At 62.5% G+C, this 56,662-nt stretch carries 55 protein-coding genes (1 of these 55 cut by a window edge); 25 read left to right on the forward strand and 30 right to left on the reverse strand.

Going from position 1 to position 56,662, the window contains the following annotated elements; genetic code table 11:
* The first annotated feature begins 39 nt into the window (after positions 1-39).
* A complete protein-coding gene (locus tag MN188_RS05645; RefSeq protein WP_242106609.1) occupies positions 40-936 on the forward strand; it encodes a lysophospholipid acyltransferase family protein in 897 nt (298 codons plus the stop codon).
* On the opposite strand, the gene MN188_RS05650 is transcribed toward MN188_RS05645, so the two are convergent.
* Positions 924-1,625 (reverse strand): DUF1223 domain-containing protein, encoded by a 702-nt coding sequence (locus tag MN188_RS05650; protein ID WP_242106610.1) that lies wholly within the window; start codon positions 1,623-1,625, stop codon positions 924-926. The two genes, MN188_RS05645 and MN188_RS05650, sit on opposite strands and share 13 nt — an antisense overlap.
* Before the next feature lie 224 nt (positions 1,626-1,849).
* On the opposite strand from MN188_RS05650, the gene acnA reads away from it, so the two are divergent.
* Positions 1,850-4,540: an aconitate hydratase AcnA gene (acnA, locus tag MN188_RS05655; protein WP_242106611.1), complete on the forward strand. Its 2,691-nt coding sequence runs from the start codon at positions 1,850-1,852 to the stop codon at positions 4,538-4,540.
* 139 nt (positions 4,541-4,679) lie between these two features.
* Here the strand turns inward: acnA and MN188_RS05660 are convergent, their stop codons facing one another.
* The 10 genes from MN188_RS05660 to yajC form a co-directional block, all read right to left on the reverse strand.
* Positions 4,680-5,231 (reverse strand): DsbE family thiol:disulfide interchange protein, encoded by a 552-nt coding sequence (locus tag MN188_RS05660; protein WP_242106612.1) that lies wholly within the window; start codon positions 5,229-5,231, stop codon positions 4,680-4,682.
* Complete coding sequence (gene ccmD, locus MN188_RS05665) at positions 5,224-5,382, reverse strand: heme exporter protein CcmD (RefSeq protein ID WP_242106613.1); 159 nt, start codon at positions 5,380-5,382, stop codon at positions 5,224-5,226. Before ccmD ends, MN188_RS05660 begins: the two co-directional genes overlap by 8 nt.
* Positions 5,375-6,151: a heme ABC transporter permease CcmC gene (gene ccmC / locus MN188_RS05670; protein WP_242106614.1), complete on the reverse strand. Its 777-nt coding sequence runs from the start codon at positions 6,149-6,151 to the stop codon at positions 5,375-5,377. Before ccmC ends, ccmD begins: the two co-directional genes overlap by 8 nt.
* A 51-nt stretch (positions 6,152-6,202) precedes the next feature.
* On the reverse strand, positions 6,203-6,859 hold the full coding sequence (gene ccmB, locus MN188_RS05675; RefSeq protein ID WP_242106615.1) for a heme exporter protein CcmB: 657 nt from the start codon (positions 6,857-6,859) through the stop codon (positions 6,203-6,205).
* On the reverse strand, positions 6,856-7,479 hold the full coding sequence (ccmA, locus tag MN188_RS05680) for a heme ABC exporter ATP-binding protein CcmA (RefSeq protein WP_242106616.1): 624 nt from the start codon (positions 7,477-7,479) through the stop codon (positions 6,856-6,858). The genes ccmB and ccmA overlap by 4 nt, the downstream gene beginning before the upstream one ends.
* A gap of 86 nt (positions 7,480-7,565) precedes the next feature.
* Positions 7,566-7,919 carry an Mth938-like domain-containing protein gene (locus MN188_RS05685; protein WP_242106617.1) on the reverse strand — a complete coding sequence of 118 codons (354 nt, stop codon included), beginning with the start codon at positions 7,917-7,919 and terminating at the stop codon, positions 7,566-7,568.
* Between the two features lie 7 nt (positions 7,920-7,926).
* The gene (locus tag MN188_RS05690) at positions 7,927-8,679 is read right to left on the reverse strand and encodes a sulfite exporter TauE/SafE family protein (protein WP_242106618.1); all 753 of its coding nucleotides are present in this window, start codon (positions 8,677-8,679) and stop codon (positions 7,927-7,929) included.
* Entirely contained in the window at positions 8,672-9,640 is a 969-nt protein-coding gene (gene secF / locus MN188_RS05695; RefSeq protein WP_242106619.1) for a protein translocase subunit SecF, read from the reverse strand. Before secF ends, MN188_RS05690 begins: the two co-directional genes overlap by 8 nt.
* 1 nt (position 9,641) lies before the next feature.
* Positions 9,642-11,303, reverse strand: coding sequence for a protein translocase subunit SecD (secD, locus tag MN188_RS05700; RefSeq protein ID WP_242106620.1), 1,662 nt, complete (start codon positions 11,301-11,303; stop codon positions 9,642-9,644).
* A gap of 44 nt (positions 11,304-11,347) precedes the next feature.
* Positions 11,348-11,677, reverse strand: coding sequence for a preprotein translocase subunit YajC (gene yajC, locus MN188_RS05705; RefSeq protein ID WP_242106621.1), 330 nt, complete (start codon positions 11,675-11,677; stop codon positions 11,348-11,350).
* A 171-nt stretch (positions 11,678-11,848) separates the two neighbouring features.
* On the opposite strand from yajC, the gene MN188_RS05710 reads away from it, so the two are divergent.
* A complete protein-coding gene (locus MN188_RS05710; protein WP_242106622.1) occupies positions 11,849-12,190 on the forward strand; it encodes a cupin domain-containing protein in 342 nt (113 codons plus the stop codon).
* 93 nt (positions 12,191-12,283) lie between these two features.
* A complete protein-coding gene (gene serS, locus MN188_RS05715) occupies positions 12,284-13,576 on the forward strand; it encodes a serine--tRNA ligase (protein WP_242106623.1) in 1,293 nt (430 codons plus the stop codon).
* 115 nt (positions 13,577-13,691) lie between these two features.
* Here serS and MN188_RS05720 read toward each other — a convergent pair whose 3' ends face one another.
* The 7 genes from MN188_RS05720 to MN188_RS05750 form a co-directional block, all read right to left on the reverse strand.
* On the reverse strand, positions 13,692-15,341 hold the full coding sequence (locus MN188_RS05720; protein ID WP_242106624.1) for an amidohydrolase: 1,650 nt from the start codon (positions 15,339-15,341) through the stop codon (positions 13,692-13,694).
* Between the two features lie 226 nt (positions 15,342-15,567).
* The gene (locus tag MN188_RS05725) at positions 15,568-16,563 is read right to left on the reverse strand and encodes a fatty acid desaturase (RefSeq protein WP_242106625.1); all 996 of its coding nucleotides are present in this window, start codon (positions 16,561-16,563) and stop codon (positions 15,568-15,570) included.
* Between the two features lie 88 nt (positions 16,564-16,651).
* Positions 16,652-17,497, reverse strand: a complete 846-nt coding sequence (locus MN188_RS05730) for an ATP-binding protein (protein WP_242106626.1) — start codon at positions 17,495-17,497, stop codon at positions 16,652-16,654.
* The gene (tatC, locus tag MN188_RS05735; protein ID WP_242106627.1) at positions 17,494-18,462 is read right to left on the reverse strand and encodes a twin-arginine translocase subunit TatC; all 969 of its coding nucleotides are present in this window, start codon (positions 18,460-18,462) and stop codon (positions 17,494-17,496) included. Before tatC ends, MN188_RS05730 begins: the two co-directional genes overlap by 4 nt.
* Complete coding sequence (gene tatB / locus MN188_RS05740) at positions 18,459-19,100, reverse strand: Sec-independent protein translocase protein TatB (RefSeq protein ID WP_242106628.1); 642 nt, start codon at positions 19,098-19,100, stop codon at positions 18,459-18,461. The genes tatC and tatB overlap by 4 nt, the downstream gene beginning before the upstream one ends.
* Positions 19,101-19,127: 27 nt before the next feature.
* The gene (locus MN188_RS05745; RefSeq protein WP_242106629.1) at positions 19,128-19,352 is read right to left on the reverse strand and encodes a twin-arginine translocase TatA/TatE family subunit; all 225 of its coding nucleotides are present in this window, start codon (positions 19,350-19,352) and stop codon (positions 19,128-19,130) included.
* Positions 19,353-19,492: 140 nt separating this feature from the next.
* Positions 19,493-20,587, reverse strand: coding sequence for an ABC transporter ATP-binding protein (locus tag MN188_RS05750; RefSeq protein WP_242106630.1), 1,095 nt, complete (start codon positions 20,585-20,587; stop codon positions 19,493-19,495).
* Positions 20,588-20,765: 178 nt separating this feature from the next.
* On the opposite strand from MN188_RS05750, the gene MN188_RS05755 reads away from it, so the two are divergent.
* From MN188_RS05755 to MN188_RS05805, 11 genes are all read left to right on the forward strand, one after another.
* A complete protein-coding gene (locus tag MN188_RS05755) occupies positions 20,766-21,992 on the forward strand; it encodes an MFS transporter (RefSeq protein ID WP_242106631.1) in 1,227 nt (408 codons plus the stop codon).
* A gap of 58 nt (positions 21,993-22,050) precedes the next feature.
* Entirely contained in the window at positions 22,051-23,763 is a 1,713-nt protein-coding gene (metG, locus tag MN188_RS05760) for a methionine--tRNA ligase (RefSeq protein WP_242106632.1), read from the forward strand.
* Positions 23,764-23,997: 234 nt separating this feature from the next.
* Complete coding sequence (locus MN188_RS05765) at positions 23,998-24,750, forward strand: PAN domain-containing protein (RefSeq protein WP_242106633.1); 753 nt, start codon at positions 23,998-24,000, stop codon at positions 24,748-24,750.
* Between the two features lie 93 nt (positions 24,751-24,843).
* Positions 24,844-25,728, forward strand: a complete 885-nt coding sequence (locus MN188_RS05770) for a PAN domain-containing protein (protein ID WP_242106634.1) — start codon at positions 24,844-24,846, stop codon at positions 25,726-25,728.
* Between the two features lie 64 nt (positions 25,729-25,792).
* Positions 25,793-26,767, forward strand: coding sequence for a threonine dehydratase (locus tag MN188_RS05775; RefSeq protein WP_242106635.1), 975 nt, complete (start codon positions 25,793-25,795; stop codon positions 26,765-26,767).
* Between the two features lie 211 nt (positions 26,768-26,978).
* On the forward strand, positions 26,979-27,389 hold the full coding sequence (locus tag MN188_RS05780) for an NUDIX hydrolase (protein WP_242106636.1): 411 nt from the start codon (positions 26,979-26,981) through the stop codon (positions 27,387-27,389).
* A gap of 63 nt (positions 27,390-27,452) precedes the next feature.
* Positions 27,453-27,899 (forward strand): DUF1178 family protein, encoded by a 447-nt coding sequence (locus MN188_RS05785; protein WP_242106637.1) that lies wholly within the window; start codon positions 27,453-27,455, stop codon positions 27,897-27,899.
* A gap of 16 nt (positions 27,900-27,915) precedes the next feature.
* The gene (locus tag MN188_RS05790; RefSeq protein ID WP_242106638.1) at positions 27,916-28,569 is read left to right on the forward strand and encodes an SDR family NAD(P)-dependent oxidoreductase; all 654 of its coding nucleotides are present in this window, start codon (positions 27,916-27,918) and stop codon (positions 28,567-28,569) included.
* A gap of 103 nt (positions 28,570-28,672) precedes the next feature.
* Positions 28,673-29,911 (forward strand): aspartate kinase, encoded by a 1,239-nt coding sequence (locus MN188_RS05795; protein ID WP_242106639.1) that lies wholly within the window; start codon positions 28,673-28,675, stop codon positions 29,909-29,911.
* A 680-nt stretch (positions 29,912-30,591) separates the two neighbouring features.
* Positions 30,592-32,847, forward strand: coding sequence for a phosphoenolpyruvate--protein phosphotransferase (gene ptsP, locus MN188_RS05800; protein WP_242106640.1), 2,256 nt, complete (start codon positions 30,592-30,594; stop codon positions 32,845-32,847).
* A 68-nt stretch (positions 32,848-32,915) separates the two neighbouring features.
* A complete protein-coding gene (locus MN188_RS05805) occupies positions 32,916-33,143 on the forward strand; it encodes a hypothetical protein (RefSeq protein ID WP_242106641.1) in 228 nt (75 codons plus the stop codon).
* Here MN188_RS05805 and MN188_RS05810 read toward each other — a convergent pair.
* A complete protein-coding gene (locus tag MN188_RS05810; RefSeq protein WP_242106642.1) occupies positions 33,111-33,602 on the reverse strand; it encodes a GNAT family N-acetyltransferase in 492 nt (163 codons plus the stop codon). The genes MN188_RS05805 and MN188_RS05810 overlap by 33 nt on opposite strands.
* A 71-nt stretch (positions 33,603-33,673) precedes the next feature.
* On the opposite strand from MN188_RS05810, the gene MN188_RS05815 reads away from it, so the two are divergent.
* Positions 33,674-34,279, forward strand: coding sequence for a flavin reductase family protein (locus MN188_RS05815; RefSeq protein ID WP_242106643.1), 606 nt, complete (start codon positions 33,674-33,676; stop codon positions 34,277-34,279).
* 86 nt (positions 34,280-34,365) lie between these two features.
* On the forward strand, positions 34,366-35,016 hold the full coding sequence (locus tag MN188_RS05820) for a CatB-related O-acetyltransferase (RefSeq protein WP_242106644.1): 651 nt from the start codon (positions 34,366-34,368) through the stop codon (positions 35,014-35,016).
* A gap of 7 nt (positions 35,017-35,023) precedes the next feature.
* Here the strand turns inward: MN188_RS05820 and MN188_RS05825 are convergent, their stop codons facing one another.
* A complete protein-coding gene (locus MN188_RS05825) occupies positions 35,024-36,688 on the reverse strand; it encodes a SulP family inorganic anion transporter (RefSeq protein ID WP_242106645.1) in 1,665 nt (554 codons plus the stop codon).
* A 164-nt stretch (positions 36,689-36,852) separates the two neighbouring features.
* On the opposite strand from MN188_RS05825, the gene MN188_RS05830 reads away from it, so the two are divergent.
* The 4 genes from MN188_RS05830 (at position 36,853) to MN188_RS05845 (ending at position 40,778) form a co-directional block, all read left to right on the forward strand.
* Entirely contained in the window at positions 36,853-37,725 is an 873-nt protein-coding gene (locus tag MN188_RS05830; protein ID WP_242106646.1) for an S-methyl-5'-thioadenosine phosphorylase, read from the forward strand.
* Positions 37,726-37,800: 75 nt separating this feature from the next.
* Positions 37,801-39,336 (forward strand): YjjI family glycine radical enzyme, encoded by a 1,536-nt coding sequence (locus MN188_RS05835; RefSeq protein WP_242106647.1) that lies wholly within the window; start codon positions 37,801-37,803, stop codon positions 39,334-39,336.
* Entirely contained in the window at positions 39,308-40,174 is an 867-nt protein-coding gene (locus tag MN188_RS05840; protein ID WP_242106648.1) for a YjjW family glycine radical enzyme activase, read from the forward strand. The genes MN188_RS05835 and MN188_RS05840 overlap by 29 nt, the downstream gene beginning before the upstream one ends.
* Before the next feature lie 64 nt (positions 40,175-40,238).
* On the forward strand, positions 40,239-40,778 hold the full coding sequence (locus MN188_RS05845; RefSeq protein ID WP_242106649.1) for an adenine phosphoribosyltransferase: 540 nt from the start codon (positions 40,239-40,241) through the stop codon (positions 40,776-40,778).
* A 221-nt stretch (positions 40,779-40,999) separates the two neighbouring features.
* On the opposite strand, the gene MN188_RS05850 is transcribed toward MN188_RS05845, so the two are convergent.
* The 10 genes from MN188_RS05850 to coxB all read right to left on the reverse strand — a co-directional run bounded on the left by MN188_RS05850 (position 41,000) and on the right by coxB (position 49,853).
* Positions 41,000-42,418, reverse strand: a complete 1,419-nt coding sequence (locus tag MN188_RS05850) for an FAD-binding oxidoreductase (protein WP_242106650.1) — start codon at positions 42,416-42,418, stop codon at positions 41,000-41,002.
* A gap of 43 nt (positions 42,419-42,461) precedes the next feature.
* Complete coding sequence (locus tag MN188_RS05855; protein ID WP_242106651.1) at positions 42,462-43,046, reverse strand: GNAT family N-acetyltransferase; 585 nt, start codon at positions 43,044-43,046, stop codon at positions 42,462-42,464.
* The gene (locus MN188_RS05860; protein WP_242106652.1) at positions 43,046-44,311 is read right to left on the reverse strand and encodes a M16 family metallopeptidase; all 1,266 of its coding nucleotides are present in this window, start codon (positions 44,309-44,311) and stop codon (positions 43,046-43,048) included. Before MN188_RS05860 ends, MN188_RS05855 begins: the two co-directional genes overlap by 1 nt.
* The gene (gene thrC / locus MN188_RS05865) at positions 44,308-45,693 is read right to left on the reverse strand and encodes a threonine synthase (protein ID WP_242106653.1); all 1,386 of its coding nucleotides are present in this window, start codon (positions 45,691-45,693) and stop codon (positions 44,308-44,310) included. The genes MN188_RS05860 and thrC overlap by 4 nt, the downstream gene beginning before the upstream one ends.
* 11 nt (positions 45,694-45,704) lie before the next feature.
* Complete coding sequence (locus MN188_RS05870) at positions 45,705-46,367, reverse strand: SURF1 family protein (protein WP_242106654.1); 663 nt, start codon at positions 46,365-46,367, stop codon at positions 45,705-45,707.
* A gap of 69 nt (positions 46,368-46,436) precedes the next feature.
* Entirely contained in the window at positions 46,437-47,237 is an 801-nt protein-coding gene (locus MN188_RS05875; protein ID WP_242106655.1) for a cytochrome c oxidase subunit 3, read from the reverse strand.
* 17 nt (positions 47,238-47,254) lie between these two features.
* Positions 47,255-47,833 (reverse strand): cytochrome c oxidase assembly protein, encoded by a 579-nt coding sequence (locus MN188_RS05880; protein WP_242106656.1) that lies wholly within the window; start codon positions 47,831-47,833, stop codon positions 47,255-47,257.
* On the reverse strand, positions 47,830-47,994 hold the full coding sequence (locus tag MN188_RS05885; RefSeq protein WP_242106657.1) for a hypothetical protein: 165 nt from the start codon (positions 47,992-47,994) through the stop codon (positions 47,830-47,832). The genes MN188_RS05880 and MN188_RS05885 overlap by 4 nt, the downstream gene beginning before the upstream one ends.
* A gap of 1 nt (position 47,995) precedes the next feature.
* Positions 47,996-48,934, reverse strand: a complete 939-nt coding sequence (cyoE, locus tag MN188_RS05890; RefSeq protein ID WP_242106658.1) for a heme o synthase — start codon at positions 48,932-48,934, stop codon at positions 47,996-47,998.
* A 58-nt stretch (positions 48,935-48,992) separates the two neighbouring features.
* Positions 48,993-49,853, reverse strand: a complete 861-nt coding sequence (coxB, locus tag MN188_RS05895; RefSeq protein WP_242106659.1) for a cytochrome c oxidase subunit II — start codon at positions 49,851-49,853, stop codon at positions 48,993-48,995.
* 178 nt (positions 49,854-50,031) lie between these two features.
* Here coxB and tldD point away from each other — a divergent pair, with 178 nt between their 5' ends.
* From tldD to MN188_RS05915, 4 genes are all read left to right on the forward strand, one after another.
* On the forward strand, positions 50,032-51,456 hold the full coding sequence (gene tldD, locus MN188_RS05900) for a metalloprotease TldD (protein WP_242106660.1): 1,425 nt from the start codon (positions 50,032-50,034) through the stop codon (positions 51,454-51,456).
* A 74-nt stretch (positions 51,457-51,530) separates the two neighbouring features.
* Complete coding sequence (dprA, locus tag MN188_RS05905; RefSeq protein ID WP_420838964.1) at positions 51,531-52,700, forward strand: DNA-processing protein DprA; 1,170 nt, start codon at positions 51,531-51,533, stop codon at positions 52,698-52,700.
* A gap of 169 nt (positions 52,701-52,869) precedes the next feature.
* Positions 52,870-56,310: a pyruvate carboxylase gene (locus MN188_RS05910; protein WP_242106662.1), complete on the forward strand. Its 3,441-nt coding sequence runs from the start codon at positions 52,870-52,872 to the stop codon at positions 56,308-56,310.
* A 59-nt stretch (positions 56,311-56,369) separates the two neighbouring features.
* Positions 56,370-56,662 carry the 5' portion of an MAPEG family protein gene (locus tag MN188_RS05915; protein ID WP_242106663.1) on the forward strand. It continues 91 nt past the right edge of the window, so only the first 293 of its 384 coding nucleotides appear in the window; the start codon lies at positions 56,370-56,372; the stop codon falls past the right edge of the window.

Here is a 56,662-nt window from a genome sequence, read left to right on the forward strand (position 1 = left end):
GAGCGTTCTATGTCTCTTCCCGATAACAAGGACGAACTGATGAAAGAGGACGGCAGGACTTTCGGTGCCTTTCTGGGCAACCTTGCGGCGCAAACCCTCCTGCGCTTGCCCCTTGCCCTGCCGTTTGCAAAGCGTATCCCTACGGTTGGCTGGCTGGTGGATCGGCTGGCTGGTCCAATCGCAGGTTGGCACAAACGTGTTCGGGCGAACCTGGCGCTCATCCACCCGGGAATGGATCGCAAAGAAGTATCTCGTCTTGAACACGCGGTCGTCAACAATGCAGGGCGTGTGCTGGCAGAGCTCTGGAGCCAGCAGGAGTTCATAGACCGTGTCGGTGACACACCCCTTGTCGGTCCGGGTCTTGAAGCTTTGAAAGCCGCCCAAAATGCCGGTCGACCGATCGTGGGGGTGACGGGGCATTTTGGCAGCTATGACGCCATGCGTGTGGCGCTTGTGCGGGATGGATTTGACTGTGCGGGTCTCTACAAACCCGCAAAAAACCCCTATTTCAACGACGCATATGCAATGCGAATGGAAGGCCTGGCCGGGCAAGTCTTTCCGACCACGCGACGTGGGTTGGCACAAGTTTCCGCGCACCTGAGAAAAGGGGGGTTCCTGGCAATCCTTGTCGACCAACGCGATAGCGGCGGCGCGTGGCTTGATTTCATGGGGCAACCGGCACTCACCCCCCTGACCGCCGCAAACCTCGCACTTAAGAATGATGCGCTATTCGTGCCCTGTTTTGGCATACGCCAAGCAAACGGTCTTGATTTTGAACTGCGCGTGGAAACGCCGATCGAGCTGACCGACAAAATGAAAATGATGCAGGATTTCAATGACCTGCTGGGCGAAATGGTGCGCAAACACCCAGACCAATGGCTCTGGTCTCACCGCAGATGGGCCAGCGCCGATGCAAGCGAACCTCAGCGCAGTTGAATGGCAGCCAGTATCGGCCCGGCCCCAGACGCCTGTATCAAAATGGCCAATGACCCTTCTTTCGGGACGGGAATGCTGGTCTCGAACGCGTCTATGCCATCCCACTCCCCCACGATATGTAAGTCGGTGACGATGTTCGCATAGGATATTGATTTTCCGGCATTTTCCCCGCGAGAGATATTGACGGTTTCTCGGGCGGTGAACTGGACAAGCTGTGCGACCATCTTCCTGGGTAAGTCCTCCCTCGGCTCAGCGCGCACAAACGCCACCCCGTCCTCTACGCGCCCAGTCAGACCGACACGGCCCATCGCCGCCCGGTGCGCGGCAAGGAAATCTGCCACTTTCATCGGCTTGTGCCCAATCACGTGATCGACGCCGCCCACCACCATCTGCGGCGTATAGATCGACCGCATCCCTGCCGCATGGGCATAGGCTTTCTGCCGCGCGGTATGTTCGGGGCGGGCGAATTTGTCGGCCCAGCCGATGTAATCCCAGTAATCGACATGCAGCGCCAGCGGTAGCACGTCGGCGCGTTCCTCGGCCAACTGGGCCAAAAGCGCGTCCGCCGGTGGGCAGGACGAACAGCCCTGAGAGGTGAACAGTTCCACAACCACAAGCGGTTTCGGTTCGGCCCAAGCCGTACCCAGCGCCGCAAACAGCGCCATCACAATCGCAAAAATGCGTCGCATGAAGGATCCCTTCGTCTCGTGTCCCATCCTCGTTAGACCATCGCCCCCTGCCCCGCCAATCAAGGTTTTGCGAGGTTTGTAACGCGTTGCCTGACGGGCACGTGAGAAAGCGGTGAACCCCGGCGACCCGACCATGGAAAACAGCCCGCCCTTGATTAAGGCCCTGCATTCAAGCAAGCCTATGGGAGATTAAAGCCAGACATGTTCCCAAAGGGAGACCCGAAATGACCATCGTTGTCGGCCAAGACACAGCCAAGACCCGCAGAACCCTCAGCGCCGGTGGCGTTGAGATTGCTTATTACTCGATCCCGGCTGCCGAGGCGGCCGGGCTGGGCGATTTCTCGCGCCTGCCTGCAGCCCTTAAGGTGGTCTTGGAAAACATGCTGCGGTTCGAGGATGGCGGGCGCACCGTCTCCGTGGACGACATCAAGGCCTTCAGCAGCTGGGCCGACAACGGGGGCAAGAACCCGCGTGAGATCGCCTATCGCCCTGCCCGCGTGTTGATGCAGGACTTTACCGGTGTGCCCGCAGTGGTCGATCTGGCCGCAATGCGCGACGGCATAAAGGCGCTTGGGGGCGACGTTCAGAAGATCAACCCGCTGAGCCCGGTGGACCTCGTCATTGACCATTCGGTCATGATCGATGAGTTCGGCAATCCGCGTGCGTTCCAGATGAATGTGGACCGTGAATATGAGCGCAACATGGAACGTTACCAGTTCCTGAAATGGGGTCAGGGCGCGTTTAACAACTTCCGCGTCGTTCCCCCCGGCACCGGTATCTGCCACCAGGTGAACCTGGAATATCTGGCGCAAACCGTCTGGACCGATGAAGACCAGACCGGGGCGCAGGTTGCTTACCCGGATACGCTGGTTGGCACCGACAGCCACACCACGATGGTCAACGGACTGGCCGTACTGGGCTGGGGTGTTGGGGGGATCGAGGCCGAGGCCGCGATGCTGGGGCAACCGATCTCGATGCTGATCCCCGAGGTTGTCGGGTTTGAGCTGACCGGCGCGATGGTCGAAGGCACCACCGGCACCGATCTGGTGCTGAAGGTCGTTGAACTTCTGCGCGCGCACGGCGTGGTGGGCAAGTTTGTCGAGTTCTACGGCGAAGGTCTGGACCGCTTGCCGCTAGCCGATCGGGCTACGATCGCCAACATGGCGCCGGAATACGGCGCGACCTGTGGTTTCTTCCCGGTGGACGGCGAAACCCTGCGCTACCTGCGCATCACGGGTCGGGACGACGCGCGCATCGCGCTGGTCGAAGCCTATGCCAAGGAAAATGGGTTCTGGCGCGGCGCGGATTATGCCCCCGTCTACACCAACACGCTCAGCCTGGACATGGGCACCATTGTGCCAGCCATTTCAGGTCCGAAGCGGCCGCAGGATTTCGTCGCGCTGACCAATGCCAAGGACGCGTTCACGCGTGAGATGGCCGAGACCTTCAAGCGACCGATGGGCAAGGAAATCGCCGTGCAAGGCGAAGACTACACGCTGGAAAGCGGTAAGGTCGTTATCGCCTCGATCACCTCGTGCACCAACACGTCGAACCCTTACGTGATGATCGGTGCGGGCCTTGTCGCGCGCAAGGCCGCGGCCCTTGGCCTGACCCGCAAGCCCTGGGTGAAAACTTCGCTGGCCCCCGGATCGCAGGTCGTGTCCGCCTATCTTGAGGCCGCAGGGCTGCAGGAGGATCTGGACGCCATCGGCTTCAACCTGGTGGGCTATGGCTGCACCACCTGCATCGGCAACTCAGGCCCCATTCAGCCCGAATTGTCCCAGGCGATTGCCGAAGGCGACCTGGTCGCGACTTCGGTCCTGTCAGGCAACCGCAACTTCGAGGGAAGGATCAGCCCCGATGTGCGCGCCAACTACCTGGCTTCTCCGCCGCTTGTGGTCGCCTATGCCCTGGCAGGTACGATGGATATCAACCTGACCAGCGACCCTATCGCGAAAGACAAGGATGGCAATGATGTCTATCTGAAAGACATCTGGCCGACCACACAGGAGATTGCGGATCTGGTGGACCAGACCGTCACCCGCGAGGCGTTTCAGTCGAAATACGCCGACGTCTTCAAAGGCGATGAGAAATGGCGCGCGGTCGAGGTCACCGAAGCCAAGACCTATGACTGGCCAGCGGCGTCGACCTATATCCAGAACCCACCCTATTTTCAGGGCATGTCGCCCGAGGCGGGTATGATCCAGAACATCGAAGGCGCCAAAGTGCTGGCCGTGCTGGGGGACATGATCACCACCGACCACATCTCGCCCGCAGGCAGTTTCCCGGTTCAATCGCCCGCAGGGCAATACCTGAGCGAGCGCCAGGTGCAACCGCGCGAGTTCAACTCCTACGGCTCGCGACGCGGCAACCACGAAGTCATGATGCGTGGCACATTCGCCAACATCCGCATCAAGAACGAGATGCTGCCGGGCGTCGAAGGTGGCTTCACCAAGGGACCAGACGGTCAGCAGACCTCGATCTACGACGCCGCGATGGCTTATCAGGAAGCGGGCATTCCGCTGGTTGTCTTCGGCGGGGAACAATACGGCGCAGGGTCCTCGCGCGACTGGGCCGCGAAGGGCACCAACTTGCTGGGCGTCAAGGCGGTGATCGCGGAAAGTTTCGAGCGCATTCACCGCTCCAACCTGGTTGGCATGGGCGTTGTGCCATTCGAGTTTACCGATGGCGACACGCGTAAAACGCTTGGCCTGACCGGGGACGAAACCGTTTCGATCACGGGGCTGTCGGGCGATCTGAAGCCGCTTTCAACCCTGCCCTGCACCATCACCTTTTCGGACGGGCGTGAGAAAACGATCCAACTGAAATGCCGGATCGATACCGAGGTTGAGATTGAATATGTCGAAAACGGCGGTGTGCTGCACTATGTGTTGCGCAACCTCTCCAGGTCGTGACACCGGCCGCCTGACACAACAAAGCCCAGCCTACACGACCGGGGATTGGGGCTCTGCCAACGTGGCGGCGGACGCCAATCCGAGCAGCCGAAAGGCCGTGAGACATCAAGCGTGCCGAAGGCACTCAATCAGGAACGGTTCACCGCGCGGCAGCTTCGGCCATCGCCGGGCGGATCACGCTCTCCAGGATGCTTTCGGTGACCGGACCGGCAAAACGTTTGACGATCACCCCGTTGCCGTCGATCACATAGGTTTCGGGCACGCCATAAAGACCCCAGTCCAGGGCTGTGCGCCCGTTCGGGTCGGCGGCCAATGCGGTATAGGGATTTCCCAACTCCTCAAGAAACCTCAGCCCTTTGGCCGCGTCGTCCTTGTAGTTGATGCCATAGAGCGTGACACCTTCCTGCGACAAGGTTTTCAGTTGGTCATGCTCGGCCCGGCACGGCGCGCACCAACTGGCCCAGAAGTTTACCAGCTTCACGCCGGGCGCGCGCAATTCGGCCTCGCCAAACGGCGCACCGTTGCCCAGCGTCGTCAGGTAAACCGGGGGCGTCAAACCGCCCTCGCGAGTCGATTCAAGTTCACGCGGGTTGTCGCGCCCCATGCCCCACATGAACAGCACTGCCAGCCCGGCAAACAGCAGGGGCGGTAGCAGCATCAGGAAGGAAACCCTTTTTTTCTTTTCAGCCATGTCGTGCCGCCTTTCGGGCTTCTGCCGCATCCAGATCAAGCTTGGCCTTTGCCGATTGGCGCAAGGTGATCAACACCAGTAACACCACCAACCCCAACGCGATCGCCCAGGACGCGTAAACCGCGACTGCGTACTTTCCAAGATCAAGCATCGGCCATCCTTTCGCGGGTTTCCAGCGCATGGGTCCGGCGGCGGCGCACCTCGGTGCGGGTGCGCAAAAGCAGCAAGGTCACGAACAGAAGGCTGAAGCCGACGATCGCCAGTACCAGCGGCTGCCAATACACGTCCGAAACGTTCTCTTGTTTGTCCAACGACAGTGACGCACCCTGGTGCAGACCCTGGTTCCAGAAGTTCACCGCATAACGGCTGAGCAGCGCGAAGACCGAACCAACCAGGCACAGGACTGAAGTCAGGTCCGCCGCCGTATCCGGATCATCAATCGCTCCCCAAAGCGCCATGTAGCCCAGGTAGAACAAAAACAGGATCAGGAACGAGGTCAGGCGCGGGTCCCAGGCCCAGTAGGTGCCCCACATCGGTTCGCCCCAGATTGCACCGGTAAACAGCGCCGCCACAGTCATTGTCAGCCCGATCAAAGCGGCGGCCTTGGCGGCCAGCGCCGAGACATGGTGGCGCCGCACCAGCCAGATCAGGGAAGCGACCAGCATCATCACCCAGATGTTGATGGCCAGCATCGCGGTTGGCACGTGAACATAGATGATCTTGACGGAGGATCCGAAATTCACAGCTTCAGGGGTGAAGAAGAATCCCCAGATCAGACCCGGCAGCAACGTCAGTGCGCACAAGCCCATGACCCAGGGAAGGATCTTACCGGACAGCGACATGAATTTGACCGGGTTGGCCCATTCCCACAGCCAGTTCCAACGGTCCTCGGCCTGTTTAGTGCGATGTGTTTCAGTCATGCAGATGTCCTAATCGGGGTTCTCGAATTGGGCAAGTGTCCCATGATCACATTATCTCAGATTGACACGAATGGCCGCAGAGGCGGCGAAGGGTAAAAGTGCGATCGCACCGGCCGTGATCCCGGCCATCAGGGCCAAGGGTGTGGCATTTTCCAACCCGGCTGCGCCCCGTGTCGCGGCCTCGGCGCCGAAAATCAGGGTGGGAATATAGAGCGGGAGGACCAGCAGCGACAACAGCAGCCCACCGCGTTTCAGCCCCACAGTAAGCGCAGCCCCGAAAGCGCCGATCATGCTTAACGCCGGGGTGCCAATCAAAAGCGTGACGAATACCCACAGGTGGCCCGGTGATTGCAAGTTCAAAAGTGTGGCAAAGATCGGTGCCGACAGGGTCAGTGGCAAACCTGTAACCAGCCAATGGGCCAGTGCTTTGATTGCCACGGCGCCCTCCATCGGAAGCGGCGCGGTGGCCAGAAGGTCCAGCGTGCCGTCCTCATGGTCCAACTGGAAGACGCGATCAAGCGACAGCAGGCAGGCCAGCAGCGCACCGACCCACAAGATGCCGGGCGCGATCCGCGCCAGGATCTGGCTTTCCGGTCCCACGCCGAACGGCACCAGCACGGTCACGATCAGGAAAAAGGCAAGACCCAGGCCAAAGCCACCACCGGCCCGCATCGCCAGCTTCAGGTCGCGGATCAACAGCGCGATCATACGAAGGCCTCGTCGAACGCGGTCTGGACCCTTGCCGCGCGCGGGTCGGCGCGAAACGGACCGATGTCGACCTCATCCGCATCGATCCCCATGTCGATATGGGTCGCGATCAGGGCCGAGCCGCCATCCGCCACATGAGCACGCACAGCGTCCGCAAACAGTCCCACACTGGCCACGTCCAGCGACACGGTGGGTTCATCCAACAACCAGATCGGGCGCCCGGTGACCAGCAGCCGCGCAAGGCCCAGCCTGCGTTTTTGACCAGCCGACAGATTCTGCGCCGCGCGCTCCAGCAGCCCGTCCAGATTGAACGCCTTTGTCGCCGGGGCGATGTCGTTGGTGCCATAGACGCTGGCCCAGAATTTCAGGTTCTCGGCGACCGAAAGCGTTGCCTTCAGCCCGTCCGCATGGGCGCCATAGGCGATCGCCTCAGGCTCCACACTAACCCGCCCTTCCAGCGCCGGCTGCAGCCCGGCAAGCGTGCGCAGAAGCGTCGTTTTGCCTGAACCGTTTGGTCCACGCAGCATTACAACCTGACCGGGGGTCACGGTGAACCCGACCCCCTCCAACACCGGCACGCCGCCGCGCGTGACCGTCAGGTTTTCAACGACAAGATCCATGAGCGCGCGTTTTCCTGTTTTGCTTCCTGACTACGTGACCGGTATTGTCGGTCGCTTCCTTGATTTCGCTCAAGCCCGCAGGCGTTTCACACCGGCAGGGCGGCCAGGGCGATGCGCCGGCCTTCGCTGACCAGAACGTTGAAGGTACGGCAAGCCGAGGGCGACGCCATTGCCTCGACTCCGATCCCGACCGCCTCCAAAGCCTCGCGCAGTGCGGCGGGCGGGTGCGCGGTGTCAGCGCCGGTGCCCAGAAACAGCACGTCGACCTGGCCCGACAGCGCCACAAGCGGGCCGAGGTCATCAGGGCCGGCCCAGCTGCGGGCGGCCTGATCGGTGATCAGCATCGGCCCCTGGATCACTTCGCCCGCCACGCGGAAAAAGCCGGGGCCATAGCCATCGACCGGCACCGCGCTGTCATAGGTGATTTCCGTCAGTTGCATGTGATCCTCAGTCGAAAAGCGGCAGGCCCGACAAGGCCGACGCCGCGATAAGCAGATAGGCCGCCGCACGGTAGGTTTTTTCAAGCTCTGGTCGGAACAGCCACCCGCCCAGCACGTTTCCGGCAAGATACGGCAGCGCTAGCAGAAAGCCCAGCACAAGCGCAGTGGGCTCCAACCGCCCCATGACCCAGAGCAAAAGCATCATCAGAAGGTCGACGCCCAGCAGGTAAAGTAGCAAGTTCGCGCGGATCACCCGGACCTGGTGACGAGACGCCATGTAGAGCATGATGACCGGCGGGCCCGCCAGGCCGGTGGCCCCGGCAAGAAACCCGCCCAGCATGCCAGTCGCATAAATCATCCAGTGCTTCAGCGTGCCCCGGTAGCGGTAGCCGGTGATCAACAACACCAGCAGCGTCAGGGACAAAAGCGAGACCGAATAGCGAAAGACCTCGGGCGCGATGCTGGCCAGCGTCCAGATGCCGATCGGCATGGCGATGAGAAGCCCGCCGCACAGCCGCAGGATATCCCGCCGGTGCCCGTCGCGCACCGCGCGCGGCACATTGGGCAACGGGCCAATCACGTCCATCGCAGTTAGGGTGACAAGGGCTGCGAACGGGTCCAGGATCTGCCCTGCAACAGGCATATAGATCATCGCGGTTCCGAACCCGGTAAACCCCCGAACAACGCCCGCGACTGTTGTCGCCGCCACCAGCCAAAGCAGATACTCCTGCCCCAGCGCGGCGGCGATCAGATCAGGCATCCACGTTCGCGAACTGGGTGCCGGCATTTGCGTCGGGCTTGGACCAGTCCCGCTTGACGCCAAGGCGCAGCAGGATCGCCGAGGCGACGAAGACCGACGAATAGGTGCCCACGATCACGCCCCAGATCATCGCGAAGACGAAGCCGCGGATCACGTCCCCGCCCAGGATATACAGCGAGATCAGCGCGATCAGCGTGGTGACCGAGGTCATCACCGTGCGCGACAGGGTTTCGTTGATCGACAGGTTCAGCACCTCTTTCAGGTCCATCTTCTTGTAGCGCCGCAGGTTTTCGCGCACCCGGTCGAACACGACCACGGTGTCGTTCAACGAATAGCCGACGATGGTCAGAAGGGCGGCAATGATGGCCAGGTCGAACTTGATCTGCACCACGGCGAACACGCCAATGGTCAGAACCACGTCATGCACCAGCGCCGCAACCGCGCCCAGGCTGAACTGCCATTCGAACCGCAGCCAGATATAGACCAGAACCGCCGCGATGGCGGCCAAAACCGCATAGATCGCGGTCAAGACAAGCTCGCCCGAGACCTTCGGCCCCACGCTTTCCACGCTGGGAAATGTGATCGCCGGATCGGCGCCGCGCAGCGCGTCCTGGATGACCGCCATGGTTTCCGGCGTGATCGCCTCTTCGCCCTCCTGGGCTTCGATACGGATCTGGCTGACATGCTGGTCGTCACGGAAGTTCACGTCGAACACTTCAGTGATCGACACATCGCCCAGGTTCAGCGGCGCCAGAGCGTCGCGATACCCCCCCACGTCCACGGCCTGCGTGCTTTCCGTCCGGATCGTCGTGCCGCCCCGGAAATCGATGCCGAAATTCAGGCCGATGACAAAGAAAGCCACGACCGAGGCCACCATCAAAAGCGCCGAGAACCCGAAGGTGATCGACGTTTTCGAGAAAAAATCCCAGTTCGTTTCAGCAGGAACAAGTCTCAGGCGCATATCAGACCTCCAAAGCTTTGGGGCGGCGGCGTTCGAACCAGATGACAATCATCAGGCGGGTGACGAAGATGGCAGTGAAAACCGAGGTCAGGATGCCCAGCCCCAGCGTCACCGAGAACCCGCGCACCGGGCCCGAGCCCATGATGAACAGGATCAGCGCGGTGATGAAGGTTGTGATGTTCGCGTCCAGAATGGCCGACAGCGCCTTTTCATAGCCCAACTCGATCGCGCGGGCCGGGCCACGACCCGCCTTGATCTCCTCGCGAATGCGTTCGAACACCAGCACGTTGGCGTCCACCGCCATGCCGATGGTCAACACGATACCCGCAATCCCCGGCAGGGTCAGCGTCGCGCCGATCATGCTGAGCAGGCCGAAGATCAGACCCACGTTCAGGATCAGGGCAACGTTTGCGATGATGCCGAACAGGCCATAGCTGAGCGCCATGAAGATCAGCACGCCCGCGAAGGCGATGACCGAGGCGACCTTGCCCGCGTCGATACTGTCCTGCCCCAATTCAGGGCCGATGGTACGTTCTTCGACATACTCCAGCTCGGCCGGCAGGGCGCCGGCGCGCAGAAGCACGGCAAGGTTGGTTGATTCCGTGATGTCGAAATTACCGGTGATGATGCCCGATCCGCCACAGATCGCTTCATTGATGCGCGGGGCCGAGATGACCTCGCTATCCAACACGATGGCGAAGGGCTGGCCGACGTTCTCGCCGGTGTATTCACAGAACTTGCGCGCACCTGAGACGTTGAAGCGGAAAGTCACAGCGGGCTGGCCGTTCTGATCGAAACTGGGCTGCGCGTCGTTCAGCTCCTCGCCGGTGACGGTCGGGGTCTGCTCCAGCACGTAAAACACGCCGTCTTCGTCCAACGATGGATAAATCACATTGCGCGGACCGGGGTCGGTCGCGCCGTCGCCGGTGCGGCTGACCACCGGGTGGAAGGTCAGTTTCGCGGTCTTGCCGATCAGCTCTTTCAACTCGGAGGCCGACCCGATGCCAGGCACCTGGATCAGGATCCTTGTGTCGCCCTGGCGCTGGATCGTGGGTTCGCGGGTGCCAACTTCATCCACGCGGCGGCGAATGATTTCAAGGCTTTGCTGGATCGTGCGATCATCAGTCGCCAGCTTTTCGGCGTCCGACAGCGTAACGATGATGATGTCGTCCTGCCCGGCCACCTCGATGTCGGTCGATCCGACACCGGTCAGGCTGACCACAGGCTGCGCCAGGGCACGGACCAGTTCCAGTGCGCGCGGCATGCCGTCGGCCTCACTGATGCGCACGCGCAGTTCGTCCTCAGGCCCGTCCTGACGGCGGATCGTGCCGATCGTGGCGCGTTCCCCGCGAAGCGCGTTTCGCACCTCGGGCCAAAGCGCATCCATACGGGCCGAATAGACATCCGCCACCTGCACTTCGGCCAGCAGATGCGCACCACCGCGCAGGTCCAGACCCAGGTTCACCAGGTTGGAGGGCGCCCATTCAGGCCAGGCCGAGGCATCTGCCTCGCGCTCGGCGGTTGCGCCGTAAAGCTCGATCTCGGCCACGGCATCATTGTGCTGCTCGACCCGCGAATAGAACGCGTTGGGCACCGCATAGGCCAGACCCAGCGCCACCAGGGCCCAGATCACGACCCGTTTCCAAAGAGAAATCTGAAGCATTCGCCCCGCCTGCCCTGTTGACCGAATTCAAATCGCGCCGGGGATTACCCCTCGGCCGGTTCCGTCTTGCTGACCACACTTGCGATGGTCGAACGCACAACGCGCACCTTCACGCCGCTGGCGACCTCAAGCTCAACCTCGGTGTCGTCCTTGACCTTGGTGACCTTGCCGATCAACCCGCCGGCCGTGATCACCTGGTCGCCACGACGCAGCGCTCCAAGCATGCCCTGGTGCTCTTTCATTTTCTTTTGCTGCGGACGGATCATGAAGAAATACATGATCGCAAAAACTAGCAGCATCGGGACGAGCATGGAGTTCAGAAGACCCCCGGCGGGCGCACCCGCGGCCTGCGCAAAAGCTGGCGTGACAAACATGTGGTTATTCCCCTCATTTCTGGGCCGCATCGGACCCATTCAAACTGGCGGGCACCCTATAGGGGGGCCGGAAGGTTGGCAAGCAAGCGCAGGCGGATTTCATAGCCCCCCTTGCCCGCACTTTGCGCCTTGTCCTAGGCTGCGCCAAACACACCAACGTGATGAGGTTCCATGTCTGATCTTGCCCTTCCCTTTGCCCCCGATGGCCCTGGCGAAGTTGACCGCCCCGCCGCCAACCGCCTGATCGCCGGTGATCCGGTCTTTACCACCTGGGATTTGGAAGAACGCGACGGGTTGTTTGCTGGCATCTGGCAATCCACACCGGGCAAATGGCGTGTCGCGTATGACGAATGGGAGTATTTCAACATCCTGTCAGGACATTCGATCCTGACCGAGGACGACAAACCGCCCGTGCACCTGCGCGCCGGCGACCGCATGATCATCCGCCCCGGTTTCAAGGGCCGTTGGGAGGTCGTGGAAACCACGGTGAAGGATTATGTGATCCGGGTTTGACCGTCGCGGTCGGGCGCCACCGCCTTTCCCCCTTCCCCCCGGCCCCGCTTTGCGGCATATCTGCGCCAGATTTTTCAGCCAAGGACGCCCAAGATGCACGACATCCGCCTGATCCGCGACAATCCCGAAGCCTTCGATGCGGGTATGGCCCGGCGCGGCCTGTCAGGGTTGTCTGGCGACGTCCTGGCGCTGGACGAAGCCCGGCGCGCCGCCATTCTGGCCGCTGAAACCGCCCAGGCCGAGGCCAACAAGGCGGCGAAATCCGTGGGGGCCGCGAAGGCGTCGGGCGATGAGGATGAATTCAACCGCCTGCGCGCGCTGGTGGCTGACAAGAAGGCCGAGATCGCCGCGCTGAACGACGAAGCGAAGGCGAAAGATGCGGCCCTGTCCGAACTTTTGATGGGCCTGCCCAACATTCCCGGCGACGACATCCCCGATGGCGACGACGAAGAAGACAACGTTGAGATTAAGCGTTGGGGCAGCCCGCGCGCCTTCGATTTCAAGCCGGTCGAGCATTACGAACTGCCCGCCGCGCAGGACGGGCTGGACTTTGAGACCGCCGCCAAGCTGTCGGGCAGCCGCTTTGTCGTGCTGAAGGGCGCCATTGCCCGCGTGCACCGCGCGCTGGCCCAGTTCATGCTGGATGTGCACACCGAGGAAAACGGGCTGACCGAGGTCAACGCCCCGGTTCTGGTGCGCGAAGAGATGATGTATGGCACCGGCCAGCTGCCGAAGTTCGGCGAAGACAGCTACCAGACCCGTGAAGGGTGGTGGCTGATCCCGACCTCCGAGGTCACACTGACCAATACCGTCAACGGCGACGTCGTCGACGAGGCGGCCCTGCCGATCCGGATGACGGCGCATTCGCTGTGCTTCCGATCAGAAGCAGGCAGCGCCGGGCGTGACACTGCCGGCATGCTGCGCCAGCACCAGTTCGAAAAGGTCGAAATGGTGTCGGTCACCCGGCCCGAGAACAGCAACGAAGAACACATGCGCATGACCGCTTGCGCCGAGGGTATTCTGGAACGTCTGGGCCTGCCCTATCGCACCGTGGTGCTGTGCACTGGCGACCTGGGATTTGGCATGAAGCGCACCCATGACATCGAGGTCTGGCTGCCCGGTCAGGACACGTATCGCGAGATTTCGTCTGTCTCGGTCGCGGGTGATTTCCAGGCCCGCCGCATGAACGCGCGGTTCAAACCCACGGGTGGCGGAAAACCCGATTTTGTGCACACGTTGAACGGATCTGGCGTCGCCGTTGGGCGCTGCCTGATCGCAGTGTTGGAGAACGGGCAGGAAGCGGACGGTTCGGTCACGCTGCCTGAGGTGCTGCACCCCTATCTGCGTGGCAAGACCCGGATCACGACGGGCGGCCAGATGGCCTGACGCCACAGCCTTTCGGGCACCGCCTGTGTGCGCGGCGCCATCCCCTATTCAACCAGAAGCACCGCGTCCGGGTTTTAAAACCTGGCGTGCAAATGCCCCCTGCCTTCTGGGTCGATCAGGCCTCGAAGGTGATCCGCCCGGCGCAGATCGTGACCGCCGCCTTTGCGGTGCCGAGCTGTTCGGCGGGCAGGCTTTCGATGTCAGCGTCCAAAACCACAACATCGGCCATCATCCCGGCCCGCAACCGCCCCTTGCGGTGTTCGTTGAATTCCACCCAGGCATTGTCGCGGGTGTACGCGGCCAGAGACTCGCGCAATCCTATCCGCTGATCCGGCCATATATCCGGCAAGTCCGCCCCAGCAACGGCCCCCTGGATCGTTGGCATCACATCGACCGGCACCACCGGCCAGTCGGTCGAAAAGATCAACGCGGCACCGGTGTCACGGATTGTTTTCCATGGGAAGGCCGTGGCGATCTGATGCGCGTGCAGGATATCCCCCGGCTCATAGGCCGGCAGGAAAAACCCACCGCGCGGCGCGTGCAAGGGCTGCATTGATGCCACAGCCCCAAGGCCTGCAATCCTGGGAATGTCATCAGGATGGATGGTCTCGATATGTTCGATCCGGTGGCGGCTATCGCGCACGCCATTGGCTTTTTGCGCGGCCTCGTAGCCATCCAAGGTTTGACGCACCGCTGCATCCCCGATCGCATGAACCGCAATTTGCAGCCCCATTGCGTCAGCGCGAATACAGGCTTGTTTGAACTGCGCATCCGAGAACAGAGGGTCACCGCAGCTGTCGGTGCCGGGGTAGGGCTCAAGCATGAAAGCGGTGCGACTGTCGAGCACACCGTCCATGAACATCTTGACCCGGCGCGACCAGACCATGTCGCTGTTGTATCTGGCGCGCATCTCGGCCGCTTCATCGACCCTTTCAACCGGATCCGTGTGCTTGAGATGCATGGGGATTTCAGTTCGGCACAGCAATGTGCCGTCCTGTTCCATCTCGGACAAAAGCTCCAGCTGATAGAAATTGCCATCCATGTTGTGAAGACCCGTGATCCCCTGCGCGGCACAATGCTTATATCCGTTGGCAATGACCGACGTGTCGATGGCGCGGGTTTGGGCGTCAGGGGCGGGCACAGGATCAGCGCCTGTGGTCATGCCCAGCAATTCGCGCCCCCCTAGGGGCGTCAGGGCCAGGACCGGCTCAAACGCGCCCACCTCTAACAGCTCGCCTGTCGCCAGACCATCCTTGCCCATGACAACCTCGGATCCTTCGGCAACCTCTTTGCCGTGAAGCACCCCGGCCAGGTCCAGCGCCTTGGTATTGGCATAGACCGTGTGGTGGTCGGCGGCGATCGCGGCAAAGGGACGATCCGGCATCGCCGCGTCCAGATCGTGCCGCGTGATCGCGCGGTCGCCCATCAGCGCATAGTCAATCGAGCAGGCAAACAACAGCTGATCGTCAGGGCGCGACGCCGCATAGGGCCGCACAGCTGCGGCAAGCTGCTTGACGCCAAATACCTCATGCAGGTTCAGGAAGTCGAGTTCAGCGGCCCCGCCAAACAAATGGACATGGCTGTCGATAAAGCCGGGCAGAACCGTGTTGCCCTGGGCGTCGATAACGCGGGCAGATCCGGCCATGTCGCGGATTTCGGCGGTGGATCCAACGGCGGTGATCGTGCCGCCGGTGATGGCCAATGCTTCGGCGTCCGGGCCATCAAATGTGATGACGCACCCATTGAGGATGACGATATCGGGCATGGATCTCTCCTGAGTTCAGGCGGCCGGTCAAGCACCCCACTTGCCAGTCAGCTGAATGACTGTAGCATGTCGATACAGATCTTGGGTGGCGTTTTTGCAAGTCCGATGGGCAGGTAAGATCCGTCCAAGCAGGCCCTCTGGATGGGGTTCCAGCGTCCACCCTCTACTGCTCACCGTCAAAACCCGTTGAGTCATCCGATCGACCCTGCGCTGTCAAAGCCAGGGTCTACTCAGCCCCGACCTCATGCGCGGTCAACTGGCGGGCCTTCGGGAATGGCACCAGCTGTTCGCTGTCTTCATCCCACAGGCGCAAGGTGAAAGCGTGCAGCGCCTCGCCAAAGGAAATGCGTCGCAATTCGTGCGTCTTTTCCAGCTCCCGGTGGGCGGCGCGCAGGCGATAGCACGGGATCGCGGCGACCAGATGGTGGATGTCATGCTTGGTGATATTCGCAACCATTTCGTCGAACACCCAGCCAAAATCCAGGCAGCTTCCGCCCTGGATCGCGGCACGTTCCATGTCCAGATCGGGGCGCCGGTCCCACCAGGTGCCTTCGAAATTGTGCTGCAGATAAACCAGCGCCACGCCAATGCAGCCCCCCAGCCAGATCGCGAAAGCCACGGTCAGCACGCCGGTCCAGCCAGCCCAGAGATACAGTGACAGGCCAAAGGCGACGATCGCCGCATTGTGGGCCAGGATCGCCTTGGTCCCGACCTTGGCCGCATTCTTGGGCCAGCGGTAGGCAATGAAATAGGTGAAGGCCGAGCCGACCGGGATCAGCACCAGCGGGTGACGATAAAGCCGGTAATACAGCCTTTTCCACACCCCGGCCTGCGCCCATTCGCGGACAGTCATGGTGTAAACTTCGGTTGTTTCACGCGCGTCCAGATCGCCGACATAGGCGTGGTGCAGGTTGTGATTATAAGTCATCTGCGGATAGGCCGCGAAGGTGAACGGCGACACAAGATAGCCCCAGAACTGGTTCTGGGCACGGGTTTCGAACAGCGACAGGTGGCCCAGATCGTGCTGCAACACGTAAAGCCGCACACCGGCGAAAGCCAACACGATGATCGGCAGCGGCGCGATCAGCCAATTGCCCTGCTGAACCGCCAGAACCGACGCCACGACCGCGCCGAAATAGATCACAAGATTGGACAGCAGGCTGAGGTAGGCCAGACGGTTGTCTTTCTTGGTGTAGCTGCGCAAAGCTTGCCGTAGTTCCATGATCCCCTCCTGCACATGCCCCGGTCACCCGGTCAGGTTGTGCGCATTATGAACCGAAAATGGGGACGTGCAAGCCCGACACAGGGTCTCAGCGGCCGATTGCCACGCCCCGACGCCCGGCCAGGTCAGTGAAATACTGCCAGGCCACCCGGCCCGACCGCGCACCACGCGTCGCCTGCCATTCGATCGCCTCGGCCCACAGGGTCTCGTCGTCAATCTCGACACCATAGGCGGCGCAATAGCCGCGGATCATGGTCAGGTATTCGTCCTGGCTACAGGGGTGGAAGCCCAGCCACAGGCCGAACCGGTCCGACAGCGACACCTTTTCCTCGACCGCCTCGGAGGGGTTGATTGCGCTGCCGCGTTCGTTTTCGATCATGTCGCGCGGCATCAGGTGGCGGCGGTTAGACGTGGCATAGAACACCACGTTGTCGGGCCGGCCTTCGATGCCGCCATCCAGCACCGCCTTGAGGCTTTTGTAATGCTGGTCGTCATGGCTGAACGACAGGTCATCGCAGAACAGCAGGAAACGGTCATCACGGTCGCGCAGCAGGTTCAGAAGCCGCCCGACCGAAGGCAGGTCTTCGCGCTGCAGCTCGACGATTTTCAGCGCAGCCCCCCGGGCCAGCGCCTCGGCATGCACCGCCTTCACCAGCGACGATTTTCCCATTCCGCGCGCGCCCCACAACAGGGCGTTGTTCGCGGGCAGGCCACGGGCGAATTGCAGCGTGTTGTCCAGAAGTGTGTCGCGCGAGCGGTCAACGCCGACCAGAAGCTCCAACGCCACCCGGTTCACGTTTGCCACGGGCTCCAGACGGTCCGGGGATGTGTGCCAGACAAAGGCGTCGGCGGTGGTGAAATCGGGTGCCGCCAGCGGGGCGGGCGACATCCGTTCCAGGGCGTCGGCGATCCGGGTCAGCGCGGCGTCACTCATTTTGTATCGTCGACCATGCCCGGATCTTCGTCGTCGTCCTCATCGTCGAACTCGGCCAGAAGCGGGTCGTCTTCAGGGTCCATCTCCTCGGGATGTTGCCCCGTGGTGGCGGCCGCTTCCTCGGCGTCCTCGTCTTCGTCCTCGAACCACAGGCCTTTCGCCTTCAGGTCGGCTTCGCGTTTGCGCTCAACCCGGCCCACCAGGAAGATCGAGATCTCATAGAGGCCATAGACCACGACAAACAGGATCACTTGGGTGATCACGTCGGGCGGGGTCACCAGCGCAGCCAGCACCAGAATGGCAACAACCGCGTATTTGCGCACGGCGCGCAGGCCCTCCTGCCCCACCAGACCGGCCTTGCCCATCAGGGTCAGAAGCACGGGAAGCTGGAAGCACAGGCCGAAGGCCACGATGAACTTGATCGTCAGCGACAGGTATTCCTGTGCCGACCCCTGGAAAGCAATGCCCGCGGTCGCGTTTTCAACCGCATCTTCGCCCAGCACCGAACCGGTCTGTTGGAAGCCCAGGAAGAAATCGAACGCCAGAGGCGTCACGACATAAAAGGCGAAGGACGCGCCCAAAAAGAACATGACCGGCGACGCGAACAGGAACGGCAGGAACGCGTTCTTTTCGGTCTTATAAAGCCCCGGCGCAACGAAGCGCCACAATTGATAGCTGATGAACGGGAAGGACAGAATCAGCCCGCCCAGCAGAGAGATCGAGATTGCGACGAAGAAACCTTCCTGCAGCTTGATCAGAATCAACCCGCAATCCTCATGCCCGCGCAGGGCCATCGCATCGCACAGCGGATGGGTCAGGAAGTTGAAGATCGGGTTCCAGACGGTGAAGCAGATCACCATGCCGACGATAAACGCCAGCACCGCCCGGATCAGGCGCGTGCGCAGCTCGGTCAGGTGTTCGATCAGCGGGGCGGAGCTGTCTTCGATCTCGTCAGTCTGGCTCATGCGTCAGGCGTGTCCGTTGATGTCGCGGGCGTTTTTTTCGCCGCGGGCTTCTTCTTTGCCGCAGGCTTCTTCGCAGGCGCGGTTTTTGCGGCCGGTTTCTTGGCGGGCGCTTTTTGGGCAGGGGCCTTCTTTGCAGCAGCCTTCTTGGTGGCTGGCTTCTTTGCCGGTGCTTTCTTGCCCGGTGCCTTTGGCGCCTCTCCCGGCGTGGCCTCGGCAGCCGCTTCGGCTGCTTCGCGCTCTTTGCGTTCGGTGGCCTTCTTCGCGGTCGCTTCGCGGATCTTGCGGGCGGCCTCAGCGCGGTCTTCCGACAGCTTCTTGGTCTCGGGGCCCATGTCAGCCTTGTCGGCGCCGTCGGTCTTGGTGGGGTCCCACTTTTCGAACGAATCTGCCGCCTTGTTCAGCGCGTCCAGCCCCATCGCCTTTGGGTTGGTGGCCTTTTTCAGGTCCGCAGCCACGTCCTTCACGCCCGCTTCATCCGCAGCGTCGTTCATCGCGCGGCTGAATTCGCGGCCCATCGCGCGGGCCTTGGCGGTGAAACGGCCAAGTGTGCGGAACATGCCGGGCAGGTCCTTTGGACCCACCACGATCAGCGCCACGATGCCGATGACCAGCAGTTCGGTCATTCCGATGTCGAACATGGGCCGGGCCCTTTCCTGAGGTCCGGCTTACGCCTTGTCTTTTTCGCTTTCCGGCGTCACGTCCTTGGCGGCGTCCGCAACATCATCAGCCTGTTCTTCGATCTCGGCGGTGCCTTCGGCCACGCCTTTCTTGAACGAGGTGATGCCTTTGCCGACTTCGCCCATCAGCGACGAGATTTTGCCGCGGCCGAACAGGACCAGCACGACGACAGCGATCAGAAGAAGGCCGGGAAGGCCAATATTGTTGAGCATGTGATGTCTCCCTTGTCAGGCGGCTCTGCGGCCCGCCCCATCATTCATCGCCAAGTTATCTATTGCTTCAATGGGCAAGATCAAAGCCCCAAAGCGTGTTTTCGCGCAAGAAAAGTTCGCAGAGCGGGGAAAACCGCCGGTCAGGCGCGTTTCACCTCGGCAGGAAACACGAAACAGCGGTCACGTCGGATCGCGATCCAAAGCTTGGTGCCTTCTTTTGGCAGGAACACCGACGGCACCGCCGCCTTGAGCCGTGAGCCGTCCGCCTCCATGCGAAATTCCACCAGACTTTCGTGGCCGATGAAACGGGCACGATCGACGATGCCACGCGCCCAGACGCCGTGGTCGGGCGTCGGTGACGGCCCCTGCCCGCCTCGGTCGAAATCGATCTTCAGGTGTTGGGGGCGGATGACGATATCCACGTCGGTGCCATCGGGCACACCGGGCGCAAGGAACTGGCCGAACGCGGTATCGGTCAGCGCGCCCTGAACCCGTCCCCGGATCACGTTCACGTCGGAAAAGAAGGCCGCCGCGCGTTCGTCCACCGGGGCGTTGTAGATGTTGTAGGGCGCGCCGCGCTGCACGATGCGACCGTGGCGCATCAGGGCGATTTCGTCGGCCATGCGCATCGCTTCTTCCGGTTCATGGGTGACCAGAAGCACCGCGGTGTTTTCCTCTTTCAGGATCGACAGGGTTTCATCGCGAATGCCATCGCGCAGCCTGTTATCAAGCCCGGAAAACGGTTCGTCCATCAGCATGATCTTGGGGCGCGGTGCAAGCGCACGGGCCAGTGCCACCCGCTGCTGCTCGCCGCCTGACAATTCATGCGGATAGGCGTCCAGGAACCGGGTCAGACCGACTTTCTCCAGCAATTCGCGCACCCTGAGGCGTTTTTCCGTGCGGGTGCCTTTCAGGCCGAAAGCGACGTTGTCGGACACGGACAGGTGCGGAAACAGTGCGAAATCTTGAAACATCAGCCCGACCGAGCGTCCCTCGGGTGGCACCCGTGTGGCGCCGTCGCTGATCAGATTGCCATCGATGAAGATCTCGCCGCCGTCCTGGTCATCCACCCCGGCAATGATGCGCAGGGTCGTCGACTTGCCGCAGCCCGACGGGCCCAGAAGGCAGGTGACCTGACCGGGCATGACCGACAGGCTGACGTCATTCACCACGTTCCGTCCGCCAAACTGGCGCCGGATGTTGCGGATCTCCAACCGTGGTGTTTCGCCGGTCACGCGCGTCCCCTCGTCAAACCCGATGATTTCCATCAGGCTTTACGGGCAGATAGCAGCCCCCCGCCCCTGCCGCAACCCTGCGACAGCACGATGGGTCCAAAACGACACGCGCCCGTCGCGAAAGGCCAAGCCCGCGCGAACTGGCCTGCGACGATGGCACAAACACCGGACCCAACCCATGCGCCTGATCATCTCGTTTGCCTCGCTGTTTCTGTCGGTTGCGCTGCTTCAGCTCAGCTCGGGCGGGGTTGGACCGCTGGACGCCCTGTCCGGTCTGGCGCTTGATTTCACCAAAGCGCAGGTGGGCCTGTTGGGCTCATCCCATTTCATCGGCTTTTTCATTGGCTGCTGGTGGGCACCGCGCCTGATGGGCAATGTCGGCCATTCGCGCGCCTTCGCGGTGTTCACGGCAATGGGCGCGATTGGGCTTTTGGCGCATATGCTGTGGATCAACCCGACCGCCTGGGCGGTGATGCGGATCGCGTCGGGGCTATGCGTGGCCGGGTGCTACACGGTGATCGAAGCCTGGATGAACGCCCGCGCCACCAATGAGACGCGGGGCCGGGTGATGGGCAGCTACCGGATCGTGGATCTGGGCGGATCGCTGGTGGCTCAGCTGATGATCGGCGTGTTGGAGCCCGCGCATTACGTGTCCTACAACATCCTGGCGATCCTGTGCTGCGCTGCGATCCTGCCACTGGCAATGACCCGCGCCAGCCAGCCCGAAACCCCGGACGCGCCGCGCCTGCGCCCCGGTTTGGCCTGGACACGCTCACCGCTGGCGGTGGCGGGGGTGATCGTTGCCGGTCTGACCTCGGCCGCGTTCCGCATGGTCGGGCCGATTTATGGCCAGGAGGTCGGGCTGGAGCCCGGGCAGCTGGCCTGGTTTCTGGCCAGTTTCGTGTTGGGCGGGGCGCTGGCGCAATATCCGATCGGCTGGCTCGCGGACAAATACGACCGGCGCTGGGTGCTGATCTGGCTGTCGGTGGCGGCGATGGGCAGCTGCGCGATCACCGTGTTGGGCGCGGGGTTGGGCGTCACCGGCATCCTGCTCACCGCCGGTCTGTTCGGCTTCACCACCTTCCCGGTCTTTTCCGTCGCCACTGCCCACGCCCACGACTTTGCCGACACCCGCGAACGGGTCGAGCTGTCGGCGGCGCTGATGTTCTTTTATGCCTGTGGGGCGATTGCGTCACCTCTTCTGACGTCGTCGCTGATCGGCGCATATGGACCGCCCGCGCTGTTTGCCTTCATCGCGCTGGGACATGCCGGGCTGATCGTCTTCAGCGTCACCCGAACCCGTGCGCGGCCAACGGTCGAGGCGCGCACACCTTACGTCTATGCCCCGCGCACATCCTTCGTGGTGGGGCGGCTGTTCGGGCGCGCGCGCGACCGCAAGGAGTGACCTCTGGCCTTGCGCAAATCCATGACGTATACGGCCCCAAACAGCGTTGGGACCTGACATGAACCGCATCCTCATCACTTCGGCCATTCCGTATATCAACGGGATCAAGCACCTGGGCAACCTGGTGGGCTCGCAATTGCCCGCCGACCTTTACGCCCGCTACAACCGTGGTCGTGGGCGCGAGGTCATGTTCATCTGCGCCACCGACGAACACGGCACGCCCGCCGAACTGGCCGCCGCCAAAGCGGGCCAGCCGGTCGATGAATTCTGTGCCGAAATGCACGGTGTGCAGGCCGAGATCGCGCGCGGTTTCCGGCTGTCCTTTGACCATTTCGGGCGCTCGTCGTCGGCGCGCAACCAAGCGCTGACACAGCATTTCGCAGGCAAGCTGGCCGAAAACGGTCTGATCGAGGAAGTGGTGGAACAGCAGGTCTATTCCCACGCCGATGGCCGGTTCCTGCCCGACCGCTACATCGAGGGCACCTGCCCCAACTGCGGCTATGACAAGGCGCGCGGCGACCAGTGTGAAAACTGCACCAAGCAGCTGGACCCAACCGACCTGATTGATGCACGCAGCGCCGTGTCGGGATCGACCGACCTTGAGGTGCGCGAGACCAAGCACCTGTACCTGCGCCAGTCCGCGATGAAAGACAAGCTGGACGCCTGGATCAGCGCGAAGGCGGATTGGCCGGTGCTGACCACCTCGATCGCCAAGAAATGGCTCCATGATGGCGACGGGCTGCAGGACCGGGGCATCACCCGCGACCTGGACTGGGGCGTGCCGGTGAAGAAGGGCGATCAGGATTGGCCCGGCATGGAGGGCAAGGTTTTCTATGTCTGGTTCGACGCGCCGATCGAATACATCGCCGCCACCGCCGAATGGGCCGATGCCAATGGCAAGGCCGACGCCGATTGGCAGCGCTGGTGGCGCACTGACATGGGCGCGGACGATGTCAAATACGTGCAGTTCATGGGCAAGGACAACGTGCCGTTCCACACGCTCAGCTTCCCCGCCACGATCATGGGATCGAATGAGCCCTGGAAGCTGGTCGACTACATCAAAAGCTTCAACTACCTGAACTATGACGGTGGCCAGTTTTCGACCAGCCAAGGACGCGGCGTGTTCATGGACCAGGCGCTTGAGATCCTGCCGGCGGATTACTGGCGCTGGTGGCTTCTGTCCCACGCGCCGGAAAACTCGGACAGTGAATTCACCTGGGAGAACTTCCAGCAAAGCGTGAACAAGGACCTGGCCGACGTGCTGGGCAACTTCGTCAGCCGCGTCACCAAATTCTGCCGCTCGAAATTTGGTGAGGCCGTGCCGGATGGCGCCTATGGCGACAGCGAGGTCGCGCTGATCGACGAGCTGACCCCCCGCATCCGGGCATATGAAGGCCACATGGAGGCGATGGACGTGCGCAAAGCGGCAAATGAGCTGCGCGCGATCTGGGTGGCGGGCAACGAATACTTGCAAAGTGCAGCCCCCTGGTCGGTGTTCAAGGAAAACCCGGAGCGTGCAGCGGGCATGATCCGGCTGAGCCTGAACCTGATCCGGCTTTACGCCGTGTTGTCGGCCCCCTTCATCCCCGATGCGGCAGCCACACTGATCACGGCGATGAACACGGACGACGCCTGGCCAGATGACGTTTCGGCGGCGATGGATGTTTTGAAACCGGGCCACGCCTTCACCGTGCCGGACAACCTGTTCTCCAAGATCGCGGATGAAGAGCGTGAAGGCTGGCAGGCGCGGTTCTCGGGCGTGCGCGACTAACCTCACTCATTCTGGCCAATCCTCGACCGATCTGACCCGAACGGTGCCCTTGCGCGGGGTGCGGTCGGCTGCGCCCTGCCCTTCCCCCCTGATCGGCCAGTTTTGGCCGAAACCAACCTGTTCTGGCCCACCAGGGCACAGGTCAACGACACGACCCTCACCCAGCGGTAGAATCGGTCAGGACCGGACAGAAACAAGAAAGAGGACAGAGCGCAGACATCGGGAGGACACCCCATGGAACACAAAAAAATCCACGCGATTTTCGGACCGAAACAGGTTGTTGTCGCCGCGTTGGTCGGGCTTCTGGCCAGCACTGCGGCAAGTCCTGCCTTGTCCGACATCACCCGGTCCTGTCATGCCGATTTACAAGTGACCGTGAACGGCCCCGGAAACGACCTGAGCTATGACTACAATGCTCAGGTTCACGCCCAGAACCGCCTGTATGCGAACCGTGCCCGCGAAACCGCGCGGCGCAACATCATCACCTGCTTCCAGACCCATTGGGACATGCGCATGACCGACATGTCGCCCGCCATGTGCCGACCCGAAGGCGGCATGCAGGGCTACCCGTTCCGTGCGCTCAGCCTGGACCTGAGCCGCGATATCTGCGCGGCCAATCCGGGGCGCGACAGTTTTGAGATCGACATTGCCGTGCAGATCACCGGCGAAAAGGGCTGTGAGTTGCCGAACGAATGGGCGCCGGTGCGCCTGGTCGACAATTACCGCATCTATTGCGCCACGCCTGACGATCCCGAGGTGCGCAACGGCTACAACCTGCCACGCCAAGACCTGCGCTGGTATGAGGTGCCCGGACAACCTTGGCAGATCTGCGAACGCGACTGCGCGAACGAAGATCGTTGTCAGGCTTGGACCTATAAATACGCCAATGGCAACGACCCGGCGCTGTGCTTCTTCAAAGACGGCGTTCCGGATTGGCACCGCGATGAACGCTTCATTTCGGGGATCAAGGGCGAGGTGCTGCACTGAGCCCTGCGGCCCGACGTGAACGTGATCCCCGGCCCGGCTCAGGAATTTGGGCCATTTGGCCTTGGGGGAACGGCCCGTTGAAAGGAGGACACCATGACACATACTCCCATTTCGAAAAGAGCCTCTGCGCTCATCACCGGCCTGTTGGCGGGGATGCTGTCGCTGCCCGCTTTCGGGCCCGCGCTGGCGGACTACACCCGCCAATGCAACGCAGAACTGTTGGTGGCGCCCCAGAATGCCAGCCAGACCTATGTGACCTATGATTTCACGGTGCGCAAAACCGTTGATCTTTACGCCCAGGTCAATCAGGCCCGGCGGGAGGCGCGGAGCCGGATAATCCAGTGCCTGACCGACCATTTTGACGAGGCCGAGGTCGAAGGTCGGCCTCGGGCTTGCATGAACCTGGAAAGCGTTGAGGTGGTGAACTACCCGTTCACCACCCTGCACGCCGATCTGACCGACGCCCTGTGCGCCGCCAACCCCGACGAAGACAGCCTGCTGGTGCGGGCTGACCTCTACCTGACCGGTAACGAGGGTTGCGTGGCAAGCGGAAGTCGTGAACACGTTGAAATCACGCAAAATTACCCAATCGATTGCACCACGCCCATCGGCGACGGAGGGATGGACGAGGCGGTCGAGGACGAGCCCACGATCGGCGACGCCGGCGATTGGGAGTGCGTCGGCGAAGGTTGCGACGGCACCACCGAGGAAGACCCCGAGCCCGAAGAGGACACGTCGCCCGCCACCGCGACCTATGTCCCGCTGCCCAGCGTGCGCCTGCCCGGCAACGACCTTTACCTGCTTGAGCTGGACGCGCCGAACTGGATGCTGTGCCGTCAGGCCTGCACCGAGGACACGCGCTGCGGTGCCTGGACATATCGCAAGCCCAACGACCGGTCAGGCCCAATTTGTCTGCTCAAGTCCCGCGCGGGCATTCCGATCCCCGACGGCTGCTGCCGCTCTGGCATCAAACGCTAAGGGGTCTTTCCCGCCCGGCCCTGGCGTCGTAGAACGGCAAAGGCAACCGGGCGGGAGGGATATAATGGGTCTGTTTTCCAGTGAAGAGCTGAGCCAGGCGGCGGGGCTTGTGCATCGCCACATGGCCCCCACGCCCCAAATCTCTTGGCCGCAATTGTCCGCCGCCACCGGGGCCGATGTGATCGTGAAGCATGAAAACCATGCCCCGACTGGCGCCTTCAAGGTGCGTGGCGGCGTGACCTTCATCGATTGGATGAGCCGAACCCACCCCGAGGCGCGCGGTATCATCACCGCAACGCGCGGCAACCACGGCCAAAGCCAGGCCCGAGCCGCCACCGCCGCCGGGCTAGAGGCCAAAGTCTATGTGCCGCGTGGCAATTCGGTGGAGAAGAACGCGGCGATGCGCGCCTATGGCGCCGACGTGGTCGAGTTTGGCGCGGATTTCGACGAAGCGCGGCTGGAAGCCATGCGGATCGCCGAAGCGGGTGATTATCTGCCCGTGCCGCCGTTTCACACCGAGCTTGTGCGCGGCGTCGCGACCTATGGCTTTGAGCTGTTCTCGGCCCATCCTGATCTGGACACGGTCTATGTGCCGATCGGCTGCGGTTCAGGTATCTGCGGCGTGATTTCAGCGCGCGACGCGCTGGGGTTGGAGTGTGAGGTCGTGGGCGTGGTCGCCACAGGGGCCGCGGGCGCGAAGCTTTCGCTTGAGGCCGGGCATCTGGTCGAGACTAACACTGCCACCACCTTTGCTGATGGCATGGCTGTGCGGGTGCCGGTTCAGACCGCATTTGACATCTATTCGCGCGGCGCGGCGCGGATCGTCGCGGTCGATGACGGTGAAATCGCCGACGCGATCCGGCTGTATTTCAGCGCGACTCACAACGCCGCTGAGGGGGCCGGGGCAGCCCCTCTGGCCGCATTGATGCAAGAGCGAGACCGCCAGAAGGGTCGCAAGGTCGGACTGATCCTGTCGGGGGGAAATATCGATTCTGACTGGTTCGCAACCGTGCTGAATGGCGCAATTCCCGCACTTTGAGGCCACCAGACCTGCCAAAAAGCCCGGTTTCCCCTACCAGATGTGCCAATTCCAATTGAAAAGCCGCAAAAACGGCGTATCTTAACCGCAGGATAACAAAATCCCGCTAATTTGACGGGGTGTCATGGGCATCAAAGGTCGAAACAAAAAAGTGACCGTCGCGAGAAGCAAACACAGGCCACTCAGGCTGGCAGTAACCGACAAACGCGCGGTGCGCACTCAGTTTGGCGTCCTGTGCTACCGCATTCGGGATGGCAAGGTTGAAGTCTTGCTGATCACCACGCGCGGGCGCGGGCGTTGGATCATTCCCAAGGGCTGGCCGATGGATGGGGAAACCCCGGCGGGTGCGGCGGCGACCGAAGCCTGGGAAGAGGCTGGCGTCACCGGCAAGCTGAGCCACGATCTTCTGGGTTTTTACGCATATCAGAAAGGGCGCGGTCGGGACCGGATGCCCTGCATGGTCGCGGTGTTCCCGCTCAGGGTCAAGAAACTGGCCAAGAACTATCCCGAGGCCGGACAGCGCCGTCGCAAATGGGTCAGTCTGAAAAAGGCGGTCAACATGGTCCGCGAGCCTGAGCTGAGAAAGCTGATCAAAGGCTTCGACCCGCGCACGATCCGCTGACCGCTTGCACAGCCCGCGTGGTCGGCTGCATACTGACACCACTCCACAACGGACGGACCCACAATGATCCGCTATGCGCTGAAATGTGATCAGGACCACAGTTTTGAAAGCTGGTTCCAGGATGCCCAGGCCTTTGATGACCTGAAGGCCGCAGGTCACGTAACCTGTCCGTCTTGCGGTTCGGCATCCGTCGAAAAATCCCTGATGGCCCCGCGCGTGCGCCCGGCGCGGACCGCGGCCAAGGTCCCCGATGCGCCGGCGCCCGGCGCCCCAGCGCTCCCAGCCACAACCGACAACGAACGCGCGATTGCCGAGATGAAGGCCAAGGTCGAGGCCGAGAGCGACTATGTCGGCATGCAATTTGCCAGGGAAGCGCGCGCGATGCACCTGGGAGACAGCCCCGAGCGCGCAATCTATGGCGAGGCAAAGCCGGAAGAGGCGAAACAGCTGATCGAGGACGGGGTGCCGGTGCTGCCCCTACCCTTCACCCCCAGTCGCAAGACCAATTGAAAATCGGAGCCCTGCCATGACCATTCTCATCACCGGGGCGAACCGGGGCATCGGACGCGCCTTGTTCGACGGATATTCAACCACAGGCGACGCGGTGATCGGCACCACGCGCGCCGCGGCGCCCGAGGACGGGCTGTGGGAAACGCTGGATGTGGCCGCGCCGGGCAGCCAAGCGGCGCTGGCCGGACGATTGGGCGGGCAACCCTTGGATCTGCTGGTGTGCAACGCGGGGATCTACCCCGACAAGGGGCATGATCTTGCGGCTGGATACCCGGCCGACATGTGGGCCGAGGCCTTCGCCACCAATGTTACGGGCGTCTTTCTGACCATTCAAAGCCTTTTGCCAAACCTGCGCGCGGCCAAAGGCAAAATCGCGATCATCTCGTCAATGATGGCCAGCCAGGAATTGGCGCCGGGCGGCAGCTATATCTATCGCGCGTCGAAGGCTGCGGTGCTGAACCTGGGCCGCAACTTGGCGCAGGACCTGAAGGGCGACGGTATCGCGGTCGGAATCTATCACCCCGGCTGGGTGCGCACCGACATGGGCGGGGACGCGGCCCAGATCGACGTGGATGAGGCGCGCGACGGGCTGATGGCCCGCTTTGCCGCCCTGTCGATGGGATCCACCGGGTGTTTCGAAACCTGGGACGGCAAGGTCCATCCGTTCTGACCCGAACAGCCCGCGACACCCGTGCGCCCATAGGCTCTTGCCCTTTTCCCTGCCTCTGCGTAAGACACGCGCGAGCAATGAAAAACGGGGATGACAGGCACCAATGCCTATTCTTGTGATGAAATTCGGCGGCACATCGGTCGCCACGCTGGACCGGATCCACCGCGCCTCGAAACGCGTGGCCCGTGAGGTGGCCAACGGCTTTGACGTGATCGTCATCGTCTCGGCCATGTCGGGCAAGACGAACGAGCTGGTGGGCTGGGTCGATGAAACCTCGCCGATGTATGACGCACGCGAATATGACGCCGTGGTGTCGTCGGGGGAAAACGTGACTGCGGGGCTGATGTCTCTGCGCCTGCAGGAAATGGACATCCCCGCCCGCAGCTGGCAAGGCTGGCAGGTGCCGGTGCAGACCACATCGGTGCATTCCGCCGCGCGGATCGAAGACATCCCGCCCGCCAATATCATGGCGAAGTTCGGTGAAGGCATGAAAGTGGCCGTGGTCGCAGGGTTTCAGGGCGTCAGCCCCGAAGGTCGGATCACAACGCTGGGCCGGGGTGGGTCTGACACGACAGCCGTGGCCTTTGCCGCATCATTCGGGGCCGAGCGCTGCGACATCTACACGGATGTGGACGGGGTCTATACCACCGACCCGCGCCTGACCGACAAGGCCCGCAAGCTGGACCGCATCGCGTTCGAGGAAATGCTGGAGTTGGCCAGCCTGGGTGCGAAAGTGCTACAGACACGCTCGGTCGAGCTGGCGATGCGCTACAAGGTGAAGCTGCGGGTGCTCTCCAGCTTCGAAGAATATGACCCCAATGCAGGCACGCTTGTCTGTGACGAGGAGGATATCGTGGAACAGAACGTGGTTTCCGGCGTCGCCTATCAGCGCGACGAAGCAAAGATGACTTTGATCAGCGTGGCGGACCGCCCCGGCATCGCCTCGGCCATTTTCGGACCGCTGTCCGAGGCTGGCGTGAACGTCGACATGATCGTGCAGAACATTTCCGAAGACGGTCGCACCGACATGACCTTCTCCTGCCCCGTCGATCAGGTGGCACGCGCGCAGAAGGCGATGGAAGACGCGAAAACTGCGGGTGACATCAACTTCCATGATCTGCTGGCCGACACGGATGTGGCAAAGGTTTCGGTGGTTGGAATCGGCATGCGCAGCCACACAGGCATCGCCGCAAAGATGTTCGACGTGCTGTCGCGCGAAGGCATCAACATCAAGGTGATCACCACCTCCGAGATCAAGATCTCGGTGCTGATCGACCGAAAATACATGGAGTTGGCCGTCCAGGCGCTCCATGATGCGTTTGAATTGGATACGGCGGGCTAAACGCAGGCGCAGCGATGAACGAAAAAACTGGCGCTTCATTTCGCTGTTTTCCTGCGCCGCGTGAAACTCGGCGTCTGGTTTGTGGGACCAAGCGGACATTCGCGCTGCGCATTTGAATGCCCGCTTGACGCAGACTATTTCATCCCTGCCAATTGAATTCAACGCTGGCCATCCCACTGATTGCTTGAGATGCCAAAAGCGGAAACACTGCGACATCTTCCTTCGTGACAGGCCGTGCGAATGTGCCATCGTAAAGGAAAGTATGCCCCGTTTCCCGGCTTTTTTCAAAGCGGCTGGTCAGACCATGACGTAGGGAACCCGCGTCTCCAGCGCGACCAATGATCAACCGAAGGAATTGTAAGATGTCCCGTCGCATCCGACGCTGCTGACGAAAAGGCATTGTGGCGGGTTTGAATGCGCGGCAGCAGCTTGCAGATCTGACTCTGCCGCTTTTCCATGATCACCACACCTTAGACATTACCAAGGCAACCGACGAAGTCATCGGCCTGATCAATGACGCTGCGGACATCTGATGCAGATGTGACGCTCACCGTCACGACCTGCCTATACATGGTTTTAGCCGCCAAGCTAAAAAACCGGGTGTTTCCCTGCGAAAGAATTGGCACGCGGGCGCACAGCGCCTAGAATGGCGGGGATTGGATCACGAAGGACGGGACCGAATGGCGGACAGCCAACAAAGCGACAGCCGCAAGCTGCTGGTCAGCCTGCGTGAAACGCTTGCTGCGGCCTCGGCCGGGCAAGAGCGGTTGGACCGCATCACCACGCTGATCGCCGAAAGCATGGGGGCCGAGGTCTGCTCGATTTACCTGTTTCGCGATGAACAGACGTTGGAGCTGTGCGCGACCGAAGGCCTGAAGGCCGAGGCCGTGCATGAAACCCGCCTGCGCGTGGGCGAAGGTCTGGTGGGCCGGGTCGCAAAACGGGCCAAGCCGATCAACACTCATGATGCGCCCTCTGAACGCGGTTTCCGCTACATGCCAGAAACGGGCGAGGAGATTTACACTTCCTTCCTGGGTGTGCCGATCCAGCGGCTGGGGGAAACCCTGGGCGTTTTGGTGGTGCAGTCGAAAGACGCGCGCGACTATACGTCGGACGAGGTCTACGGCCTTGAGGTCGTGGCTATGGTCATCGCCGAGATGACCGAGCTGGGCGCGTTCGTCGGCGAAGGCGCGGCCCTGGCCGCCCTGCACCAGCGCCCGGTCACCTTCAAGGGGGGCGTGGGTCAGGAAGGCGCAGCGGAAGGCCAGGTTTGGCTGCATGAACCCCGCGTGGTTGTCACCAACCCGGTCGCGGACGACCCGCAGGAAGAAACCCTGCGCCTGCAAGAGGCGGTGGAAACCCTGCGCGTGTCGGTTGATGAACTTCTGGCCACCGCGCAAAGCGCCGACAAGGACCAGATGCAGGTGCTCGAAGCCTACCGTATGTTCGCCAATTCCAAGGGTTGGATGCGGCGGATGGAAGAAGACATATCGCGCGGTCTCTCCGCCGAAGCTGCTGTAGAAAAAGAACAATCCGCCGCCCGAACCCGGATGGCACAGGTGCCGGATGCTTACCTGCGTGAACGGCTGCATGACCTGGACGACCTGTCCAACCGCCTGTTGCGCATTCTGACAGGACAGGGCGGGGAAACCGGCGCTGAAATGCCCGATCACCCGATCCTGGTTGCCACCAACATCGGCCCCGGCGAGCTTCTGGAATACGGCCGTTCGCTGCGCGGCATCGTGCTTGAGGAAGGCTCGATCGCGAGCCATGCGGCCATTGTCGCGCGGGCGCTAGCGATCCCGCTGATCGTGCATGCCGGACGTGTCGCGACTGAGGCCTTGAACGGCGACCACATCCTTGTCGACGGCGAACACGGCATCGTGCACCTGCGCCCCGAGGAAACCATCATCGGCGCGTTTCGCGACAAGATGGCGATGGAGGCCGCGCAGCAGGAGCGCTACGTCTCGCTGCGCGACAAACCCGCAATGGGGTTGTGTGGCACCGAGGTGTCGCTGCACATGAACGCGGGCCTGATGGCGGACCTGCCGTCGCTTGAGGGCTCGGGGGCCGCCGGCGTCGGGCTGTTTCGCACCGAGCTTCAGTTCCTGACCGTCAGTCGCGTGCCGCGGCGGGGTGAATTGGCGGCGCTGTATTCGCGCGTGCTGGACGCGGCCAAGGGCAAGCGCGTGGTGTTTCGCACGCTCGATATCGGCTCGGACAAGGTGCTGCCTTACATGAACCCGCTGGACGAACCCAACCCCGCATTGGGGTGGCGGGCGATCCGGGTCGGGCTGGACAAGCCCGGCGTCATGCGCATGCAATTGCAGGCGCTGATCCGCGCGGCCGCCGGGCGCAAGCTGTCGGTCATGTTCCCTTTTATCGCGCAATTGCAAGAGTTTACCGACGCGCGCGAAATCCTGTTGGCCGAGGTCGAGCGTGAACGGCGGCTGGGCCATGTCCTGCCCGAGGATCTTGAGATCGGTGCTATGCTGGAGACCCCGTCGATGGTGTTCGCACCCCAACAGTTTTTCGAGATGGCGGATTTCATTTCGATCGGCGGCAATGACCTCAAACAGTTCTTCTATGCCGCTGACCGGGAAAACGAACGCGTGCGCCGGCGCTATGACACGCTGAACGTGAGCTTTCTGAACCTGATCGAGGAAATCGTAACCCGTTGCGCTGCAGCCCGAACGCCGCTCAGTTTCTGTGGCGAGGATGCCGGGCGACCAATCGAGGCGGTCTGTTTCGCGGCCCTTGGCATGCGCCACCTGTCGATGCGCCCTGCCTCGGTCGGGCCGGTGAAGCACCTGATCCGGCGCACCGATGTCGACGCCCTGAAAGAGGTGATCGACGAGGCCCGCCTATCCGGCGCGCAATCCGTGCGCCCCGCAGTGTTGGAATGGATGACCCGCAAGGGTAAAAGTTCAACTTGATCCGGTTTCATTAAGGGTATTTTTGCACTTCGCGCCGACGCTGGGTGAAACAGCGACGGAGGCGAAACATGCAACTTTGTGTCATCCTACTGGGCCTTTTGGCCGGCTCATTTGGCGCGCTTGCGGCCTTCGGATCGACCCAGACGATGTGGCTGGCTGTTCTCAGTTATGTGGTTATGTCGATGGGCGCGCTGGTCTTTGCTGGCGCGATCTGGGCGATGGCCCCGATGGCCCGCGCGGTGCGCGCCAAACAGCACAGGCCGTCACCCCGGGGTGGACCGCGTCACCTTCCCTGACACACCAGACCAGGCGCCCGGCATCAGATCGAGCCCCAGAACCCGGTCGGGGTTCGTGGGTGGCGGCATGAGAACCCCATCGCGGCGGGAAAACCCGAACCGGCCATAGTAAGGCGCATCTCCGACCAGAAGCACGCGGGACCAGCCCTGCGGGGCCGCGCGCTCCAAAGCATCGCGGATCAGCAGCCCACCCAACCCTTCGCCCTGGCGGGTCGGGTGCACCGCGACCGGGCCAAGCAACAGGGTCCGGGCCCCGCCGACCATCACCGGCCAGAACCGGATTGCACCACCAAGGATGCCAGCTGGATCGCGGGCGACCAGCGACAGGCCCGCAACCGGGTCGATGCCGTCGCGCAGGCGATAGGACGACAGCGCCTCGCGTCCCGGTGCAAAGCACAGGTCATAGAGTGCTTCGACCTCCCACCAATCGTCCGGTTGTTCCGTTTCGAGGCTATACACCCCTGCCCTCGCGTGTTTTTCTGACTTTCACCCGCCCTAGCACGGGGCGCGAAAGGGGCAAAGGAAAAGCCATGTTTTATGAGCCGAAAAACGGGCACGGCCTGCCACACAACCCGTTCAACGCCCTCATTGCCCCGCGCCCGATCGCATGGATTTCAACCCGGGACTCGGAGGGCCACGACAATCTGGCGCCCTATTCCTTTTTCAACGGCGTGGCCTATGAACCGCCGCAGGTGATGTTCGCCACCACCGGTGGCAAGGCGGACCGCGCCCTTGGCAAGGACACGCTGGACAACATCCGCGACACCGGCGTGTTCTGCGTGCATGTGGTCGAAGAGGCCGCGACCGAGGCGATGAACACAAGCGCGGGTAGCTATGCCCGCGATGTCGATGAATTTTCCCGCGCTGGGCTTGACCGGGTCGACTGTGACATGATCGCCTGTTCGCGCATCATGAACGCCCCGGCTGCGCTGGAATGCCGCCTGACCCAAATCACGCAATTGCCCGGCGCCGCCAACCACGTTTGTTTCGGCGAAGTGGTGGGCATTCACCTGCGCGACGATTGCCTGGTCGAGGGCAAGTTCGACGTGACCACCTTCCGCCCGCTCGCGCGACTTGGCTACCGCGACTATGCGGTGGTGCGCGATGCTTTCACTTTGAAACGGCCGGGCGAATAGATAGGCTCATCCCACAAACAGGGAGGGTGACATGATCAAAGCGGCTTGAGGTTCCATTCAACGCTTTACCCCGAAAAGGAGGGATCATGCCCTTTGCCCTGCCCGACGCAGGCTGCGTCACCCCTGTCATCCTGCCCGATGGCACGCCCCATGCGGGCACCGTGTTTCTGAAGAACGTGATCGACCATCCCCAGATCGAGGTGGGGGAGTTCACCTATGCCTCGGTCTTCGATCCGCCTGCGCCGGACGGTTGGGCCGCGATGCTGGCGCCGTATCTGTTTCCAATGTCGAAAGAGCGGTTGGTGATTGGCCGGTTCTGCCAGATTGCGCTTGGCGTGCGGTTCATCACCGCCTCGGCGAACCACGCCTTTGACGGGCTGACCAGCTTCCCGTTCTCGACCTTTGCCTTGCAGAGCGAGACGCCCGAACAGCCGGACCAGCGCCACACGATCGTGGGCCACGATGTCTGGATCGGCTATGGCGCGATGATTTGCCCGGGTGCGCGTATCGGTAACGGCGTGATCGTCGGTGCAGGCGCTGTGGTTCGGGGCATTGTGCCGGACTATGCCGTCGTCACCGGAAACCCGGCGCAGGTGGCGCGGATGCGGTTTGCCCCGGACCAGATCGCGCGTCTGAACCACCTGGCCTGGTGGCACTGGCCAGTCGACCGCATCGCTGCCGCCCGCCCCGCACTTGAGGCAGGCGACCTTGATGCACTGGAGGCGCTGGCGTCCTAGTCCGCGCCTAGTGCCCGCCCAGAATGCCCGTGCGCACGGAATAATCCACGGCGACCTCGTAATCGGGGTCGTCGTCGCTGTCGACCATCAGGTGGCCCGCTTTGGTCAGCAGGTCATGGCAGTCGCGGCTGAGGTGGCGCAGCTGAATCTTCTTGCCCGCCGCTTCATACTTCAGCGCCACCGCTTCGATGGCTTGCAGGGCGGATTGGTCTACCACGCGGCTGTCAGCAAATTCGATCACCACGGTGCCAGGGTCATCGGACACGGTGAACAGCTCCACGAAGCCTTCGGCGGACCCGAAGAACAGCGGCCCTTCGATGCGATAGATCTTGGTGTCCTCACCCGCCAGGTAGCTTTCGGCATGGATGCGCGAGGCGTTGTTCCAGGCATAGGCCAGGGCCGAGACGATCACGCCGACGACCACGGCAACTGCAAGGTCTTCGTAAACCGTGACGGCGGTGACCAGCACGATGACAAAGGCGTCGGTGCGCGGCACCCGGCGCAGGATTTTCAGCGAGTTCCAGGCGAAGGTGCCGATCACGACCATGAACATCACGCCCACCAGAGCAGCCAGCGGGATGCGTTCAATCAAGGGCGAGGCGACAACGATGAAGGCGAGAAGGAACAGCGCGGCAGCGATGCCCGCGATCCGGGTGCGGCCGCCTGATTTCACGTTGATCATCGACTGACCAATCATGGCGCAACCGCCCATGCCGCCGAAAAATCCTGTGACTACATTTGACGTGCCCTGGGCGATGCATTCCTGCGAGGCGCCGCCACGCTGGCCGGTCATTTCGCCGACCAGGTTCAGGGTCAGAAGGCTTTCGATCAACCCGATCGCCGCCAGGATCACCGCATAAGGCAGGATGATCCACAGCGTTTCCAGCGTGAACGGGGCCAGCAGCGCCGGCGCGTAAATGCCCTCCCCATTGCCGAAAGGCACGTGGAAGGCGGGAAACCCACCGCTGATCGACGCCATGTCGCCCACGGTCGGGACATTGATGCCAAAGGCAATCACGATGGCGGCAACAATGCCAATGCCCGCCAGCGGCGCCGGGATCAGCTTGGTCACTTTTGGCGTGCCCCAGATGATCAGCATGGTCAGGCCGACAAGGCCCAGCATGGCCACCAGCGGCATACCGGTCAGCCATTCCCCGCCCGAAGCGCCGTGCCCCGAGGCCTCGACCGAACCGGGAACCTTGAACTGCGTCATCTGCGCCAGGAAAATCACGATCGCCAGACCGTTCACGAAGCCCAGCATCACCGGATGTGGCACCAGCCGGATGAACTTGCCCCAATGCATGATGCCCGCGAAAATCTGCAAGATGCCCATCAGGATGACGGTGGCGAACAGGTATTCCACGCCATGGTCGGCCACAAGAGCCACCATGACCACCGCCAGCGCGCCCGTCGCGCCGGAAATCATACCCGGACGCCCGCCGATCAGCGCCGTGATCAACCCCACCATGAAGGCAGCATAAAGCCCGACCAGCGGGTGCACACCTGCAACGAAAGCAAAGGCCACCGCTTCGGGCACCAGCGCCAGAGCGACGGTCAGACCGGACAGAATTTCGATCCGGATCCGGCCTGCATTCAGCGGCTCACCCTGGCTCAGACGCAGGTCGGGTTTCTGAATACGGGAGGCATAGGAGGCCAGAAGGGCTCGGGGCAAGGGATCACCTATCTTGTGGGAGTGGTCGCGTGGATTTGAACCGCGTTTAGCGCTAAAATCCCGATGCGTCCAGCAGGTAGGCACGGCGTGCGCCCTCACGGGGAATTCAGTTGAAATCCCGGCACAGCTTTGCGACCAGTAAACTTGGCAAATCGGAGACAGACATGGATACGATGATCGGTGTGATCGGCGGCTCAGGCCTTTATGAAATCGACGGGCTGGAACAAGCGCAATGGGTCACGGTGAACACGCCCTGGGGGGCGCCGTCGGATGCGATCCTGACCGGGGTGCTGGGCGGTGTGAAAATGGCGTTCCTGCCGCGTCACGGTCGCGGCCATGTGCATTCGCCCTCCACCGTGCCCTACCGCGCCAATATCGATGCGCTCAAGCGGCTGGGCGTGACCGATGTGATCAGCGTCTCAGCCTGCGGGTCGTTCCGAGAAGATATGGCGCCGGGCGATTTTGTCATTGTGGATCAATTCATTGACCGCACCTTCGCGCGTGAGAAAAGCTTTTTCGGCACCGGTTGCGTGGCGCATGTCTCGGTGGCCCATCCGACCTGCCCGCGCTTGGGCGACGCCTGTCACGAGGCCGCGAAAGACGCGGGCATCACTGTGCACATGGGCGGCACCTATCTGGCGATGGAGGGCCCGCAGTTCAGCTCGGTCGCCGAAAGCCGGATGTACCGCGAAAGCTGGAAGGCGGACGTGATCGGCATGACCAACATGCCCGAGGCAAAATTGGCCCGCGAGGCCGAGCTGGATTACGCCAGCGTGGCGATGATCACCGATTATGACAGCTGGCACCCCGAGCACGGCACGGTGGATATCTCGGATATCATCGCGACGCTGACCGGCAATGCCGACAAGGGCCGCGCGCTGGTCAGCCGCCTGCCTGCGTTGCTCGGTGCCGACCGCGCGCCCTGCCCGCATCATTGCGATCGGGCGCTTGACTACGCGATCCTGACCGCCCCCGACGCGCGCGATCCCGCGCTTGTGGCCAAGCTGGATGCGGTGGCCGGGCGCGTGCTGAGCTGACTCAAGTCAAGGACGGTGCGTGAAATCGTGCTAGACTGCATCCGACCCTGCCCGTTGGCAGGCAAGGAGTGAGCCATGTCCGACACCCAAGACAGATTGCGTCAGATCGTTTCAGATCCGACCCTGAGCCCGGCGCAGAAACGCGGATACCTGGCCGTCGAGGCCGAGAACATGCTGCCTTATCCGGCGCTGGACGCCGATGTGGTCGAGGCGCTTGAGGCGCGGCTGATCTGCGACATGTACGAAGGCCACGCCCCCTATCGCCCGCGCTATGTCCTGCCCGATTACGCAGTGGTGCTGCGCGACGGCAGCAGCTGGTTGGAGCTGGAGGCGCCGCGTGATCTGGACGAGGCGATTTCGACCTTGCAGATCGCTTACCATCACGTGCCGTCGATCACCGGGATGCCGGTGTTCCTGGGCGATCTCGACGCACTTCTCCTGCCTTTTTGTGAGGGCGTGACTGACGATGATTTGTACAAGAAAATCAAACTGTTCTGGCGCTACCTTGATCGGGTTTTGCCGGATGCCTTCATGCATGCCAACATCGGCCCCAGCGACAATCGCGTGGCGCGCGCCATCCTGCGGGTGGACGCCGAACTGGGTCAGATCGCGCCCAATCTTACGTTCAAATATGACCCGGAGGTCAGCACGCCTGACATCTTGCGGCTGGCCACGGCGAATATCGCCAAATGCTCGAAACCGCAAATCGCGAACCACCCCGTTCACGCGGCGACTTTCGACGATCGCGGCTATGGCATCGTCAGCTGTTACAACGCGCTGCCGCTGTGTGGCGGGTCTTCGACCCTGACCCGGATCAACTTGAAGAAGGTGGCGGAAAGCGCTGAAAACGAACAAGACTTCTTTGATCGCGCCCTGCCATGTGCGATTGACCTCAACTTCCGCCTGACCCAGGCGCGGATTGATCATCTGTATGAGAAATCGGGCTTCTTCCAGTCGTTCCTGGCGCAGGAGGGTTGGATCAACCCCGACCGCTTCACCGCCATGTATGGCATCTTTGCGATGGCCGAGGCGGTGAACCTGTTGCAGGACCAGGCGGGCCGCGCCGGGCGATATGGCTTTGACGACGCGGCCAATGCGCTGGGACACCGGATCTCGAAACATTTGGCTGATGCTGTCGCCGCCCGTCCCATGCGCCATGTCTGGCAGGGTCGGGCCATGCTGCATTCCCAGGCTGGCCTGTCCAACGACGTGGACGCCACACCGGGCGTGCGCATCCCTTATGGGACCGAACCCGACCCGGTCAGCCATGTGCGCGCACTGGCCCCGCATCACGCCTTTTACGGGTCCGGGATCAGCGAAATCCTGACCATTGATGAAACCGTGAAACAGAACCCCGAGGCGCTGTTCCAGCTGTGCAAAGGCGCCTTTGCCGAAGGGTTCCGCGAGTTTACCGCAAACGTCGCCTCAAACGACCTCGTGCGGGTCACGGGGTACATGGTACGCCTGTCGGATATTGAGAAATTCCGCGCCTGCGAAGGGTCGCGCATAAACACGACCGCCTTGGGGGCCGAGGCCGCCGAGGTGACCGGCATCCTTGATCGCAAACCCCGTGTGGTGGCCCATGAGCAATCCGCAGGCTACGGTCAATAAGCTTCTCACCTGGTCTAGCGTTGATGGGCCGGGCAATCGGTTGGTCCTGTTCCTGCAGGGCTGCAATTTCGCCTGCGCAGCCTGCCACAATCCCTATACGATCGGGGTCTGCAACGATTGCGGCGATTGCCTGCCGGTGTGTGAGCCGCGCGCACTGACGATGCAGGGCGGGCGGGTGAAATTCGACGCGGACCTATGCACCCAATGCGACAAATGCACCGACATCTGCCCGATCAGCGCCAGCCCGATGGTGCGGCGGATGAGCGTGGATCAGGTCATCGCCACGATCCGAGACCACGCCCATTTCCTGACTGGGATCACCGTATCGGGCGGCGAAGCGACGATGCAGCTTAAATTCCTGACCGCGCTGTTTGCTGCAATGGGCGAGGATCCGGCGTTGTCAAACCTGACGCGATTTGTGGACACCAACGGCCATTTGGGTGCGAAGGGATGGGCGCGGTTGATGCCGGTGATGGACGGCGCGATGCTGGACATCAAGGCACTGGACCCGGCGCTGCACCGCGACCTGACCGGGCAAGAACTGGACAAGACCCTGCGCGCGGCCCGGCTGCTGAAAGACGCGGGCAAGCTTTTTGAACTGCGCTATCTTCTGGTCCCCGGTGTCACCGACAAACCCGATCAGATCACCACGCTGATCGATTTTACCCGCAGTCTGGGTGGGCAGACCCGCATCCGGCTGAACGCCTTTCAACACCACGGCGTGCGCGGCCACGCCTTGGATTGGCCGCCGATGCAGCGTGCCGGGGTCGAGGCCGTGGCCGACCGCCTCCGCGCGGCTGACACCGGCGAGGTCGCGACCCCTGCCCTCTATCTCTAACGCCCCCCTTGCGCGGCCGCATGGGATCGGCCAAACCGATATGGAACACAAAAAGGAGCGCCCGATGAACAATCGCAAAGAAGTCAGGGATTACATCCGCACCATCGTGGATTTCCCGCACGAAGGCATCCTGTTTCGTGACGTGACCACGTTGTTCGCCGACCCGCGCGGGTTGCGCATGGCGATTGACCAGCTGCTGCACCCCTATGCGGGCATGCAGATCGACAAGGTCGTGGGGCTTGAGGCGCGCGGTTTCATTCTGGGCGGCGCGATTGCACACCAGCTGACGCTGGGCTTCGTGCCGATCCGTAAAAAGGGCAAACTGCCCGGTGCAACGCTCAGCCAGGCCTATACGCTGGAATACGGCGAGGCGGTGATGGAAATCCACGACGACGCGATCCAGCCGGGGGAAAAGATCCTGGTGGTCGATGACCTTCTGGCCACCGGCGGCACCGCCGAGGCAGGCATCAAGCTGATCGAGCGTCTGGGCGGCGAAATCGTCGGCTGCGCCTTCGTTGTCGACCTGCCGGAGCTGGGCGGGCGGGAAAAGCTGGAAGAGATGGGCATGGACGTGCATGTTCTGTGCGAATTCGACGGGTTGTGAACCGGCTGTTAACTCTCCACGGCTAGTCTTTCCTTGCCTGCTGGGAGCAGGCGCTGCTTGTGCACCGTGTAAACCACTGTGTGACGCCCTGCCTTCACCCGAGGCAGGGCGTTTTCTTTAACCACAGCATTGAAAGAACACGGGCAGCGGAGCACGCAAACCCCACCGCCGGACGCCAAATCAATCAAACAAGCGTGGCGCAGCCACACCTTTGGATCAGGTCAGGTCCGCAGCACGGCCCCCGGGTTCATGATGCCCTGCGGGTCCAGCGCCGCCTTGATCGCCCGCATCGCTGCAAGCTTCGCAGGGTCCGCAAACCGCTCCAGATCGCCCGCTTTCAACCGCCCCACGCCATGCTCGGCGCTGAACGATCCGTCATAATCCTGCACAAGGTCATAGACCGCCGACGCGACCTGCGCGCGCGCGTCCGGGAAATCGGTGGGCTTAGCCCCCTTCGGTGGGAAGATGTTGTAGTGCAGATTGCCATCGCCCAGATGCCCGAAGGCATTCACCCGATAGGGACCCAACCCGGCGACCAGATCTCCGGCCCGGATCAGGAACTCCGGAATGACACTCAGCGGCAGAGAGATGTCATGCGACGAGATCGCGCCAAGGCGCCGGTTCGCCTCGGGGATTTCCTCGCGCATCCGCCACAGGCCTGCGCGTTGCGCGTCACTTTGGGCGATCACCCCGTCATGGGCCAGACCTGCACCCAAGGCGGCGGTGAAAAGCCCCTCAAGCTCGGCGTCCGCGTCATGCCCCTGCCCCAGCCCCAATTCGACCAGCACCGCCCAGTCGGGCAGGTCCGGGAACGGCGCGCGGGCCGGGCAGCCGGTTTCCGCCAGAAATCCCATCCCCGCGCCCGAGATCAGCTCGAATGCCGACACCGCCTGGCCCAGACGCGCGTGTGCCAGCGCCAAAAGAGCCAGCGCGGCCTCGGGGTTCGGCACGACCAAAAGCGCCGTGCCAACCGACATGGGCCGGGGGAACAGTTTCAGCGATGCGGCGGTGATCACGCCCAGCGTGCCCTCGGCGCCGCACAGAAGATGGCGCAGATCATAGCCGGTATTGTCCTTGCGCAGTCGTTTCAGCCCGTGCCAGATCGACCCGTCGGGCAGGACCGCCTCAAGCCCCAGGCACAGATCCCGCGCATTGCCATAGCGCAGCACGTTCACCCCGCCGGCATTGGTCGACAACACGCCGCCCACCCGGCAGGACCCTTCCGAGGCAAGCGACAGGGGAAACAGCCGTTTGGCGTCTTCGGCGGCGGTCTGAACCTCGGACAGAACCGCGCCGGCCTCGGCGACAAACGCGTTTTCCTGCGGATACACCGCGCGGATTTTCTTCATCCGTTCAAGCGACAGGATTACCGGCGCGGGGCCGTCGGGCATGACCTGCCCGCCGACCAGCCCGGTTCCGCCGCCATAGGGCACGATGCCAACCCGGGCCGCAGCACAGGCACGCACCACCTGCGCGACCTCCTCGGTCGATCCAGGCGCAATCAAAAGCCCATCCTGGCCGTGAAACAGCCCGCGCGGTTCTTCTAGATAGGCTGGGGTCAGCGCGCGAAAAGCCGCTTCGGGCAGCTGACTGCGTAGGCTTGTTTCAAAGGCTCTGTTTGCGGGGTTCAGGTCGGGCATGGCCTGAAATCGCATGTCGTTTGGCCCAAGGCAAGGCCGGGGATCATCCCGCCTGCGTGCGCCCGCGCCGGTCGGCGCGCAGGTTGGCGTAAAGCACGTGGTTGCGCCAGCGCCCGTTGATCTGAAGATAGGATTGCGCGACGCCTTCGTATTTATAGCCGACCTTTTCCAAAAGCCCGCGCGACGGCGCGTTTTCCGGCAGGCAGCCCGCTTCAAGCCGGCTGAGGTCCAGCTCGGTGAAAGCGTAGTGCACCAGCGCCTCCAGCGCCTCACGCATGTAGCCCCCGCGCGCATAGGCTTCGCCGACCCAATAGCCCGTCGTGCCCGCCTGGGCCGGGCCGCGGCGGATGTTATCCAGCGTGAGCGCGCCCAGAAGCACTTGATCGGCACGGCGGATCAGGAACAGCGGCAAGGCCGATCCCGAAGCCACCGAGCGATTGGCCCAATAGACCCGGTTGGTAAAACTCTTGCGCGTCAGGTGGTCTGCCGACCAGGCCGGTTCCCAGGGCGACAGGAAATCGCGACTGGCGTTGCGCAGCGCGGCCCAGGCGCGGTAATCGCCGTGGATCGGCGGGCGCAGGGTCAGCCGTTCGGTCTCGATCCGAACCTTCTTCGTGCGCCCCAGCATCAGCCGGCAAGCCGGTCGCGGATTGCGTCAAGATGCGGCGCGCGGTCTGCCGGACCATAGACCGCCATCGCCGCTTTGCCCGGCATGATCAGGTTGGCGGCGAAATCACACACGGCATCGACCGTGACCGCGTCGATCTTGGCCACGGTTTCAGCCAGCGGTGGCACCCGGTTCCAAATCGCCACCAGCCGTGCCAGCCGTTCGGCGCGCGACGAGGGGCTTTCCAGCCCCATCAGAAGTCCCGCTTTCATTTGCACCCGCGCACGCGCCACTTCGGGCTCGCTCATGTCCTCGGTCGCCCGGCGCAGTTCGGCCACGGTGATGTCGGCCAAATCGCCGATCTGTTCGGCCGAGGTGCCGGCATAGATCGTCGTCATTCCGGTATCGGAATAGGCGCCGGTCTGGGCAAAAATGGAATAGCACAGCCCGCGCTTTTCCCGCACTTCCTGAAACAGCCGCGAGGACATGCCACCGCCAAGCGCATTGCCATAAACCTGCGCAACATAGATGTCGTCATCGCGGTAGCTGGGGCTTTCCAGACCCAGGGTGAAATGCACCTGCTCCAGCCCGTTGCGAATTTCGCGCCGTTCGCCACTGGCAAAGCCCGCGGGCAGGACTTTCGCATCCGTGCCGCGCGTCAGCCCGCCAAAGGCGACTTCGGCCAGGCGCATGATCTCATCGTGGTCCACCGCGCCGGCGGCAGCCAGGATCATTCGTTCGGGGCCATAGTGGCTTTGCACAAAACCCGCCAGATCGTCGCGGGAAAAGCCTTTCACACGCGCCTCCGGCCCCAAAATGGTGCGGCCCATCGGCTGGTCGGGGAACGCGGCCTCTTGCAGCCAGTCGAACACCACGTCGTCGGGCGTATCCAGCGCCTGACCGATTTCCTGCAAGATCACGCCGCGCTCGATCTCGATCTCGGCGGGGTCGAACACCGGGTTCAGCACGATGTCGGAAATCACGTCCAGGGCCAGCGCCACATCGGCACGCAACACACGGGCGTAATAGGCGGTAACTTCGCGTGACGTATACGCGTTGATATAGCCGCCCACGTCCTCGATCGCCTCGGCAATCTCCAGCGCCGAGCGCCGCGTGGTGCCCTTGAAGGCCATGTGCTCAAGGAAATGCGCGATGCCGTTTTGAGCTTCGGTTTCGTGGCGGCCCCCGGCCGTTACCCAGATCCCGATCGAGGCGCTTTCCAGCCCCTCCATCGGTTCCGTGACCACGCGAAATCCGTTGGGCAGGGTGTCAAATTGAACGCTCACTGTCCGGTCCGCTCCCGGATCAACGCCTCAAGCGCGGTCAGATCGTTGGCGACGCGGGTCACACGTTCGTCGCGCTCAAACAGATCGGCCATATGCGGCGGCAACGGGGCGTCCTGCCCGCTTGCGCGTTTTACCGCGTTGGGGAATTTCGCCGGATGCGCGGTGGCAAGCGTGATCATCGGGCTTTCGTCCAGATGTTCCTCGGCCACCTTCACGCCCACGGCGGAATGCGGGCACAGAACTTCGCCGGTGCGCAGGAAGGTCGCTTTGATCGAGGCCATCGTTTCCTCCTCCGATGCGCGCCCGCTGTCGAATTGTTCGCGCAGCCAGTCGATGGCCCCCTGGCTGATTGTGAAACCACCCTGCGCCAGATCCTCCATCTGCCCGGCCACTGCCGCGCCGTCCTGGCCATAGGCATAAAACAGCGCGCGTTCGAAATTCGAGCTGACCTGAATGTCCATCGACGGCGAAATGGACGGCGCCACATCGCCCTTGGTATAGGCGCCGGTTTCCATCGTGCGATGCAGAATGTCGTTTTGGTTGGTGGCAATCACCAGCCGGTCGATCGGCAGGCCCATCTGCTTGGCGATGAAGCCCGCGAAGATGTCGCCAAAATTGCCGGTGGGCACGGTGAAGCTGACCTTGCGGTGCGGCGCACCAAGCGCCACCGCCGAGGTGAAGTAGTATACCACCTGCGCCAGCACCCGCGCCCAGTTGATCGAATTCACGCCCGCAAGTTTCACACCGTCGCGAAAGTCGAAATCGTTGAACATGTCCTTCAGGCGCGCCTGGCAATCGTCGAAATCACCATCCATCGCCAGCGCATGCACGTTGGCCTCGCCGGGTGTGGTCATCTGGCGGCGCTGCACGTCGCTGACGCGGCCATGCGGGAACAGGATGAACACATCCACCGCGTCCAGCCCCCGGAACGCCTCGATCGCCGCCGAGCCGGTATCGCCCGAGGTCGCACCCACAATGGTCACCTTTTCCCCACGCTTGGTCAAAGCGGCCTCGAACAGCTGACCGATCAGCTGCATCGCGAAGTCCTTGAAGGCCAGCGTCGGGCCGTGGAACAGCTCCAACAGGAAATGGTTCGGACCCAACTGCACCAGCGGGGCGCGGGCGGCGTGGTCGAACTTTTTATAGGCCTTTTTGATTATCTTGCGGAATTCCTTGTCGGTGAAGCTGTCCCCCACGAAAGGGCGCATCACGCGAAAGGCGACGTCCTCGTAGGGCAGCCCGGCCAGGTCCGCCATATCCGAGAACGACATTGTCGGAATACGCTCGGGCACGTAAAGCCCACCATCGCGTGCAAGCCCGGTCAGCATCGCCTCTTCAAAGCTCAGAACAGGGGCTTTTCCGCGGGTCGAGATGTAACGCATGTCGTTCGTCCTTAGTTGGTCGGGCGCTTCATACGCCAAAGCGCAAAGCCTGTCATCACGATCCATGTCGCGGCCAAAAGAAACCACGTCATGGCGTATTCGAAATGGTCGTTCGGGATGCCCTGCGAGGTCACCGGCAGGGGCAAAATCGCGGGGTCGGTCGATGATCGGGCAATGATCAGAACCGGGGCGGTGTTCAGCGCTGCGGCCATCACCGCGACCTCGCGCGCATACCAGTAATTGCTGGCGGGGTCGTTCGGGGGGGTCGATTCGTAGCGTTCGTCCGGCCAGTGCAGGTTCCCCGTAACCTGCATCGCACCCGTCAGACGCTCCGCGTCCTTTGCGGTGACGCGCACAAATCCGCGATCAACCATGATCCGGCGGTCCCCGGTGTCAAACGGCGCGATGATGCGAAATCCCGCGCCGTGGTCGCGCGTGCTGACCAGAACGTGCAGCTCTTCACTGCCCATGTCGCCCGTCGCGACCACCGGCAGAAACCGGTGCGATTCGGGGTCGGGTTGCGCGGGCAGCGCCACGGGACCGGCCAGGATCGCCGCGTCGATCTCTTCCAGAACACCCTCTTTCCAGTGCAGACGCTGCATCTGCCAGGTGCCCAGGCTGAGGAACACGGCCAGCACGGCAACGGACAGGATAAAGGTGATGGCGATGCGCATGGCGGGCCTCGAAAAGCAAAAGCGCGAGGCCGAAGCCCCGCGCTCATTAAGCGTGTTCTGGTGGAAGGTTCAACCGCCCCAGATGTAGACGGCGGCGAACAGGAACAGCCACACCACGTCCACAAAGTGCCAGTACCAGGCGGCCGCCTCAAAGCCGACGTGGCTTTCCGGCGTGAAATGCCCCTTGGTGGCCCGGAACAGGCAGACCGCAAGGAAGATCGTACCGATGATCACGTGGAAGCCGTGGAAGCCCGTGGCCATGAAGAAGTTGGCACCGTAGATGTTGCCCGACAGGCCGAAGGCCGCGTGGCTGTATTCATAGGCCTGGAACACGGTGAAGATCGCACCCAGCATGACCGCCAGCGTCAAACCGGTCACCAGGTCCTTGCGGTTGTTTTCATGGGCGATCGCGTGGTGCGCCCAGGTCACGGCAGCACCGGACAGCAGCAGGATGATCGTGTTCATCAGCGGCAGGTGCCAAGGGTCGAAGGTTTCGATGCCAGCCGGCGGCCAGATGCCGTCAACCGCCGGGCTTTCCGGGCCCATCGGGTACATGGCGTGCTTGAAGAAGCTCCAGAACCAGGCCGAGAAGAACATGACTTCGGACATGATGAACAGGATCACGCCATAGCGCAGGCCGATTTTCACCACCGGGGTGTGATCGCCGGTTTCGCCTTCGGTCACGATCTCGGACCACCAGGCGAACATGACATAAAGCACACCGACAAAGCCGATCGCGAAAATCCAGGGGTTGCCCTGCGCCATCCATTTAACGGCTCCGAAGAGCATAATGAATGCGAAGACCGAGCCCAGAAGGGGCTGAATCGACGGGGGCAGGATGTGGTAATCGTGGTTCTTAGCGTGCGCCATGCGTTCGTGTCCCTGGTTTAGTTCGTGCTGCCCGTCGTCGCAGGAATGGCCAGCTGGGCCAATTCCTCGGGCAGGTCGGTTTCGTGGAAAGTGTAAGAGAGCGTGATGACCTTGGCAAACTTTGCCTCGCGATCATCGACGATTTCGGGGTCGACATAGAAGGTCACCGGCATTGTCACCCGTTCACCCGGCTGCAAAACCTGTTCGGTAAAGCAGAAACAGTCGATCTTGGAGAAGTAATAGCCCGCCGAATAGGGCGCGACGTTATAGCTCGCGGTGCCGGCAATCGGCTTGTCGGTCGGGTTGTAGGCTTCATAAAAGGCCAGCCCGGTCTCACCGATGCGCAGCTCCATCTCGCGCTGCAGCGGTTTGAATTCCCAATCCATGCCGGCCTCGACGTTCGAATCGAAGCGCACGGTGATGGTCCTGTTCAGGATCGTGTCCGATCCCTGCTGCGCGGTTTGCGTCACACCGCCAAAACCCGTGACCCGGCAGAACCAGTCATAAAACGGCACCGAGGCCCAGGCCAGTGCGCCCATCAGGACGACAACGCCCACCATCTTGGTGGCCGTCTTTTGCGGCGCGCTCAGGCTCATTGGCTCTGCTCCGCGGCAGGCAGGGTGTTCGGCGCGGGACTGTTCACCTTGGCAATGGTCAGAAAATAGACAAGCGCAACAAAGCCGACCAGCACCAGGCCAAGGCCCACGTTGCGGCTGAGGCGACGTTGGTGGATTTCGTGTTCGGCGCGAATATCCATGTTACCAGCCCCCCAGGCCATAAGGTTTCAGGGTCGCTTCGACCAAAAGCGCGCCGTAGTGCAGGAACAAGTAGGCCAGCGACAGTTTGAACAACCCGCGCTCGGCCTTGTGTTTGTCGGCATCGCTGTCGTCGTCGGTGCGGCGCCAGACGTTGACGGCACCCTTGATGAACATCGCGTTCAGCACCACGGCCACGACCATATAGACCGGCCCACCGATCGAGGTCAGGCCCAGCGCAATCGCCACGGCGGCGAGGGCAAAGGTATAGCCCAGGATATGCGCGCGGGTGGCGCGGCGTCCGTGTGTCACGGTCAGCATCGGCACACCGGCATTGGCATAATCGCCCTTGGTGAACAGCGCCAGTGCCCAGAAATGCGGCGGGGTCCAAGCGAAGGTCAGGGCGAACATCAGCACGCTTTCGATGCTGATCCCGCCCGTGGCCACGGCCCAACCGATCATTGGCGGGAAGGCACCGGCGGCGCCGCCGATGACGATGTTCTGCGGCGTCCAGCGCTTCAGCCACATCGTGTAGATGACCACGTAAAAGAAGATGGTGAAGGCCAAGAGCGCGCCGGCCATCATGTTGGCGGCCAGCGCCAGCATCACGACTGCAATCCCGGACAGGGCCACGCCCAGGCCCAGCGCCTCGCCCTCGGTCACTTTGCCCGACGGGATCGGGCGCGACAGGGTGCGCTTCATCTTGCGGTCGATATCGGCGTCCCACCACATGTTCAGCGCGCCGGAGGCCCCGCCGCCCAAAGCGATGAACAGGATCGAGGCCAATGCCACGACCGGGTGCACAGACACCGGGGCCACGACCAAGCCAACCACCGCGGTGAACACGACAAGCGACATGACGCGCGGTTTCAGCAGCGCGTAATAGTCGCCGAAACCGGCTTCGCCCGTCTGGCCGTTGCTATGAAGACTTGTGTCGCTCATCTTTTCCCACCGGATACAGCAAGGCCGCGCTTGTCACGCGGCCCGGCCCTGTCAGGTTTCAGTCAGCCGAAGCAACCGTGACGGAACGCGGTGTGCCCGCATATTCTTCGATTGCCGCATCCAGCCAAGCGTCGTATTCCGCCTGGGTCACAGCTTTCACAGTGATCGGCATATAGGCATGGTCCTTGCCGCACAGTTCCGAACACTGGCCGAAATAGATGCCTTCCTTGCCTTCGTCGACCTCGAACCACAGCTGGGCGATGCGGCCCGGCACGGCGTCCTGCTTCACGCCAAAGGCGGGAATGGTCCAGGAGTGGATCACGTCGGCACCCGTCACGTTCATCACGACGATCTTGCCGGTCGGCACGACAACAGCGGTGTCGGTGGCCAGAAGGTATTCGTTCTGAGTGTATCCGGCCTCTTCCAGCTCTTCGCGCGCCAGCATGAAGCTGTCGAAGGCAAAGTCGTGGTCCTGATATTCATAACCCCAGTACCACTGGTACCCGGTGGCTTTGATGTACACATCGCCTTCGGGAATTTCCTGCTGCTGGAACAGGACCGGCAGCGACAGCGCGCCGATGAAAACCAGGATGACGATCGGGATCAGCGTCCAGGCGATCTCGATTGTGGTGTTGTGGGTGAAGGTGCTGGGCGTCGGGTTGGCACGACGGTTGTAGCGCACAACAATGATGCCGACGAGTGCGAAGACAAAAATGCAGATCGCGGTGATGATCCAAAGGATGATCGAATCCAGCCCTTGCGTTGCTGTGGCAACCGAAGTCGCCGGTGGCTGAAAATTGATGCCACCCTGAATCGGAGCGCCCTTGATTTCAAGGCTTTGCTGGGCCAAGGCGGCCGTCGCGGTGAGTGTAGCGGTGGCAGCGGCCAGACCGGCCGTGAAGGTCTTCGTAAGTCGCATGTATCTTTCCTGTTCACGTGGTGCTTGTGCCGCACCCGGCGAAGGGCCCACCACGACTGGCGTGGGAATCCCATTGTGTCCCTGCGGTTTGAAACCATATTAAGGAGGTCGGAACAAGGAAAAACTGCGCTGTTTTGACGCTTGAACGCGGTGTCGCAGCACGAAAATCGGGGGTCGCATGAGCGAACACATTCAATTTCGGCCATTTGAGACCCATCTGGACAGGGACACGGCGCTGTCACAGTTGCAAGAGGCCACACAGGGGGCTGACGACGGGGAATTGTTCCTGGAGCGCCACCGCTCCGAAGTCTTGGTGTTTGATGATGGCCGGGTAAAGACCGCAAGCTATGACGCCAGCGAGGGATTCGGCCTGCGCGCGGTGAAGGGCGAGCTGTCGGGCTATGCCCACGCCACCGAGATCAGCGAGGCCGCGCTGAAACGCGCAGTGACGACCGCGCGGCTTGCCGTGGGCGACGGCGGTGGGGCGCTGGCCGATGGGCCGCAGCCGACCAACCGGCGGCTTTACAGTGACGCAGACCCGATGGCAGACGCCAGTTTTCCGGTGAAAATCGACACGTTGCGCGACATTGATGCCTTTGCCCGCGGGCTGGACGACCGGATCGTGCAGGTCTCGGCCACATTGGCGGCCAGCCTGCAGGAGGTCCACATCCTGCGCCCTGACGGCACGCTCGTGTCGGACACCCGCCCGATGTCGCGCCTGAACGTGTCGGTGATCGTCGAACAGGACGGGCGACGCGAAAGCGGCGGGCATGGCGGTGGCGGGCGGCTGGGCCTGGACGGGTTGATCGACCCGGCCCATTGGCAGGACGCGACCCGCGAAGCGCTGCGCATCGCTTTGGTGAACCTCGACGCCGAGCCCGCGCCTGCGGGGCAGATGGACGTGGTGCTTGGCTCTGGCTGGCCCGGCATCCTGCTGCACGAGGCCGTGGGCCACGGGCTTGAGGGGGACTTCAACCGCAAAGGCAGCTCGGCGTTTTCGGGGTTGGTCGGCACTCAGGTGGCTGCAAAAGGGGTCACCGTGGTTGATGACGGCACCATCCCCGACCGGCGCGGATCCCTGACCGTGGATGACGAAGGCACCCCCAGCGCACGCAACGTGCTGATCGAGGACGGGGTGCTGACGGGGTACATGCAGGACCGGCAAAACGCCCGCCTGATGGGCGTGACCCCCACCGGCAACGGACGGCGGCAAAGCTATGCCCACACGCCGATGCCACGGATGACCAACACGATCATGGAAGGCGGCGACGCCACGCGGGAGGAGGTTCTGGGTGAACTCAAGGACGGCATCTATGCGGTTGGATTCGGCGGCGGACAGGTCGATATCACCAACGGCAAATTCGTGTTTTCCTGCACCGAGGCCTACCGCGTCGAAGGCGGCAAAATCGGTGCTCCGGTGAAGGGCGCGACCCTGATCGGTGACGGCCCGGCGGCGATGAAACAAATCCGCGCCATTGCAAACGACATGGCGATGGATCCGGGCATCGGCACATGCGGCAAGGCCGGGCAATCGGTGCCCGTCGGGGTCGGACAACCGACGCTTCTGATCGGCGGTCTGACCGTGGGTGGCTCGGCGGCGTGAGCCTGCGGTGATCGGCGCGGGGGCGTTTCCACTGCCCTGGCGCCGATTCACGTCCTGTTAACCAATCGGACGCTATGGTTAATCCGCAAGAGACGGAATCAGGTAGCCCAGTGGATCTTTTCCCTTCCCCCCACCCCCTCACCCCACCCCAATGTGTGGAAGATGAGCTTGCCTGGCTCCGGCTCTTGCGATCACGCCGTGTCGGCGTGTCGACCTTTTTCCGGCTGATGGACGAACATGGCACCGCGCAGGCCGCCCTTGAGGCGCTGCCCGAGGTGGCAAGTGCCGCCGGTGTCAGCAAATACCAGCCCTGCACGATGGCTGTGGTCGAGGATGAGATGAAGCGCGCGCGCTTTGCAGGTGCCCGGTTGATCGCCTATGGCAGTCCTGAATATCCCAAACCACTCACCGACATTCCCGACGCCCCGCCGCTTTTGTGGGCGATGGGGGACACCTCGATCCTGGCGCGCCCGATGGTGGCCCTGGTCGGCGCGCGCAACGCCTCGTCTCTGGGCACCCGCATGGCGCGCAAACTGGCGGGTGATTTGGCCGAGGCCGGCTTTGTCGTCGTTTCGGGCCTGGCACGTGGGGTCGATACCGCCGCGCACATGGCGGCGCTCGATAAAGGCACAATTTCGGTGATGGCCGGCGGGGTGGACGTGATCTACCCGACCGAAAACACCGTTTTGGGCGAAGAGATCGCTGAAAAGGGCCTGCGCCTGTCAGAACAGGCGATGGGACTGTCGCCGCAGGCGCGCCATTTCCCCCGCCGCAACCGCATCATTTCCGGCCTGGCCCAAGCGGTTGTGGTGGTCGAGGCGGCGGCGAAGTCTGGCTCCCTCATCACCGCGCGCAATGCGCTGGATCAGGGGCGCGACGTGTTGGCCGTGCCTGGCCATCCGTTCGACGCGCGCGCCTCTGGCTGCAACATGCTGATCCGTGACGGCGCGGTTTTGGTGCGCGGCGCAAATGACGTGATCGAAGCAATTGGCACGGCAAAACCCGCGGTTCAGGCACCCATCGCCGAAATCCCGGAACCGGCACGCACACCGCGAAGCCACGCCGACCACTTGGCGTTGCACGCGCAGATCCTGTCGCGCCTCGGGCCCAGCCCGATGGCCGAGGATCAGTTGATCCGCGACCTGTCCGCAGATCCGTCGCAGGTGTCACAGGAACTTGTTGATCTGGAACTTGACGGCCGTATTCAACGCCAGCCTGGCGGACTTTTGTCCTTGGCCAACTGATCCTCAAATCAGGCCGCGGCCCCGCTGCCGCAAATCCCTCCTGTCACGTCGCATCCCGGGCTATGCCCGCCGCAAACCTTGCGCAATTGTAACAGCGGACTTGCGCTGCGCCGCAGCGCGGCTATAAATTGGTCAGCATTCCTTACCAGCGCAGACAGGAGCCCCTGCCATGCCCGAATTCCACAAGATCCTGATCGCCAATCGTGGTGAAATTGCCATCCGCGTCATGCGCGCGGCCAACGAGATGGGCAAGAAGACTGTCGCGGTCTATGCCGAAGAAGACAAGTTGGGCCTGCACCGTTTCAAGGCCGACGAGGCCTATAAGATCGGTGAAGGCATGGGGCCGGTCGCGGCCTACCTGTCCATCGACGAGATCATTCGCGTGGCGAAAGACGCGGGCGCGGATGCGATCCATCCCGGCTATGGCCTGCTGTCGGAAAACCCCGATTTCGTGGATGCCTGCGCGGCCAACGGCATCACCTTCATTGGCCCCAAGGCTGACACCATGCGCGCGCTTGGTGACAAAGCCTCGGCGCGCAAGGTGGCAATGGCTGCAGGCGTGCCGGTGGTCCCGGCCACCGAGGTGCTGGGCGACGACATGGCCGCGATCCGCACCGAGGCCGAGGAAATCGGCTACCCCTTGATGCTGAAGGCCAGCTGGGGCGGCGGCGGGCGTGGCATGCGCCCGATCCATGGCCCCGACGAGTTGGAAGAAAAAGTGCTGGAAGGCCGGCGCGAGGCCGAAGCGGCGTTCGGCAATGGCGAGGGCTATCTGGAAAAGATGATCACCCGCGCGCGCCACGTCGAGGTGCAAATCCTGGGCGATACCCACGGCAACATCTATCACCTGTGGGAACGTGACTGTTCCGTGCAGCGGCGCAACCAGAAGGTCGTGGAACGCGCACCCGCGCCTTATCTGAGCGAGGCGCAACGCGAGGAGATCTGCAACCTCGGCAAGAAGATCTGCCAGCATGTGAATTATGAATGCGCCGGCACGGTCGAATTCCTGATGGATATGGAGACCGGCAAATTCTACTTCATCGAAGTAAACCCGCGCGTGCAGGTCGAACACACGGTGACCGAGGAAGTGACGGGCATCGACATCGTGCAGGCGCAGATCCGCATCGCCGAGGGTAAATCGCTGACCGAGGCGACAGGGGTGGCGAGCCAATATGACGTGAAGCTGAACGGCCACGCGCTTCAGACCCGGATCACCACCGAGGATCCGCAGAACAATTTCATCCCCGATTACGGCCGCATCACTGCCTATCGCAGCGCGACCGGCATGGGCATCCGCCTGGATGGCGGCACGGCCTATGCGGGAGGGGTGATCACGCGGTACTATGACAGTCTTTTGACCAAGATCACCGCCTGGGCCCCGACGCCCGAGGCCGCGATTGCAAGGATGGACCGCGCCTTGCGGGAGTTCCGCATCCGTGGCGTATCGACCAACATTGCGTTTGTCGAAAACCTGCTGCGGCACCCGACCTTTCTGTCGAATAACTATTCGACCACGTTCATCGACAAGACGCCGGAGCTGTTCAAGTTCCGCAAGCGCCGCGATCGGGCGACCAAGATCCTGACCTATATCGCCGACATCACGGTGAACGGGCACCCCGAGACCGAGGGGCGTCCCCTGCCCCGCGCCGATGTGAAGGCGCCCAAACCCCCCGCGCCGCGGACAGCCCCCGCGCCGGGCACGCGCAACCTCTTGGAGGCGAAAGGCCCGCAGGCGGTTGCCGACTGGATGGCCGAACAGCCGCAGCTTTTGTTGACGGACACGACGATGCGCGATGGGCACCAGAGCCTTCTGGCCACCCGGATGCGCTCGATCGACATGATCGGCGCCGCACCCGCCTACGGCGCGAACCTGCCGGGGCTGTTCAGCGTGGAATGTTGGGGGGGGGCCACTTTCGACGTGGCCTATCGCTTCTTGCAGGAATGCCCCTGGCAGCGCTTGCGCGACCTGCGGGCGGCGATGCCAAACGTGATGACGCAGATGCTGCTGCGGGCCTCGAACGGCGTCGGATACACCAATTATCCCGACAACGTGGTGCAGGAATTCGTGCGTCAGGCGGCCGAGACTGGCGTTGACGTGTTTCGCGTGTTCGACAGCCTGAACTGGGTCGAAAACATGCGCGTGGCGATGGATGCTGTGGTGGAGGCGGGCAAGGTCTGCGAAGGCACGATCTGCTACACCGGCGACATCCTGGACCCCAGTCGCGCGAAGTATGACCTGCAATACTATGTAAACATGGGCAAAGATCTGCGCGACGCGGGTGCCCATGTGCTGGGATTGAAGGACATGGCCGGACTGCTTAAACCCACCGCGGCGGGCGCGTTGGTCAAGGCGTTGAAGGAAGAGGTCGGGCTGCCGATCCATTTTCACACCCACGACACGTCGGGCATTGCCGGTGCCACGATCCTGGCCGCTGCCGAGGCTGGCGTGGACGCGGTCGATGCGGCGATGGACGCGTTTTCCGGCGGAACGTCGCAGCCTTGCCTAGGCTCCATCGTCGAAGCCCTGCGCCACACCGACCGCGACACCGGGTTGGACATCGGCGCGATCCGCGAAATGTCGAACTATTGGGAGGGCGTGCGCGCGCAATATGCGGCGTTCGAAAGCGGGCTGGAGGCCCCGGCTTCCGAGGTTTATCTGCACGAAATGCCCGGCGGGCAGTTCACCAACCTCAAAGCCCAGGCGCGGTCGCTTGGGCTTGAAGACCGCTGGCATGAGGTCGCGCAGACCTATGCCGATGTAAACCAGATGTTCGGCGACATCGTGAAGGTCACGCCGTCCTCGAAAGTGGTCGGTGACATGGCACTGATGATGGTCAGTCAGAACCTTTCCCGCGACGACGTGGAGCACCCGGACACCGATGTCGCCTTCCCGGACTCGGTCGTCGACATGATGCGCGGCAATCTGGGCCAGCCGCCGGGCGGTTTTCCCGACGGAATCGTCGACAAGGTGCTGAAAGGCGCCAAACCCGATACCTCGCGCCCCGGCAAGCATTTGAAACCCGTCGATCTTGAGGCCGCGCGGGCCGAGCTGTCGGCGGAACTGGACGGCTTCACCGTCGATGACGAGGATCTGAACGGCTACCTGATGTATCCCAAGGTCTTCCTGGACTACATGGGACGGCACCGCAGCTATGGCCCGGTGCGTACCCTGCCCACACGCAATTTCTTCTATGGTATGGAGCCGGGTGAAGAAATCAGCGTGGAGATCGATCCGGGCAAGACACTTGAGATCCGCTGTCAGGCCATCGGCGACACCAATGACGAAGGCGAGGCCAAGGTGTTCTTTGAACTCAACGGCCAGCCGCGCGCGGTGCGGGTGCCGGACCGCAAGGTGAAGGCCACCACGGCGTCCCGGCCCAAGGCGGAACAGGGCAATTCCGACCATATCGGCGCGCCGATGCCGGGGGTCGTGGCCAGCGTCGCGGCGACCGTGGGCAGCCATGTGCACGAAGGCGACCTGCTGTTGACGATCGAAGCGATGAAGATGGAAACCGGCATTCATGCCGAGCGGGACGCGACCATTCTTGCAGTGCATGTCGCCCCCGGCGCCCAGATCGACGCCAAGGATCTGTTGGTCGAATTGGAGTGACCGCTTGACGGGGGGCTGTCCACCCCCCACCCTGCTGCAAACTGCGACAGGGGACCGACATGATCACAGCACTTTACGCCGGACTGGCCGCGCTCATGCTGCTTTGGCTTTCGTTCCGCGTCAGCCTGAAACGCATGGCGCTGAAGGTCTCTTATGGCGATGCGGGCGACAAAGCGCTGGGGCGGGCGATCCGGCTTCAGGGCAATTTCGTCGAATATGTGCCGATGCTTCTGATCCTGATGGGCGCGGGCGAGGCTTTGGACGCCCCGGGCTGGGTTCTGCACCTGTTCGGCGTCGCCCTGATCGGGTCACGTCTGGTCTATATCGTGGGCTATGGCAGCGACCCGCAACG

This window comes from Aliiroseovarius subalbicans, assembly GCF_022678625.1.
Lineage (GTDB): Bacteria > Pseudomonadota > Alphaproteobacteria > Rhodobacterales > Rhodobacteraceae > Aliiroseovarius_A > Aliiroseovarius_A subalbicans.

What these genes read in the sequence shown, in the direction of transcription:
- MN188_RS05645 (WP_242106609.1), top strand. Translation starts at nt 40, where the DNA reads ATGAAAGAGGACGGCAGGACTTTCGGTGCCTTTCTGGGCAACCTTGCG.
- MN188_RS05650 (WP_242106610.1), bottom strand. Translation starts at nt 1,625, where the DNA reads ATGCGACGCATTTTTGCGATTGTGATGGCGCTGTTTGCGGCGCTGGGT.
- acnA (WP_242106611.1), top strand. Translation starts at nt 1,850, where the DNA reads ATGACCATCGTTGTCGGCCAAGACACAGCCAAGACCCGCAGAACCCTC.
- MN188_RS05660 (WP_242106612.1), bottom strand. Translation starts at nt 5,231, where the DNA reads ATGGCTGAAAAGAAAAAAAGGGTTTCCTTCCTGATGCTGCTACCGCCC.
- ccmD (WP_242106613.1), bottom strand. Translation starts at nt 5,382, where the DNA reads ATGCTTGATCTTGGAAAGTACGCAGTCGCGGTTTACGCGTCCTGGGCG.
- ccmC (WP_242106614.1), bottom strand. Translation starts at nt 6,151, where the DNA reads ATGACTGAAACACATCGCACTAAACAGGCCGAGGACCGTTGGAACTGG.
- ccmB (WP_242106615.1), bottom strand. Translation starts at nt 6,859, where the DNA reads ATGATCGCGCTGTTGATCCGCGACCTGAAGCTGGCGATGCGGGCCGGT.
- ccmA (WP_242106616.1), bottom strand. Translation starts at nt 7,479, where the DNA reads ATGGATCTTGTCGTTGAAAACCTGACGGTCACGCGCGGCGGCGTGCCG.
- MN188_RS05685 (WP_242106617.1), bottom strand. Translation starts at nt 7,919, where the DNA reads ATGCAACTGACGGAAATCACCTATGACAGCGCGGTGCCGGTCGATGGC.
- MN188_RS05690 (WP_242106618.1), bottom strand. Translation starts at nt 8,679, where the DNA reads ATGCCTGATCTGATCGCCGCCGCGCTGGGGCAGGAGTATCTGCTTTGG.
- secF (WP_242106619.1), bottom strand. Translation starts at nt 9,640, where the DNA reads ATGCGCCTGAGACTTGTTCCTGCTGAAACGAACTGGGATTTTTTCTCG.
- secD (WP_242106620.1), bottom strand. Translation starts at nt 11,303, where the DNA reads ATGCTTCAGATTTCTCTTTGGAAACGGGTCGTGATCTGGGCCCTGGTG.
- yajC (WP_242106621.1), bottom strand. Translation starts at nt 11,677, where the DNA reads ATGTTTGTCACGCCAGCTTTTGCGCAGGCCGCGGGTGCGCCCGCCGGG.
- MN188_RS05710 (WP_242106622.1), top strand. Translation starts at nt 11,849, where the DNA reads ATGTCTGATCTTGCCCTTCCCTTTGCCCCCGATGGCCCTGGCGAAGTT.
- serS (WP_242106623.1), top strand. Translation starts at nt 12,284, where the DNA reads ATGCACGACATCCGCCTGATCCGCGACAATCCCGAAGCCTTCGATGCG.
- MN188_RS05720 (WP_242106624.1), bottom strand. Translation starts at nt 15,341, where the DNA reads ATGCCCGATATCGTCATCCTCAATGGGTGCGTCATCACATTTGATGGC.
- MN188_RS05725 (WP_242106625.1), bottom strand. Translation starts at nt 16,563, where the DNA reads ATGGAACTACGGCAAGCTTTGCGCAGCTACACCAAGAAAGACAACCGT.
- MN188_RS05730 (WP_242106626.1), bottom strand. Translation starts at nt 17,497, where the DNA reads ATGAGTGACGCCGCGCTGACCCGGATCGCCGACGCCCTGGAACGGATG.
- tatC (WP_242106627.1), bottom strand. Translation starts at nt 18,462, where the DNA reads ATGAGCCAGACTGACGAGATCGAAGACAGCTCCGCCCCGCTGATCGAA.
- tatB (WP_242106628.1), bottom strand. Translation starts at nt 19,100, where the DNA reads ATGTTCGACATCGGAATGACCGAACTGCTGGTCATCGGCATCGTGGCG.
- MN188_RS05745 (WP_242106629.1), bottom strand. Translation starts at nt 19,352, where the DNA reads ATGCTCAACAATATTGGCCTTCCCGGCCTTCTTCTGATCGCTGTCGTC.
- MN188_RS05755 (WP_242106631.1), top strand. Translation starts at nt 20,766, where the DNA reads ATGCGCCTGATCATCTCGTTTGCCTCGCTGTTTCTGTCGGTTGCGCTG.
- metG (WP_242106632.1), top strand. Translation starts at nt 22,051, where the DNA reads ATGAACCGCATCCTCATCACTTCGGCCATTCCGTATATCAACGGGATC.
- MN188_RS05765 (WP_242106633.1), top strand. Translation starts at nt 23,998, where the DNA reads ATGGAACACAAAAAAATCCACGCGATTTTCGGACCGAAACAGGTTGTT.
- MN188_RS05770 (WP_242106634.1), top strand. Translation starts at nt 24,844, where the DNA reads ATGACACATACTCCCATTTCGAAAAGAGCCTCTGCGCTCATCACCGGC.
- MN188_RS05775 (WP_242106635.1), top strand. Translation starts at nt 25,793, where the DNA reads ATGGGTCTGTTTTCCAGTGAAGAGCTGAGCCAGGCGGCGGGGCTTGTG.
- MN188_RS05785 (WP_242106637.1), top strand. Translation starts at nt 27,453, where the DNA reads ATGATCCGCTATGCGCTGAAATGTGATCAGGACCACAGTTTTGAAAGC.
- MN188_RS05790 (WP_242106638.1), top strand. Translation starts at nt 27,916, where the DNA reads ATGACCATTCTCATCACCGGGGCGAACCGGGGCATCGGACGCGCCTTG.
- MN188_RS05795 (WP_242106639.1), top strand. Translation starts at nt 28,673, where the DNA reads ATGCCTATTCTTGTGATGAAATTCGGCGGCACATCGGTCGCCACGCTG.
- ptsP (WP_242106640.1), top strand. Translation starts at nt 30,592, where the DNA reads ATGGCGGACAGCCAACAAAGCGACAGCCGCAAGCTGCTGGTCAGCCTG.
- MN188_RS05805 (WP_242106641.1), top strand. Translation starts at nt 32,916, where the DNA reads ATGCAACTTTGTGTCATCCTACTGGGCCTTTTGGCCGGCTCATTTGGC.
- MN188_RS05815 (WP_242106643.1), top strand. Translation starts at nt 33,674, where the DNA reads ATGTTTTATGAGCCGAAAAACGGGCACGGCCTGCCACACAACCCGTTC.
- MN188_RS05820 (WP_242106644.1), top strand. Translation starts at nt 34,366, where the DNA reads ATGCCCTTTGCCCTGCCCGACGCAGGCTGCGTCACCCCTGTCATCCTG.
- MN188_RS05830 (WP_242106646.1), top strand. Translation starts at nt 36,853, where the DNA reads ATGGATACGATGATCGGTGTGATCGGCGGCTCAGGCCTTTATGAAATC.
- MN188_RS05835 (WP_242106647.1), top strand. Translation starts at nt 37,801, where the DNA reads ATGTCCGACACCCAAGACAGATTGCGTCAGATCGTTTCAGATCCGACC.
- MN188_RS05840 (WP_242106648.1), top strand. Translation starts at nt 39,308, where the DNA reads ATGAGCAATCCGCAGGCTACGGTCAATAAGCTTCTCACCTGGTCTAGC.
- MN188_RS05845 (WP_242106649.1), top strand. Translation starts at nt 40,239, where the DNA reads ATGAACAATCGCAAAGAAGTCAGGGATTACATCCGCACCATCGTGGAT.
- MN188_RS05850 (WP_242106650.1), bottom strand. Translation starts at nt 42,418, where the DNA reads ATGCCCGACCTGAACCCCGCAAACAGAGCCTTTGAAACAAGCCTACGC.
- MN188_RS05855 (WP_242106651.1), bottom strand. Translation starts at nt 43,046, where the DNA reads ATGCTGGGGCGCACGAAGAAGGTTCGGATCGAGACCGAACGGCTGACC.
- thrC (WP_242106653.1), bottom strand. Translation starts at nt 45,693, where the DNA reads ATGCGTTACATCTCGACCCGCGGAAAAGCCCCTGTTCTGAGCTTTGAA.
- MN188_RS05870 (WP_242106654.1), bottom strand. Translation starts at nt 46,367, where the DNA reads ATGCGCATCGCCATCACCTTTATCCTGTCCGTTGCCGTGCTGGCCGTG.
- MN188_RS05875 (WP_242106655.1), bottom strand. Translation starts at nt 47,237, where the DNA reads ATGGCGCACGCTAAGAACCACGATTACCACATCCTGCCCCCGTCGATT.
- MN188_RS05880 (WP_242106656.1), bottom strand. Translation starts at nt 47,833, where the DNA reads ATGAGCCTGAGCGCGCCGCAAAAGACGGCCACCAAGATGGTGGGCGTT.
- MN188_RS05885 (WP_242106657.1), bottom strand. Translation starts at nt 47,994, where the DNA reads ATGGATATTCGCGCCGAACACGAAATCCACCAACGTCGCCTCAGCCGC.
- cyoE (WP_242106658.1), bottom strand. Translation starts at nt 48,934, where the DNA reads ATGAGCGACACAAGTCTTCATAGCAACGGCCAGACGGGCGAAGCCGGT.
- coxB (WP_242106659.1), bottom strand. Translation starts at nt 49,853, where the DNA reads ATGCGACTTACGAAGACCTTCACGGCCGGTCTGGCCGCTGCCACCGCT.
- tldD (WP_242106660.1), top strand. Translation starts at nt 50,032, where the DNA reads ATGAGCGAACACATTCAATTTCGGCCATTTGAGACCCATCTGGACAGG.
- dprA (WP_420838964.1), top strand. Translation starts at nt 51,531, where the DNA reads ATGGTTAATCCGCAAGAGACGGAATCAGGTAGCCCAGTGGATCTTTTC.
- MN188_RS05910 (WP_242106662.1), top strand. Translation starts at nt 52,870, where the DNA reads ATGCCCGAATTCCACAAGATCCTGATCGCCAATCGTGGTGAAATTGCC.